Genomic DNA, 57,671 nt, shown 5'->3' on the forward strand with positions numbered 1-57,671 from the left:
ATCAACAGGATGTCGTAGTCCTGCGCGGCGTACCGGCGGGCCTCCTGGTGGACCTTGGTCACCAGCGGGCAGGTGGCGTCGATCGCCTTCAGCGAACGCGCCTTCGCCTGCTGGTGCACCTCCGGCGCCACCCCGTGGGCGGAGAACACCACGGTCGAGCCGGGCGGGACCTCCGCGTTCTCCTCGACGAAAATCGCTCCCTTGGCCTCCAGGGTCGAGACCACATGCTTGTTGTGCACGATCTGCTTGCGTACGTAGACCGGGGCGCCGTACAGCTTCAGCGCCTCTTCCACGGTCTGCACCGCGCGGTCGACTCCGGCGCAGTAGCCACGGGGATTGGCCAGCAGCACCCGCTTACGGTGGATTGGACTCGCGTCAAGCTCGCTCACCCGCCCGAGTCTACGTGCCGGGCGGACAGCCGGCAGAGCAGCCGCTGCCGGCAGCGGACGGCCACCGGCGGGGCGTGCGTCGGCGGTGTCACCACCCGCCCGTACCCTGGCCGGGTGACCGACACCGACCCGACACCGCGCAGCAGCGCGGCGCAACCGTGGCCGGTCCGGGTGGTCAGCCAGAAGATCAACGCCTGGATCGGCCGGCTCGGCTGGGTGTGGGTGGACGGGCAGGTGGCACAGATCAGCCGGCGGCCGGGCGCGACCACGGTCTTCCTGACCCTGCGCGACCCGTCGGCCGATCTGAGTCTGACGGTGACCACCCACCGGGACGTGCTCGACACCGGCGCCCCGGAGCTGACCGACGGTGCCCGGGTGGTGTTGCGCGCCAAGCCGGAATTCTATCCGGCGCGTGGCACGCTGAGCCTACGCGCCGACGAGATCCGGCAGGTCGGCCTCGGAGAGCTGCTGGCCCGGCTGGAGAAGCTGAAGAAACTGCTGGCCGCCGAAGGGCTGTTCGACCGGGCGCGCAAGCGCCGTCCGCCGTTCCTGCCGCAGCGGATCGGACTGATCACCGGCCGGGCGTCGGCCGCCGAGCGGGACGTGTTGACCAACGCCCGCCGCCGCTGGCCGGCGGTCGACTTCCGGGTGGTCAACGTCGCCGTGCAGGGCCCCACGGCGGTGCCGCAGATCCTCGACGCGCTCCGGGCGCTGGACACCGACCCGAGCGTGGACGTGATCGTCATCGCCCGGGGCGGCGGCAGCGTCGAGGACCTGTTGCCGTTCTCCGACGAGGCGCTGTGCCGGGCGGTGTTCGGCTGCCGTACGCCGGTGGTCAGCGCGATCGGGCACGAAACGGACGCCCCGCTGCTCGACTACGTGGCCGACGTACGCGCGTCCACACCCACCGACGCCGGCAAGCGACTGGTGCCTGACCTGTCCGAGGAGCTACGGCTGATCGCGCTGGCCCGGCACCGGCTGGACCGGGCGGTGACCGGCCTGCTCGACCGGGAGACGCATCGGCTGGAGATGCTGCGGTCGCGTCCGGTGCTGGCCCGGCCGCAGGTGCTGCTGGACGGGCGGGCCGGCGAGATCGACGCGCTGCGGGACCGGGCCACTCGGTGCCTGACCCACCGACTGGCCGCCGGTACCGCCGAGTTGGGTCACACACTGGCCCGGCTTCGGGCGCTGTCCCCGGCCGCGACCCTCGACCGGGGGTACGCGATCGTGCAGGATCGCGCCGGCCAGGTGGTCCGGTCGCCCGACGAGGTGTCCAGCGGCGACCGGCTGCGGCTGCGGCTGGCCGGCGGCGATCTGGCGGCAGTGGCGACGGACGAGTCCTGAGTTGATGATCGAAGTCCCGAGCTGACGGAGTGAGGCGCGAGATGAGCGCGAAGAGGGCTGCCGCGAACGGTACGGCGCAAGCCTCGGCCACCGGGGACCTGTTGAGTTACGAACAGGCTCGTGCCGAGCTGGCCTCGGTGGTCGAGCGGCTGGAGTCCGGTGGCGTCTCGCTGGAGGAGTCGCTGGCATTGTGGGAACGCGGCGAGCAACTCGCCGGCACCTGCCAGCGCTGGCTCGACGGTGCCCGGGAACGCCTCGAAGCCGCCCGCCAGTCCCGCCCGGCCAGCGGTTGACGGCCGGGTCAGGCAGATAAGACACAGACTGGCATTTCCGAACAATACGGACTAGATCTTGCCAAGTCGATAGACCTCCCCCTATCCTCGCAAGGGAAAGCGCTTTCCGGGGATACCCGGTAACCGTGTGCTGCAGCACACCGGCGGCGCGGACGCGAGGCGGTCCGGGTGACCTCACGTCCCTACGCTGACGGCCTTGGCGTCCAGGCCGCAGTGCGGCCGTCACCGTCCACATCACCCAGGAGCAACGCCGCACCGCGGCACCGCTCCTGGGGCCGCACGGTCTGCCAGCGACCGTGGGCCGGCTGCCACCCGGCCGACGGTCTGCCTACAGCCGCCACCACCTGGGCCCCGCACGGGCGGGGCGGCCGACCCACGAAACGTGCGATCCCCCGGGCGTGCGATCCCACCGGCATGCGGTCACCCGGATCTGCCGCAGCACACCCCACATCCAAGACGAAGGTGAGACAACGATGAGACGACCAGTCGCACTGCGGCTTCTCGCAGGGCTGGCCACGACAGCCGTCGCCGGCACGATCGGCGTAGCCATGTCGATCCCCCAGGCGTCGGCAGCCACCGGCAGCGCCACCGGGTTCGCGACCCAGAACGGTGGCACCACCGGAGGTGCGGGTGGCCAGACGGTACGGGCCACCACCGGCACCGCGATCCACACGGCGCTGTGCAACCGGGCCAGCAGCAGCACCCCGATCGTCATCGAGGTGCAGGGCACCATCAACCACGGCAACACCAGCAAGGTCTCGGGTGACAGCTGTAACACCGCCGACGGCGTGATCGAACTCAAGCAGATCAGCAACGTCTCGATCATCGGGGTCGGTAGCGGCGCCGTCTTCGACCAGATCGGCATCCACGTCCGCGAAGCCAGCAACATCATCATCCAGAACGTGACCGTCCGCAACGTCAAGAAGTCGGGCTCGCCGACCTCGAACGGTGGCGACGCCATCGGCATGGAGGCCGACGTCCGCAACATCTGGGTCGACCACGTCACCCTGGAGGCGTCGGGCGGCGAGTCGGAGGGCTTCGACGGTCTGTTCGACCTGAAGAACAACACGCAGTACGTGACCCTGTCGTACAGCATTCTGCGCAACTCCGGCCGCGGTGGCCTGATCGGGTCCAGCGAGAGCGACCAGTCCAACGGCTACATCACGTTCCACCACAACCTCTACGAGAACATCGACTCCCGCACGCCACTGCTGCGGGGCGGCATCTCGCACATCTACAACAACTACTACGCGAACCTGCACGAGTCCGGCATCAACTCCCGGGCCGGGGGACGCGCCAAGGTGGACAACAACTACTTCGAGGACTCCAAGGATGTCCTCGGCACGTTCTACACCAGCGAGGCCGGCTACTGGCAGGTCAGCGGAAACATCTTCGACAACGTGACCTGGTCCAGCCCGGGCGGTGACACCAACCCGGCCGGCCCGAACCCGCAGTCCAACACCAGCGTCAGCATCCCGTACTCGTACAGCCTGGACGGGGCCAGCTGCGTGCCGAACCTGGTCCGGCAGCTGGCCGGCGCCAACAAGGGCAACCAGGTGTCCAACGGCAGCTGCACCCCGCAGACACCGGCGCCGAACCCGACGACCCCGGGCCCGAACCCGACGACCCCGGCGCCGAACCCGACCACTGCCCCGCCGAACCCGACGAACCCGCCGAGCGGGACCAACCTCAGCATCGGGGCCGGTTCGGACGGCTCCAGCAAGGCCAGCGGGACCAGCTACGGCGACGTCCGCGACGGCAGCATGAGCAGCTACTGGTCGCCGAGCGGTTCGACCGGCCGGATCTCGATCAAGTGGGACTCGGACACCACGGTCTCCTCGGTCAACATCCGGGAAGCCTCGGGCGGGGTCGGCAACATCGGATCGTGGCGGCTGTACAACCACGACACCGGGGCCACCCTTGCCACCGGCAGCGGAGCCGGCGTGATCAGTTTCGCCTCGACCGCACTGCGCAAGATCAGTTTTGAGATCACCAGCTCGTCCGGTACACCACAGGTCGCCGAGTTCGAGACGTACGCCTGACCGGCAGCACCGCACCCGCCGCCGGTCGGCGACCTGTCACCGAGCCGGCGGCCATGGGCCGAACACCGGATACCCGACCTGCACAGGGAAAGGTATCCGGTGTTCGGCTCATGCCGGCCGGTCGATGGCCGGCCCACAGACGTGGGCGCTCTCGGAGACGTGGGCGCTCTCGGAGACGTGGGCGCTGACGATCCGCCAGCCGGCGGGAAAACGTATCCAGGTCTGCGACTGCCGGCCCGCCATGCCGGTGGGATAGTCGAACCGGCAGGTGACCACCGCGAAGTCGGCACCGAACGTCGTCAGCGCCACGTCGTGCAGCCGCCGACCCGGCGGTAGCGGCGGCTGGGCCGCCCGCCACCGGCGCTGTTCGTCGATGCCGTACTGGTGGTCGGCGATCCCGAAGCGCACCGTGTGCCCACTCGGCCAGAACCAGCCGACGATCGCCTCGACCTCGTTGTCGACCAGGGCCTGCTCGTAGGCGGTGAAGGCGGCTGCCACCTCGGCCAGCACCTCCGGTCGGTCGACGTCGGTGCTGACCGGACCGCCACCGTCCCTGCGACTCATGGCCGGACCGGTCACGCCGACACCGACGGGGCGAGCGCGGCGAGCAGGTCGGCCGATTCGGCGACCCAGCCGAAGATGCCGCCCTGCGCGGCGATCATCGCCAGGCCGACGGCGTGGAACTGCGGGAAGTACGACCCCACACAGTCCGCCAGCACCAGGCACTCGTAGCCGCGGTCGTTGGCCTCCCGGACCGTGGTGTGCACGCACACCTCGGTGGTGACCCCGGTGACCAGCAGGCTGGTGACCGACCGCTCGCCGAGCAGCCCGTCCAGGTCGGTGGCGTAGAACGCGCCCTTGCCCGGCTTGTCGATCACCGGCTCACCGTCGGCCGGCGCGAGTTCGTCGATGATGTCGTGGCCGTACTCGCCGCGGACCAGAATCCGGCCGTTCGGCCCCGGGTCACCGATGCGCTTGCTCGGCGCCCCCCGGTTGAGCTTGGCCGGCGGGCAGTCGGACAGGTCCGGCAGATGCCCTTCCCGGGTGTGTACGACGGTCAGCCCGGCCGCCCGGGCGGCGGCCAGCACCGCCGCCAGCGGCTCGATCGTGCGGCGCAGCTGCGTCACGTCGTTACCCAGGCTCTCCCCGAAGCCACCCGGCTGCAGGAAGTCGCGTTGCATGTCGATGACCAGCAGCGCGGTGGTGGCCGGTTCGAAGCTGTACGTGGACGGCCGGGCCGGCACCCGTACCAGGGGATGATCAGTCACGGTCGCAATCATCGCTCAGTCGCGGCGATCACGTCGTCCGCTGTGGACACCGCGCCGAAGACGCCGCCTTGCATGGTGACCATGTGCAGCGCCGCGGTGTGGTTACCCGGGTCGGTGGCGCCGGTGCAGTCGGACAGGATCAGGCACTCGTAGCCGCGGTCGTTGGCCTCGCGCATGGTCGTGTGCACGCACACGTCGGTGGTGATCCCGGTGAGGAGCAGGTGGGTGATCCCGTGCGTACGCAGCACCAGGTCGAGGTTGGTGGCGTAGAACGCGCCCTTGCCCGGCTTGTCGACGATCACCTCGCCGGCGACCGGTGCGACCTCGGGGACGATCTCCCAGCCCGGCTCACCCTTGATCAGGATGCGGCCACAGGGACCCGCGCCACCGATCTCGGCGCCGATGCGGGCCGAGCGCCACCGCTTGTTGGGCGGCAGGTCGGACAGGTCGGGCGGGTGCCCTTCGCGGGTGTGCACGACCAGCATGCCCAGCTCACGCGCATGGGCCAGCAGTCGGGCGGTGGCCGGCAGCCCGGCCCGGGTCAGGCTGATGTCGTAGCCCATGGCGTCGACGTATCCGCCGGGGCCGCAGAAGTCGGTCTGCCAGTCGATACACAGCAGCGCGGTCCGCTCGACCGGTGCGGCTCCGTCGTACGGCCAGGGATAGGGCGCTGCCTTGACCGGACCGATCCGGACCATCACGCCTCCTTCGGTGGCTGTGGATACGGTCGATTGTCGACCGTATTGTTTCCGACAACACCATCTCTGGTAACGAGCGTGTGACGTGATCACCGAACGCCGGCGACGGTGGTCAGCGCAGGTAGGTACGCGCCCCGTGGTCGGCCAGCTCGTGCAGCACCACCGCCGGGTCACCAGCCTCGATCGCGGCGAGTAGCCGCTCGTGTCGGTGCACGCCGTCGATCGGCTGCGCCACCTCGGCCTCCCGCCGCAGGTTGATCGCCATGTACAGCTGCAGCTTGACCAGAATCGACTCGTAGACCGCGATGAGCTGCTGGTTGCCGGCCAGGCGGACCAGCTCGACGTGGAACCGCCGGTGCGCCTCGGCGACCCGCAGCCGGTCACCGACGGCGGTCGCCATCCGCATCTGGTCGATGGCCGCCCGCAGGCCGCCGAGAGCGCGGTCGCGCACCACCGGCAACGCGACCTCGACGGCGTGGCGCTCCAGCACGTCACGTACTGCGTACAGCTCCTGGACGTCACGGTCGGACAGGGTGGCCACCCGCACCCCCCGGCGCGGTACGTGCTCGACGAGGCCCTGCTGGGCGAGCAGCCGAAGCGCCTCACGCAGCGGAGCCCGGCTGATGCCGAGCCGGCGGGTCAGGTGTTCCTCGACGAGCCGTTCTCCCGGGTCGGTCTTGCCGCTGAGGATCTCGCGACTGAGTCGCCGTACAGCCAGTTCCACGAGGCTGAGGCTTTCCAGCTCACCTTCAACTGACGATGCGGCCACGTCGCTCACTCTGTTGAGTCTGCCACCAGTACGCACATGAGTCTGCCACCAGTACGCACATGAGTCTGCCACCAGTACGCACGGTGTAGGGTTCGGCAGCCGGTCAACCTTGGGTCAGGGCCGCCGCCGGGGCGCCCGGTCCATCGGGCACGCTCCATCCTCCCAGGCCGAGGCGTTCCAACCGGTGGGCCCGCCACCACCCGCGAGCGACCGCGCCGGTGCGCACGTGCCAGGATCCGGACACCGCCGCAGCTCGGCGACATCGCCCTGCGGCCTGCGCCCCGCACCGTCGCGAGGAGGAGCACGATGTCCGGTCCCGGTACCCGTAAGCCGCAGAATCTCGACCGTAACCTGGCCCTGGACCTGGTCCGGGTCACCGAAGCCGCCGCGATGGCCGCGGGCCGCTGGGTGGGCCGGGGCGACAAGGAAGGCGGCGACGGCGCCGCTGTCGACGCCATGCGCAAACTGATCAACTCGATTCAGATGCGCGGGGTGGTCGTCATCGGCGAAGGCGAGAAGGACAACGCCCCGATGCTCTACAACGGTGAGCAGGTCGGTGACGGTTCCGGCCCACAGGTGGACGTCGCGGTCGACCCGATCGACGGCACCACCCTGATGAGCAAGGGCATGCCCAACGCCCTGGCCGTGCTGGCGGTGGCCGAACGGGGGGCGATGTTCGACCCGAGCGCCGTGTTCTACATGGAGAAGCTGGCCGTCGGCCCGGACTGTGCCGACGTGATCGACATCGACGCGGGGGTGCACGAGAACCTGCGCCGGATCGCCAAGGTCAAGAAGTCGAGCGTCGCCGACGTGACGGTCAGCATCCTGGACCGCCCGCGGCACACCGAGCTGGTCGGTGAGATCCGCGACGCCGGCGCCCGGATCCGGTTTCTCTCCGACGGAGACATCGCCAGCGCGATCTCCGCGGCCCGCGAAGAGTCCGACGTCGACGTGCTGATGGGCATCGGCGGTACGCCGGAGGGCATCATCGCCGCTACCGCGCTCAAGTGCATGGGCGGGGCGATGCAGGCCAAGCTCTGGCCGCGCGACGACGCCGAGCGGGACAAGGCGTTGTCGGCCGGGCACGACCTGGACCGGGTGCTGGCCACCGACGACCTGGTGACCGGGGACAACTGCTTCTTCGTCGCCACCGGGGTGACCTCGGGCGATCTGCTGCGCGGCGTGCGCTACCGCTCCGGCGGCGCGTACACCCAGTCGATCGTGATGCGCTCCAAGAGCGGCACGATCCGGGTGATCGACTCCTACCACCGGTTGGAGAAACTGGCGTTGTACTCCGCGGTCGACTTCGACGGACGCCCGATCGCCGATCTCGGCACCTGACGGGCCCGTGCCTCCGCCCGCCGGCACGCCTGCGGGGCGTGCCGGCGCGATGGCGCCGCTCAGGGCAGGCCGAGGGGATCGGCGTCGTACGGGTCGTAGCTGTGCCGGCGGCGGAACAGGATCGCGGCGAGCACCCCGCCGACGAACCCGAACAGGTGGCCCTGCCAGGAGATCAACGCGTCGGTGGGCAGGATGCCCACCAGTTGCCAGCCGTAGAGCAGCCCCACCAGCAGCACGACACCGAGATTCCACCAGGTGCGTTCGACGATCCCGCGCATCAGCACCAGGCCCAGGTAGCCGAACACCACTCCGCTGGCGCCGACGACCACGGTGTTGGGCGACCCGGTGAGCCACACGCCGATCCCGCTGACCAGGACGATCACCAGGGTGGAGTAGAGGAACCGGCGTACCCCGGCGGCCAGCACGAACGTGCCGAGCAGGATCAACGGCACGCTGTTGCTGTAGAGGTGGTCGAAGCCGTGGTGCAGGAACGGGGCGAAGAACACCCCGTCGAGGCCCTGGGTACGCCGAGGGATGATCCCGGCGGTCAGGTCGAGTCCGGCGTCGAGCCAGACGTCGAGCGCCTCGATCACGAACAGCACCGGTACGACGGCGCACATCGCGACGAACGCCCGGCCCAGCGAGGCGTAGAAGGCCTCGGTGCCGAACCGGCTCGGGTCGCCGCCGGAGGAGCTGCTCGGGGAGCCGCCCGAGGAGGACACGCCGTACGCCATCCTCAAGTAGCTATCAGGTCGGCGCCACCCGCGCCAGCCGAGCGCCCGGAAGCGACCAGAAATGGCGGTGGCCGGATCCGATCGGATCCGGCCACCGCCGAATCGGCGTGCGCTCGACGGCGGGCCGGTCAGTACCAGCCGGCGGCCTGTGATTGTTGCCAGGCCCCGCACGGGGTGCCGTACCGGTTCGCGATGTAGCCGAGACCCCACTTGATCTGGGTCGCCGGGTTGCTCTGCCAGTCGGCACCGGCGGCGGACATCTTGTTGCCCGGCACCGCCTGGGGAATTCCGTAGGCCCCGGAAGACGGATTCTGGGCCTGATGGTTCCAGCCGCTCTCCTTGTTCCAGAGCTTGTTCAGGCAGGCGAACTGGTCGAGTCCCCAACCCCGGTCCAGGGTGAGCGCACAGCCGATCGCCCGGTTGCCGCTGAACTCGTCGCACGAGGCCGGGATCGGGCCGGCGTACGGCACCGTCTCGGTCGACGGCTGGGCGGCCGCCGCCTGCTTCTGCTCGGTGACCTGCTCGGCCCGCTTGGCCTTGGTGGCCTCGGCCTTGGCCGCCGCGGTCGCCTTCTCGGCCGCTTCACGCTCCGCGTTACGGCGCTGCACCATCTGCCGTTGGTGCTCGGCGCGGCGCTCGCGGAGCAGTTCGAGTTCCACCTGCTCGGCCTCGGCCGCCAGCCGGGCGTCGGTGATGCGTTGCTGGGTTTCCCGGTCGCTGTCCAGGTAGAACCCGCCAGCGACGCCTGTGACGAGCAGGCCGACGGCGAGCGCCCGGACACCGAACCGGCTCCACAGCCGAGTCACGTAGTGGTCCCTTCGTCGGGGGCAGGGGCACGGCGCGGCCACCGCCGGCCCGGTCACCGGCGCTCAGACCGGCGACGGCCCAGGCTAGGCACGCCGTGAGCGCCCGACCGGGTGGGTCGCGCGCCGGCCGGTCGCGATGGTGCCCGGCCGGCGCGCTCCACCGACGTCCTCGTCACGTCCGTCCTCGTCGCATCGGATCCGCTGGTCGTGTGGATCGCGGATCCCGAGGGCGTCGTCGGTGCGCGCGCTCGCCGACCACCATCGCGCACAGTGAGGCGGATGGGAAACGCGCGGCATCGTTTGTGACATTGGACACGCCGCTTTTCGCCCTCAAAGCGGACTAAATATCCGCCCAGCCGAGCTCAACGCGGGATGTCCTCCAACAAATCAGTGACCATTTCGGCGATAGGAGAACGCTCCGATCGGGTCAACGTGACATGTGCGAACAGCGGATGCCCCTTCAGCGCCTCGATCACCGCGGTCACCCCGTCGTGCCGGCCCACCCGCAGGTTGTCCCGCTGCGCCACGTCGTGGGTCAGTACCACGCGGGAACCCTGCCCGATCCGGGAAAGCACGGTGAGCAGCACGTTGCGCTCCAGCGACTGGGCCTCGTCGACGATCACGAAGGCATCGTGCAGGCTGCGGCCCCGGATGTGGGTCAACGGCAGCACTTCCAGCATGCCTCGGGCCAGCACCTCCTCCATGACGTTCTCGTGCACCACCGCGCCAAGGGTGTCGAAGACCGCCTGAGCCCACGGCGACATCTTCTCCGACTCCGAGCCCGGCAGGTAACCGAGCTCCTGCCCACCGACGGCGTACAACGGCCGGAACACGACCACCTTCCGGTGGCGGCGCCGCTCCATGACCGCTTCCAGCCCGGCGCACAGCGCCAACGCGGACTTGCCGGTGCCGGCCCGCCCGCCGAGCGAAACGATCCCGATCGACTCGTCGAGCAGCAGGTCCAGCGCGATCCGTTGTTCGGCGGAGCGACCCCGCAGCCCGAACGCTTCCCGGTCGCCGCGCACCAGCCGCACCGTCTTGTCGGACATCACCCGCCCCAGGGCCGATCCGCCGGTGCCGTGCAGCACCAGCCCGGTGTGGCAGGGCAGCCCGGCGGCACTGTCCAGGTCGACGGCTTCCCCACCGTACAGGTGCTTGACCTGCTCGTCGGTGAGTTCCAGCTCGGCCATGCCGGTCCAGGTGGGGTCGCTGGCCTGGCCGTGCCGGTACTCGTCGGCGGTCAGGCCGACCGAGGCCGCCTTGACCCGCAACGGCATGTCCTTGCTGACCAGGACGACGTCCCGGCCCTCGGCGCCCATGCTCAGCGCGACCGAGAGGATCCGGGTGTCGTTGGACTCGTTGCGGAACCCGGGCGGCAGCACGTCGGTGTCCGCGTGGTTGAGTTCGACCCGCAGGCTGCCGCCGAGATCGTTTGCCGGGACCGGCTGGTCCAGCCGGCCGTGGCGCACGCGCAACTCGTCCAGCATCCGCAGGGACTGCCGGGCGAACCAACCCAGCTCCGGATGATGCCGCTTACCCTCCAGCTCGGAGATGACCACGAGCGGGATGACCACCTCGTGCTCGGCGAACCGGTGGAACGCGCCCGGGTCGGACAGCAGGACCGAGGTGTCCAGCACGTACGCGCGGGCGGTCGGGACGGGCTGATGCGGCTGATCGGTACCGGCGGGCCGCTCGGCCGGCGCGGACGCGATGCGCGCGTCCGGGGTGCGGCGACGGGTCCGGCTACGGCTGGACGGGACAGTGGCGGTCGGGTCCTGATCGGCCCGGGGGGTGGTACGTCGACTCGTCACAGGCCTGCTCCGTCGGGCGTGCACCCGATCCGCCCGCGATCCGGCTCCACCGGGGCCCGGAAGCACGGGTCGGATGCGAACCCATGCATACGTAGCAGGTCCGGACCGTCCGGCTGGCCCGGGATGGCCCCGGACCATGACTAGACGCTAGCTGCCGGATCCGGCCTCGGCTAGGCGTCGGCACCGATCATCAGCCCCGACCTGGGGCGGGGCGGGCGGCATCGCCGACCGGTACGCATGCCGGACATATTGCCGTTACGTGCTGGACATATCGGTACGCCGGGGGGTGGCCGGCCGGGACGCGCACCCCCTGCACGCGTCCCGGCCGGGAGGAACTCCGGCGCGGTGACACCGGGCTCCCACATGGTGTCGCGTTCGCCTCAACGTCGACGCCATGCTCGAAGAAAGCTCATAACAGAACAAACACATTTATAGTATCTCAGAATCCCTTATTAGGGACGCTGGCCGACCACGATCTCCCGCGCGTGCCGGCCGCCACCGGCGGTGGCACTGCCTACGAAGGCGGCGCCGGTGTAGGTGGTCCCGTGTCGCACCGCCAGGTCGGTGCCGGTCGCGCGGGCGACGGACACCACCGGAGCGACCTGGACCGGTTCCGGCCCGGGCACCGGTACGTCCCCCGGTCCACGCACCGGCTCCGACTCCCGCACCGGATCGGGCAGCACGGAGGCGATGGCCGCCCGCGTCTCCCGCCGCCGGCGGTTCCAGGCACCCCGATCGCCGTCGAAGTAGCCTTGGCGGTAGCCGAAGCGGTAACCGATCCGGTAGCTGAGTTGACCGTGCAGCCGCCCGGCGGCATAGCTGGACGAGGCCAGCAGCAGCACCAGGAAGACCGCGAAGAACGGGCTCATCCGATGACCCCGATCCGTCTGATCATGTTTCCTCCGACTCGAACGACGTCGGGTCGTCGGTGAGAAGCCGATCGATGTCGTCGGTCCTCACCTCTTCGACCAGTTCGACACTGATCCGGCAACCGTCGAGCACGACCTCGGCGACCGAGGCACGCCTGATCTCACCTCCGGCGTCGTAGACCCGGACGCTCAGCTCCGGGCAGCCCAGGTGCGCCCGCCACGCGTTCCACTCGGCGCGGTCACCCACGTTCAGCGAGAGGTACCGGCATCCGCGCGCGAGGTAGAGCCGCCACGGCGCGCTGAGGCCGGCAGAAACCCCGTCCGCGATCAGGCCGAACGCCTGAGAGCGGGTCGCGAGCTCGGTCACCGCACCGCCTCCGTAGCACATAAGCGACAACTACACTCGCGCAGTGTCTCAAACACGTGACGTATGGTAAAGCGTCACGCATGAGTGACAGCATCGTCTTTTCGGGTGATTAGCACCACCTCGCGGCAACCTTAGACTGCACCTGTGACACCCCTCGTGACAAGGGATAGTTTCCCGACAGAGATTCACAAAGCTCTGTCACAGACGCAGTACAGGAAGCTTCCCGCCCCCAGGAAGAGTGGCGATCGGCCGTACCGTCGGCCGGTGCCGGACAGCTCCGCCGGGCGGAAAATTGCCTTCGCCGCCTTCGTACGTAAGGCGCTCGCCGACGCGCGGGCGACCCGCGCCTGGACCGGCTCGGAGGTTTCCCGCCGCACCGGCGTCTCGCGCCAGACGGTCAACCGGTGGGTACGCGGCGAGTGGTCCAGCGACCCGGAGGCCGAGCGGGTGGTCGCGTTCTGCGAAGGGCTCGGAATCAATCCGATCGTGGCGTTCGGCGTCCTGGGTTGGGACCGGGCGACCAGCGCCCGGCCGGCCCCGGCCGCACCGCCGATGGATCCCGACGTCGAGGCGCTGCTCCGCAGGCTGGTCGACCCAAACGTGTCAGACGCGGAAAAGTTTCATATTCGGGAGACTATTCGCTATTTGGCCTATCGACCACCGCTTCCGGCCGAACCACGCAAAGGCCCCAAGAGGGCAGGGTAGTTCTCAGATGGCGAAAGAAAGCCGATCAAGCAGCCCGATTCCGTCCCACTTGCACGCTGAGTCACGATAGCGTTCCTCTCCGTACTGCTTGGGCTCGTCGTCGGCGGGGGGACGGGACAAGGCCGAACACAGCCCTGCGGGACAGAAGGGGGGGTCGAATCCGATGACCCTCAAATGGTCGGCAGTAGTGGTCGCGGCCGTCGCGATCACGCTTTGCGGAACCACGAATATCGTTGTCGCGGTCCTACGCACCGGCGAGGTACCGGTGGTGGTCAATATGTTCGCCATCGCCTGCGCATCGGTCGCCACCCTGGTGGCGGTCATCGCACACCTCAACGACCGGCAGCAGGGACGGCTGACCGCACTCACCGAATTTCTGGTTGCCCGACTCAATGAAGTCGATTCACACGTCGGCGATCGGAACGCCGGCTTCGTCGAGGGATATCTGCTCCGGCAGGGCCAGCCACAAGACGCTGCCGTCGTGCAAATTGCACCGAGGATGCACGGCCGGCGGCTGATGACCGGTGGTGAGGACTGACCATCGGGCGGTTCCGGACCGTAGTCAGCGGGCCCGTGCTACCCAAACGTTCATCCGGTGAGAGGTCTGGCACCAGGGCCGTCAGCAGGTACGCTGGCGCCCGTGCGGCCGTTCGATGTAGGGAATCAGCGCCTCGCCCGCCCGCTGACCGCGGAGCAGGCATGGCGAGCCACCATCGATCGCGCCGACCGGTGCGTGCTGTTCTTCGACTTCGACGGCACGCTCGCCCCGGTCGGTGACGATCCCACCTCGGTGCAACCAGCACCCAAGGTGCTGGCGGCGATCGAGTCACTTACCGGTGTGGTGCAGCGGGTCGCGATCGTGTCCGCCCGCCCGGTGGAGTTCCTCCGGGCCCAGTTCGCGACGATCTCCGAGGTGGATCTCTACGGTCTGTACGGCCTGGAGCACAGCCACGGCTCCGGCCAGACCGTCACCGAACCCGCCGCCCTGCCCTGGGTGCCGGCGATGGAGGAGTTGGCCGATCTGGCCCGTACGGAACTCCCTGACGGCACCCTGGTCGAGTTCAAGCGACTGTCGGTGGCGCTGCACTACCGGACCGCGCCGGAACTCGCCGGGACCGTCGAGTCGTGGGGCCGCAGCCAGGCCGAACGGCTGGGTCTGCGCCTGCAGGCCGGCCGGATGGTGGTCGAGCTGAAGCCCCCGGTCGACCGCGACAAGGGGATGGTCATCGGCGACGCGATCGGCACCGCCAGCTGTGCCTGGTACTTCGGCGACGACGTCTCCGACATCAAGGCGTTCGCCGCGCTGCGGGCCCACGAGCAGGCGAACCCCGATTTCTTCGGGGTGTGCGTCGCGGTGGCCAACGCCGAGACCGGCCATGACGTGTCGGCCGCCGCCGATCTGACCATCGACTCGCCGGAGGCGCTCGGCGATTTCCTGACCTCGGCGGTCCACACGCTCGACTGAGCCGTCGCCGTCCCGGCCCGCCGCCGTGGGCCGGGCTCAGGCACCGTAGCGACGCTGCCGGTTGGCGTACGAACGCAGCGCGCGCAGGAAGTCCACCCGCCGGAAGTCCGGCCAGTTGACGTCGCAGAAGTAGAACTCCGAATGTGCCGACTGCCAGAGCAGGAAGCCGGACAGGCGCTGCTCGCCGCTGGTCCGGATGACCAGGTCCGGATCGGGCTGCCCCCGGGTGTAAAGGTGTTCGGCGATGTGGTCGACGTCGAGTACCTCGGCCAGCTCCTCCAGGGTGCCGCCGGACTTGGCGTACTCGTAGAGCAGTGACCGGACGGCGTCGGCGATCTCGCGGCGGCCGCCGTACCCGACCGCGATGTTGACCTGGGCACCGTCGATGCGCTCCCGGGTCCGCTCCTGCGCCGCCTTCAGAGCGGTCGCCGTGTTGCCGGGCAACAGGTCGAGTGCGCCGACGATACGCAACCGCCACGGGTTGCCCGCCTCCGCCAGCTCGGTGACCAGTTTCTCGATGATGTCCAGCAGCGGATCCAGCTCGCGGGCCGGTCGCCGCAGGTTGTCGGTGGCCAGCAGATAGAGCGTGACGTGCCCGATGCCGGCCTGGTCACACCAGTTGAGCAGGTGCTTGATCTTCGCTGCGCCGACCCGGTGGCCGTCGTTGGGGTCGACGAATCCCATCTCCCGGGCCCAGCGGCGGTTGCCGTCACACATCACTCCGACGTGTCCCGGCACTGGTTTGCCCACCAACTTCGCCATGAGCCGCCGCTCATAGGCCGAATAGAGGAGGTCCCGCAGAGTCATCCCGTGCAGCCTAGCGACCACGCCTGCGACGTACCGTACCGGCTGTCTGGCAAACCACCGCGTTCGCGACAGCTTTCCGTACCGTTCGCGCATTCAACAGGCCGTCGCCGAGGCCGAGATCGACGATGGCGTCGAACACCTGGCGGTCCCGAGCGGCCGCCACCACCGCCGCGTCGACCATCGCCGGGCGCCGGGCCAGCCAGCTGGCGGCGGCACTGTGCCGCAGGTGTGCCCCCAGGCGACGGTGCAACGCCCGCCGGTAGCGGCTGGCGGCGTGCGCGGGCTCCCGGGCGGCAGCGGTACCGGCCAGCGCGCCGGACAGGACGGCGTAGAAGATGCCTTCCCCGGTGAATGGATTGATCAACGACAACGCGTCGCCGGCCAGCACCACCCGCCCGGCACCTGGTGACGGACGCCAGGTGGCCAGCGGCAGATGGTGCGCCCGCAGGTCGCTCACCTGTGCCAGGTCGGTCCCGTCCAGCAGCGCCACCAGCCGGTCGAGCAGGTGTGCGCGGGTCACCGGACGACCCCGCAGCACCTCGCCGTACCCGACGTTCGCCCGCCCGTCACCGATCGGGAACGACCAGGCGTACGCCGGCCAGCCAGCTGCCGTGGTGACGATCCGCTGCTCGTGCGCGGACGTCGGGGCAGCCGGGGCGTAGCCACGGATCGCGAGCGCGAGATGCCCGGCCGGGTTGGCGTCGCAGCCCAGCGCCCGACGTACGACCGAACCCGCACCGTCGGCACCGACCACGGCCCGCGCGGCGATCTCGCCGTCGAGCACCACCAGCCCGTCGTCGGCCACCATCCGCCGTACGGTGTGCTGGCGCAGCTCGGCTCCGGCGTCGAGCGCGGCGGCGACCAGGCGGGCGTCGAAGACGGTCCGTGGCACCGTGTACGCCGGGCGGCGTAGCTCGTCGGCGACCTGCCCGCCGTACGGGGCGACCAGCCGTAACCGGGTCACCGGAGCGTACCCGTCGACCGGGTCCGGCACCCCGAGGTCGGTCAACACGTCGATCGTGTGCGGGGCGATACCGTCGCCGCACGGCTTGTCGCGCGGGAACCTGGCCCGGTCGAGCAGCAGCACCCGGGCACCCGCCCGGCGGGCGGCCAGCGCCGCGGCGGCCCCGGCCGGGCCGGCACCGACCACCGCCACGTCGACCACCCCGGTACCGCTCACCCGGCCCTCCTGGTCATCGTCGCGGAACCCGCAAGAACCCGCGGAACCCGCAGATCGCTGCCGGGTGTCCGCGCCGCCGGCCCGCCACCCGCGGCCGGTCATCACACCGTAGACCGCCAGCGCTACCGCTGGCGCCGGCGGCGCGCCGCCGGTCAACCAGCGACGTCCAGCCGGGCCCGCAGCGCGTCGAGTTCCGCCCAGAGCACCCCGGGCAGCTTGTCGCCGAAGCGTTCGAACCATTCGACGATCTGCGGCAGTTCCGCACGCCACTGGGCCGGGTCGACGTCGAGGGCCGCCGCGATGTCCGCCTGGTCGGTGTCGAGGCCGGACAGGTCGAGCGCGTCCGGGGTCGGTACGTGACCGATCGGTGTCTCCACCGCCGCAGCGGTCCCGTCCAGCCGACCGACGATCCACTTGAGCACCCGGGAGTTCTCCCCGAACCCGGGCCACAGGAACCGGCCGTCGTCGCCACGGCGGAACCAGTTGACGTAGAAGATCTTCGGCAGCTTGGCGGCGTCGCCGTCGGCGCCCTTGCCCATCTCGATCCAGTGCCGGAAGTAGTCCCCGGCGTGGTAACCGATGAACGGCAGCATCGCCATCGGGTCGCGCCGCACGACGCCGACCTTGCCGGCCGCCGCGGCGGTGGTCTCCGAGGACAGGGTGGCACCCAGGTACACCCCGTGCACCCAGTCACGGGCCTCGGTCACCAGCGGTACGGTGGTCCGCCGCCGGCCGCCGAACAGGATCGCGTCGATCGGTACCCCACGCGGGTCGTGGTACTCCTCGGCCAGGATCGGGCACTGGGTGATCGGGGTGCAGAACCGACTGTTCGGGTGGGCGGCGTCGGTGTCCTGTCCGGGGGCCCAGTCCGCGCCACGCCAGTCGGTCAGGTGCGCGGGCGGCTCCCCCATCCCCTCCCACCACACGTCCCGGTCGTCGGTGAGCGCGACGTTGGTGAAGATGGTGTTGCCCCGGGCGAGGGTCCGCATGGCGTTGGCGTTGGTCCGCCAGTCCGTGCCGGGGGCGACGCCGAACAGGCCGTACTCGGGGTTGACCGCGTACAACCGGCCGTCGTCGCCAAAGCGCATCCAGGCGATGTCGTCGCCGATCGTCTCGACCTTCCAGCCGGGGATGGTCGGCTCCAGCATGGCCAGGTTGGTCTTGCCGCAGGCGGACGGGAAGGCACCGGCGATGTAGCGGACCTGGCCGTCGGGAGCGGTCAGCTTGAGGATCAGCATGTGTTCGGCGAGCCAGCCCTGATCGCGGGCGATCACGCTGGCGATCCGCAGCGCGTAGCACTTCTTGCCGAGCAGCGAGTTGCCACCGTAGCCCGATCCGTACGACCAGATCTCCCGGGTCTGCGGGAAGTGCGAGATGTACTTGGTCTCGTTGCACGGCCACGGCACGTCGGCCCGGCCGGGCTCCAGCGGCGCGCCCACCGAGTGCAGGGCGGGCACGAAGTCGGCGTCGTCGCCCATCGCGGCCAGCACCTCGGCACCCATCCGGGTCATGATCCGCATGGAGGCGACGACGTACGGGCTGTCGGTGATCTCCACCCCGAACATCGGTTCCGGTGCGTCCAGTGGCCCCATGCAGAACGGGACGACGTACATCGTCCGGCCGCGCATGCAGCCCGCGTACAGCGCGGTCATCTCCCGCTTCATCTGCGCGGGATCCACCCAGTTGTTGGTCGGCCCGGCACCGTCGGGGTCGGGCGAGCAGATGAAGGTACGTTCCTCGATCCGGGCCACGTCGGTCGGGTCGGTGCGGGCCCAGAACGAGTTGGGCCGGCTCTCACCGTCCAGCCGGACCAGGGTGCCGGCGTCGACAAGTTCGTCGGTGAGCCGGTGCCATTCGGCAAGGGATCCGTCGACCCAGAGCACCCGGTCGGGGGTGGTCAGCGTGGCGATCTCCTGTACCCAGGCGAGCAGTCGGCGGTGGTTGGTGGGAGCGGGAACGGGATTGTTCGACGGGACGGACGCGGTGGCCGCGACAGTCATGGCAATCTCCTCGTGGTCGGCGCTGACCCTCGTTCCCGGAGCGCGCATCCTCGTTTCGAAAGTGCACGGCACCGGCGGATGGCCGGGCCAGCCGCCGAGAATAGAAGTCCGGGAGTTGGACTCAGGGTAAACCGATCAGCTGCTCAGGACAGCGGGCGAGCTTGTGAAGAACTGCACAAGATGGCGTCACATGCAATCTGAAGTGCCGTTTCTCGCTCCCACGCGCAGTTGTACGCAAAATCCTCCGGCCTGTTAGCAATTCCACAGCCGATTACCCTTGGTAGTCGGGCACCGGGTCGGCGAGCGCTTCGCGCCGGCGACAAAGCGTGGTGCCGCCCTGCGCGGCGCCGGTAGCCGCTACGCTCGATCACGTGCCCGTGTCCGCCGCTGGCGAGCCGTCCGCCGCCGCCACCCGCTCGAGGCTGGTCCACCGGCTCCGCGACCGGTTCGGACGACTTGGTCGCGAATTGGGCAAGTTCGGCGTGGTCGGCGGCGTCGCGTTCGTGGTCGACATCGCGCTGTTCAACATCGCGCAGAGCGCGCTCGGGCTCGGTCCGCTGACCGCCAAGACGCTGTCGACGGTGATCGCCGCCTCGGTGGCGTTCGTCGGCAACCGCTTCTGGACCTGGCGGCACCGGGCCCGCTCCGGGCTGGCCCGTGAGTACGGACTGTACTTCTTCTTCAACGCGGTCGGACTGGGCATCGGGCTGGCCTGTCTGGCAATCAGCCACTACGGCCTGGGCAGCATCTGGCCCGTGTTCCGCACGCTGCTGGCGGACAACATCGCGGCCAACTTCGTCGGCGTGATGCTCGGCACACTGTTCCGCTTCTGGGCCTACCATAGATTCGTTTTCATCGCTGCAACCCCGGCCGTGGTCCAGGCAGCGGCTACCGAAGGTGAGTAGACCGACCCGAATGCCGGCTACCCGCCGATCGCCCGGAACACCCGACCGACCTGCCGTATGGTGATCTGATGCGACTACTCCACCTTCTGCCGCAACGTTGGCAGAGGTTCATCCGCGAGGTCCTGAAGTTTGGCACCGTCGGCGGCATCAACACGGTGGTCAACTACGCGGTGTTCAACGTACTCGCCCTCACCGTGCTCACCGACGGTCAGCTGAAGGCAACCGTGATCGCGGCAGTGGTCGCAACCACCAGCTCGTACTTCATGAACCGGCACTGGACCTACCGGGACCGACCCAAGTCCACCATCCGCCGCGAGTACCTGCTGTTCTTCTTGTTCAACCTCACCGGGCTGGCCATCGAGGTCGGGGTGCTGGCGCTGGCCAAGTACGGCTTCGGCATCACCGGGCTGCTGGCCCTGAACATCATCAAGACCTTCGGTCTGGTGATCGGCACAATCTTCCGGTTCTGGGCCTATCGGACCTTCGTGTTCCGGCCGGGCACGCCCGCGGACCACGCCGGCAGCGGGCACATCCCGCACCAAGCGAGCCGAGCGCAAGCCGCACCGGCACCGGCGTCCCGGGTGCCGGACAGCCCGGCCGCTCTGCCCGAGTCGCTCGGCGTCGAATTGGCGACGGAAGTCGCCGCGTCGACCCGGCCGGCCAACCCCTGACCGACGACGTGCGATCCGGCACCGGCGGCGATGCCGAGCTGTTCTTCGAGGACCTCGCGCCGGGCGGCTCCTTCGACCTGGGTATCACCGTGGTGGACGGCGCGGAGATGGTCGACTTCGCCGAACGGTTCGACCCGCAGTGGTACCACGTCGACCCGCGACTCGCCGGGCAGAGCCGGTACGGCACGGTGATCGCGAGCGGCTTCTTCACGGTCAGTCTGTTCATGCGGGCCTACGTGGACGCGGTCCTGTCCCGCGCCGCCGCGGACACCTCACCCGGGCTGGAGGAACTGCGCTGGCTCGCCCCGGTGTACGCCGGTGACCGCCTGGCGGGCCGCCTCGACGTGCTGACCCGCAAACTCTCCACCGCCCGCCCCGGTCTGGGTACGGTGACGCTGCTGGGTTCGCTGACCCGGCTCGACAGCTACGACCGACCAGAACGCGAGGTGCTGCGGACCCGCTTCCGTGGCTGGTTCGCGCTGCGCGACACCGATCTGGCCGGCTGACCGCCGGCCCACGTCACGGTCGGCTGACGGTTGGCCCACGTCACGGCCGGCTGACGGTCGGCCCACGGGTCACGGATTCGCCGGCGCGCCGTCGGGCCGCTCGCGGTCCTGGCGCACCTCGTCGAGGATCTCGCGCATCTCACCGTCGCCGAGACTGTGCCGGTCGTGGTGCGCCTCGGCGAGCTCGTACAGGGTGGTCTGCACCCGGCCGACCGACGGGATGTCGGTCAGCACCGTCTGCCCGCGCTCACCGGCCGACTCGATGGTCAGCGTGCCGCAGCCCAACAGCCGTTCGCTGAAGCGCTGGTTCATCGAATGGTCGTTGACCCGGTTCAACGGAATGTCCCGCCGTTCCCGGGCGAACACGCCGTGCTGCAGCACCACCCGTTCATTGGTGAAGACGTAGTGTGTGGTACGCCACATCAAAAACGGCCAGAGGCTGAGCCACAGCGCCAGGATCAGGGCGGCCGCTGCGATCGCGTAGAGCGCGACGGTCCCACCCGTACCGGCCGGCAGGAAGACGAACCCGGCCACCACGGCAGCGATCGCCACCACCAGCACCGCTACCGGCCGTACCAGGGCCTTCCAGTGCGGATGCAGGTGCAACACGACGTGCTCGTCGTCGGTGAGCATGTCCTCGGGAAATGCCACGGCAACCTCCTCACCCGGCGCCGGGCGACCACGCCCGGCCGACGGCCCGCTGCGACCGCCGGGAAGACCGTAGCGGTTATCGGGCGCCGTGGCGGTCAACCGTGCGTACCGTTTCCCGGCGCGTCGCCGGGCCGTACGTGTACCACGTCCCCGGCGGCCACCGTCACCTCGCCGTTGGAAGTCCGCACCACCAGCCGGCCGTCGCCGTCGATCGTCCCGGCCACGCCCACGTGCCCGACACCGGACGGCAACGACACCCGCACCGTACGGCCGACCGTGACGCAGTGTCGCAGGTAGGCGTCTCGCAGCCCGGCCGGCACCGGATCGCCGCCAGCGGCGCGCCACCGCTGGTACCACTGTTCGACGCCACGGAGCAGGGCCCGCAGCAGCGGGTCACGGTCGGCAGCGGCGGCACCGGCCAGTTGCAGCGAGGTCACCGGCAGCCCGGCAGCCGCCGGTGGCAGTTCACCGGCGCGCAGCGTCACGTTGAGTCCCACGCCCACCACCACGGCGGTTCCGCCGTACCCGGCGCATGATGCCGCCTCGGCCAGGATTCCGGCACACTTGGCTTCCCCGATCAGCAGGTCGTTCGGCCACTTCAGGCCGACCGGCAACCCGGTGAGGTGAGCGACCGCGTCAGCCAACGCGACACCGACGAGCAGCGGCAGCCAGCCGAAGCGGGCCGCCGGCACGGCCGGCCAGTCGCGGGACGGCTGCGCCACGTCCGGACGCAGCAGCACGCTGACCGCCAGCCCGGCACGCGCCGGCGAGAGCCAGCTGCGTCCATGGCGACCACGACCCGCGGTTTGCCGCTCCGCCGTCACGACCAGCCCTTCGGCCGCCCCCGCCTGCGCTGCGGCCAGCACGTCGGCGTTGGTCGAGCCGGTTTGCGCCCGAACCTCCAGCGCGGTCCACAGCCCGCCGGGGACGACCAGCGCCCGCCGCAACGCCCGCTGGTCCAGCGGCGGGCGGTCCAGGTCGGTGTACGGCGAGCCAGCCATCCGCCCAGCCTACGGCCGATCACTCCCGGAGGTGCCTACGGCCGGTCACTCCCGGAGGTGCCTACGGCCGATCACTCCCGGAGGTGCCTACGGCGCCGGTCACTCCCGGAGGTACCGCCCGTCCGGCATCGGGACCACACCACGGAACGGTCTGCCGGTGACCGTCGTCCCGATCACCGGCACGACCGGCGTCGCCGGTGGTGGCAGCACGACCGTGGCCGATGGCGGTGGGCTCGGACGCTGCCCGGCCAGCCAGCCTGCCGGCTCGCCGGATCGCTGCCTCGGCACGGCGGTCAGCGGATGGCGGCCGACCACCGCCGCCCGCCGCCGCAGGCCACCGCGACCGGCCCGGCGCCGGCCGCGATGACGTCGCCGGCCCGGTCCTGCCCTGGTGTCCGGTCCCGCCGGGCAGGAGTGCGCGTCGACCACGGTCCACGCTCCGGCCACCGTCCACCCGTCCGCGCTGCCGCCGGTGTCGGCACCGTCGGCGGTCCGCCCCGGCCACAGTGTGCGCCACATGCCGGCCAGCACCGTCAGGCCGGAAACAAGCAGTGCGACTCCCAAAACGGTCACGGTGGTGGTAACGAACCGGGCAACCAGCAGGAAACGTCGCACGGCTCGCACAACTTCCGGCTGGCCGACAGCGACGACGAGCCGAACTGCCAGGTGGGCGGGGTCGCCGATACGATCCGCAGTGTGGGCGCGACGAGTGAACATTCCGAGACCGTGACCGAACCGAGCAGGACCGGACCGAGCAGGACCAGATCAGGCACGACCGGATCAGGCAGGACCGAACCAGGCACGACCGGACCGGCCGGGATCGGGCCCGACCTGCACAGCACGGCCGGCAAGCTGGCGGATCTGGAACGTCGGATGGACGAGGCGGTGCACGCCGGCTCCGCGCGCGCGGTGGACAAACAGCACGCGCGCGGCAAACGCACCGCCCGGGAACGGATCGCCATGCTGCTCGACGAGGGCTCGTTCGTCGAGCTCGACGAGTTGGCCCGGCACCGCTCGACCAGTTTCGGACTGGAGCGTACCCGGCCGTACGGCGACGGGGTGATCACCGGCTACGGCACGGTCGACGGACGCCAGGTGTGCGTCTTCGCCCAGGACTTCACCGTTTTCGGCGGCTCCCTCGGCGAGGTGTTCGGCGAGAAGATCGTCAAGGTGATGGACCTGGCGATGAAGATCGGCTGCCCGGTGGTCGGGATCAACGACTCCGGCGGCGCCCGGATCCAGGAGGGCGTGGTCAGCCTCGGCCGGTACGGGGAAATCTTTTTCCGCAACGTCCGCGCCTCCGGGGTCATCCCGCAGATCTCACTGGTGATGGGCCCCTGCGCCGGCGGCGCCGTCTACTCCCCGGCGGTCACCGACTTCACCGTCATGGTCGACCAGACCTCACACATGTTCATCACCGGCCCGGACGTGATCAAGACGGTCACCGGCGAGGACGTCGGGATGGAGGAGCTGGGTGGCGCCCGTACCCACAACGCCACCAGCGGCAACGCCCACTACCTGGCCACCGACGAGGACGACGCGGTCGACTACGTCAAGACGCTGCTGTCGTACCTGCCGAGCAACAACCTGGACGACCCGCCCGCCCTGCCGGCCGGCCCGCAACCGGAGGTCACCGACGCCGACCGTGAGCTGGACACCATCATCCCGGACTCGGCCAACCATCCGTACGACATGCACCGGGTCATCGAGCACGTCCTCGACGAGGCCGAGTTCCTGGAGGTCCAACCACTGTACGCGCAGAACATCGTGGTCGGCTTCGGCCGCGTCGAAGGCCGGCCGGTCGGCGTGGTCGCCAACCAGCCCATGCATTTCGCCGGCTGCCTCGACATCGGTGCCTCGGAGAAGGCTGCCCGGTTCGTGCGCACCTGCGACGCGTTCAACATCCCGGTGCTCACCTTCGTCGACGTACCGGGCTTCCTGCCCGGCACCGACCAGGAGTGGGACGGCATCATCCGCCGGGGCGCCAAGTTGATCTACGCTTACGCCGAGGCCACCGTACCGAAGGTCACCGTGATCACCCGCAAGGCGTACGGCGGCGCGTACGACGTGATGGGTTCCAAGCACCTCGGTGCCGATCTCAACTTCGCCTGGCCGACGGCGCAAATTGCCGTGATGGGGGCTCAAGGGGCGGTAAACATCCTCTACCGCGCCGAACTGGCCGCCGCCGACGATCCGGCCGCGGTCCGCGCGCAACGCGTCACCGAGTACGAGGAGCACCTCGCCAACCCGTACCTCGCGGCGGAACGTGGCTACGTCGACTCGGTCATCGCGCCGTCGCAGACCCGCGCTCAGGTGGCGCGCGGCCTACGGATGCTGCGCGGCAAGCGGGAAACGCTGCCACCGAAGAAGCACGGCAACATCCCGCTGTGACGGCGGGCGTCCGGGCATGGACGCGCCCCGTACCGCTTTCCTTTCGGCACGGGGCGCGCTGATTTATCTGACGGTCAGCGGGTGACGCTGGCGACGAACGACCGCCAGGCGGACGGCCCGAACGTGAGCACCGGCCCAGTCTCGTCCTTGCTGTCACGGACGTGCACGCGGCCCGGAAGGTTCTCCGCGACCTCGATGCAGGTGCCCGTGTCGCTCCTGGTGCTCTTGTGCCACCGTGCGCCGGTCAGGTCCATGTCTCTCCTACCTTCATCATCAATTCTTGCGACTGTGCGCACGGGAGAGCGTACGCGCGGACCGCCTCCCAGATGACCTCAAGGTCAGTAACCGCCTCGGGCGATTCGATCACTCGACCCTCAAGGTGGCCCTCCAGGTAGCCGATCGTGCGACCCTCGACGGCCGCCAGCACGAGCGGGCCGAGCAGTCCGACGTATGCGGGGGTGGCCAGTGGGACCACGTGGATCTGCACGTTGGTCCGGTCGCCCGCCTCCGCCAGGGCCTTGAGCTGGTCGCGCATCACCTCGCCGCCGCCGACGCAGCGCCGCAGCGACGACTCGTCGAGCACCACGGCCAGCCGGCACGGGCTCGCCGCGCGGGTGACAAGGTCCTGCCGGTCGAGGCGCGCGGCCAGCGTCGGGTCGAGCTCGCCGGGGCCGACGTTCAACGCCTGCAACAGTGCGCGGGCGTAGTCCTCGGTCTGCAGCAGCCCGGGGACGAGATTGGGCTGATAGATCCGGAGCAGCGTGGCCCGGTTCTCGTAGTCGATGAAGGGGCGGTACCAGGACGGCGCCCACTCGCCCCGGATGTGCTCGCGATAGAACGCGAGCAGCGTCGTGCCGAAGACCTTGTCGACGGCATGCAGATAGTCAGGCAACGCCGGCCGCTCACCGCGCTCGACCGCGCCGACGTGCGAGGTCGAGAAGTGCAGCTTGGTGCCCCATGCTTCTTGGGTAAGTCCGGCAGATTCACGCAACCGGCGCAGCTCGCCAATCAACCATTTGGATCCGCTCATGCCCCATCTTCACGGTCGGCGGCATGGTGTGTCCAGTAAGCACTGTCGCGGTCTGGCGGAGAAAGTCGAAGGATATTCAGAAATACGTTTCAATCGTTCGTCGGATTCGCTATTGCGGCTGGTGTGGCTGGCCGGCCGCGGACAGTCCGGCCGTGGGAAGCTCCAGCTCGGCCAGCCACGGGCCGGCGAGCAGCAGCGCCCCGACGATCAGCGCGGCGATGTTGACCAGGCCGAAGAATCCGACCCACATGAGTCCGGGCACCCGGGTCAGCCAGGCCAGCTGATCGGCGTCCGACTCCGGCGAACGGCCCCTGGCGCGCAGCCGCTGCAGCTCGCCGACCGGTCGGAGCCCGCCGATCAGCAGGAACCACACGCCGGTGTACGCGAACGCGGCCTGTACCTCCGGGCTGGCGAACCACGAGACCGCGAAGACCACGCCCCCGGTGACCAGGATGGACACGATCCCGAAGATGTTGCGGATCATCACCAGCATGGCGAACAGCAGCACCACGGCGATCCAGAGCAGCAGGGTGATCCGGTTGCCGCCGAGCAGCCAGGCACCGGCCAGCCCGACCAACGACGGGGCGACGTACCCCGCCAGCAGGGTGAGGATCATCCCCGGTCCGGTCGGCCGGCCCGCTGACAAGGTCAGTCCGGAGGTGTCCGAGTGCAGCCGGATGCCCTTGAGCTTGCGGCCGGTGAGCAGGGCGATCAGCGCGTGCCCGCCCTCGTGGGCGATGGTGATCGCGTTGCGCGCGATGCGCCACGGCAGCCGGGTGACCACGACGGCCAGCGCGACGGCCGCGGTGATGAGCACGAGCACCGGCGGTGGGTCCGGCTGCGCCCCGAACAGACGGTTCCAGAGGTCAGTCAGCCCGGTGATCGACACAGCTCGGGAGCCTACTCACCGTACGCACGGCAGGCCAACCGGCAGATCCGCAAGACTTGACGGTGTCTCTTTCGCCGTCGTGGTGCCGGCCCACCACCTGGTACGCCGCGACGGCCGCGACCGCTACGACGGCCACGGTGGCGAGGCCGACGAGCGCCAAGAGCACGGTCAGCAGGCCCACACTGGCAGTCAGCAGAGCCGCGTCGGCCACCGCCACCAACGTCCACAGCGCCAGGCTCGGCTTGACGACCCGTCCTCGGCTACTCACGTCGTACCTCCCGTTCGTCGTGCTGCGAGAGGTACCCAGAAGATCGTCGAGTCATGCCCCTGCGGTCACGGCGCGGGCTGGAACCGGTCCGCCATCAGCTCGAAGTGCCACAGGTCCTCTTCCCACCGCTGCGCCGTGGTCAGCCAATAGATCGAGTACGCCTGGTCCTCGGCGGTGACGAAACCACGATTGCGCACCTGCAGCCGGTTGCCCTGGTTGCTGGTGTAACGGAACTCCCAGTCGGCCGCCTTGAGGAAGTAGTCAACCGCTTCGATCCGCACCCGTTCGTAGTCGTTGTAGGTGCCCCGCCGGGCGCGTTCCTGGTTCTCCCAGTCCGCCACCGGATCCGGCCGGGGATCGTTGGTCTGGTCGATGATGATCAATCTGCCGAGCTGTGCGTTCTCCCGGAAGTAGACCCGAGGGCCTTCCCGGCTGACCGTCCAGCCGGCCGGTACCGGCACGGCGAAGCCGGTCGGGTCCTCGTGCAGACGCCAGCCGTCGGGTAGTGGACCGGGCTGGCCCGGATCGGGTTCCTCCTGCGCCGGAGGCGGTACGCCCGGCTCGCCGGCGGTCGGTGCCGACGACGCGGTCGGCTCGGAGGTCTGTTCCCCGTCGGATGATCCCGACGGCGTCGGGTCCGCCGGTGCCGACGAGGAGGATCCCGCCGGCCCAGTACCGTTCTGCTCACGCTGATCGCCCTGGTCGCCGCGGCTGACCAGCGCGATGGCGGTCGCCAGCACCAGCACGAGCACCACGACGACGCCGCCGAGTAGCCAGCCGCGCGGTGCGGACCGCACGGCGCGGGCGGCCCGGTCGTACAGCAACGCCGGTGTCGACCGGTTCTGCCGCACCGGCGGTGCGGCAGGCACGGCGGCCGCCGCAGCCACCGGTCGCGCCTGGACAGGCTCATCGTCGCCGGGCGGGGCCGGTGCCGTCTCGGGCGGGGCCGGTGCCGTCTCGGGCGCGCCGGCCACATCGTCGGATGCATGTGGCCCAGACGCCTCGGGCGCCGGTTCCGCGGCCATTCGTTCCGGCACGTCGTCGGATGTCGGAGTGCTCGCCGAAGGTGACTGCTCCGCGCCGGCGACGGTGTCAGCGGGGTCGGCGGGCGGGTCCGGCGTCGTCGCGGGTGCGGGTGCGGCGTCAGCCGGCGGGAGCACCGTGGTCTCACCGGCCGGCAGCACCGTGGTCTCACCCGCTGCCGAACCGCCGTGCGGGTCGACCACCCGGGTGGGGTCGGCGGGCGGTGCGCCGACGACCCGGCCGTACTTCGCCGGACCGGGCACCACCGGCAGAGCAGTGGGCAGCGAAGCGACCGGCGGCGCGGCGGCGTCGGGCGGCGGGACCGGTGGCCGGGTGGTGCCGCCGCGCGGGCCGGGCACGATCCCGGAGCGGGACTCGCCCGGGCGTACTTCCCGGGAGCCGAGCGTGCTGGGTCGGCGTACCCCATCGAGCAGTGAGCGCCCACGGCGCGGACCGCGACCGGCAGCCCGGGCCAGCAGCCGTTCCGCCTCGTCGGCCTTCATCCGGGTCAGCGGGTCCTTGCGCAGCAGGCCGGCGAGGACCGGCTTGAGCGGTCCGGCCCGCCTGGCCGGCGGAGGCGGTTCGGTCGCCAGCGCGGACAGCGTGGCGATCGCCGTCGGCCGGGCGTACGGCGATTGTCCTTCCACCGCCGCGTAGAGCGTCGCACCGAGTGACCACAGGTCGCCCTCCGGACCGGCGCTGCCGGTGCGGGCACGCTCGGGCGCGATGTACGCCGGCGAGCCGAGTACCAGACCGGTCCGGGTGACGTTGGGGTCGCCGGGCACGGTGGCGAGCCCGAAGTCGGTGAGCACCACCCGCCCGTCGTGGCCGAGCAGGACGTTGCCGGGCTTGACGTCCCGGTGCATCACGCCGGACAGGTGTGCCGACCGCAGTGCGCCGAGAACACCGAGTCCGATCTCGGCCGCCCGGGTGGACGGGACCGGACCGTCCTGCGCGAGCACGTCCTGCAGCGACCGCGACGGTACGTACTCCATGACGATCCACGGATCGCCGTCGGTGCGCAGCACGTCGAAGACCCGAACCACGTTGATGTGGTTGAGCCGGGCGATGGCCCGTGCCTCACGCAGCGACCGCTCCCGCATCTCGCGGCGTTCCTGGTTGGTCAGCCCCGGTGGCGGCACCAGCTCCTTGATCGCGACGTCGCGGTGGAGCACCTCGTCGCGGGCCTTCCAGACCCGGCCCATGCCGCCTTGACCGAGCGGCTCGACCAGCCGGTAACGGTCAGCGATCAGTTGCGGGGGCGCAGCGGACATCCAAATGACCGTACCCGGAAGACGTGAGTGTCACACGATCGGCACGCGGCCGTGTGAGCCGCGCGTCATATTGTACGGTCCGCCAACCCGCTCCCTGGCTCAGCACGCTTGCCGTCTTCCACATTCCGGCGTCGGCGTAGGCTCGGTGGTATGACGGAAGGCTGCGCAGATGGCGGCATGGTGGACGCTGACCGGGACTGGCGGATCACGAGCGGCGTCCCGAACGCCGAGGAGCTGGCCGCGTTGGTCGGCGCGGTGCTCATCCGTATCCGTCCGGTATCTGACACCGAGGATGGGTCGAGGGGTGACTCCCGGTGGGCCCGCGCCGCCCGCCCGACCACGCGGCCACTGCCGCCACCTGGGCCGGGTGCCTGGCGGTCCACCGCCCTGCCCGGCTGACCGACCCGCCAGTCAGCCCATGGGTCGACGCGTCGGCGGACGACCGGCCGTCCAGGGGCGTCGGTCGTGGCCGCCGACAACTACCCTCACCAACTGAAGCCGTACGGTGACAGGAAGGCTGTCGGATGGGGCTGCTCGACGAGGACCGCCACCTGCCGTCCTGGATCCGTGACTACGGTGCGCTTGACGTCGACGCCGCCGCACTGACGGAGTTCGCCGCCGCGCTGGCGGCGGAGACCGCCGACCACTACGCGGGCCACGTCGAGCGGGTGCGCGCCGACCTGCAGCCGCCCGACATCGACGCGGGCCAGTTCGGGCCGGCGGACTTCGTCGAGTTGGCCGGCTTCGTCGAGACACATCGCACGGCCGCCCGCGACACCACACACCTGCTGCACTTCCACGGCAACGCGGCCGGTGCGTTGGCGGATGCGGTGGCTATCGCGAGTGGGCGCTATCGCAGCACGGACGCCCTGGCGGCAGCCCGGCTGGACAACCGGCTCGACCGACCGGACCGGCCGGATGCATGAGCCGGGTGCCGTCGGCGGCGGGACCGACTGGCACCAGTTCGACACCGAAGCGATGTGGCGGATGCTGGAACACCACGACGTCGAGCGACAGTGGCGCCAGGTCGCCGGCTGGCAGCGTGCCTACGAACTCGCGGCAACCCACCTGACCCGACTCCGCCGGCACCGGGACCGGCTGGTGGTGATCTGGCCGCCGGCGGTCGGCACCGCCTCGGCCGCCCACATTGCCCGGTTGGACCAGCTGATCGGTAATGTGCAGCAGACGTACGAGGTAGCGACCGCCAACCAGGCCGCCACCCGCGCCGCGACCGCCGCGCTGTCCGCAGCCCGCAGCGCCCTGCGCCACCTGTACGCCGAGCACACCCGTCTGCGGCAGCAACAGGCGGAGCAGCTGCGGGCCGCCGCCGCGCCGGGTACCCGACCGATGCGTGAGCGGCAGATCGGCCCCTTGCCGGTCACCACCGCCGACCTGGCCGTCGTGGCGGAGCGGGCTCGATCGGTCATGCGGCAGCTCAGCGACACTCTGGTACAGGCTCAGGTGCGGATCCGGCAACCACCGACGTTCGCGGCCGGTGGCGCCGGCTCGACCGTGCCGGACCACGACATCGTCAGCCCGTTCGAACCCGGCAGGAGCACACCCGACATCGGATCCGGCTCCGCCATGGTCACGGCGGCGACAGCCGAAGTCCCGACCGGCCGGACCGCCGCCGGGGTGACCACCGGATCCGGCCGGCCGGTCGCGACCGGGACAACGGCCGCGATGGTGGCCGCCGGGGCAGCGGCGGCCGTCGGTGCGGCCAGGACGGCCGGTGCGGTCGGGCCGGTCGACGTACGCCGGCCGCTGGTGGTCCGCTCACCTGGTGACGTAGTGCCCACCGGCATGCCCGACGCGGGTACGACTCCCGCCGCCGCGAAATCGGGACCGGTGCCCGCACCGACGTCGGGACCCGTACCCGGATCGGCGTCGCCGAAGGGACCGGTCGGGGCACCGTCACCGGCGAGCCCGGCAAGGGTGAATCCGGTCGGTGCGGTGATCGCGCCGCCCGTCGGCCCGGTCGGATCATCCGGATCGTCCGGCGCCCAGCCCGCACCGTCACCACAGTCCGCACCGTCACCGCAGCCCGCACCGGTGCCGCAGCCGGGTGCGGCCACCGGCCGACCCGGCGGCGACCGCCATCCCACACACGTCGCCGGCCGGGAACCCGGCCCACGGTGGACGGTGCCTGCGGTGGTCCCCGGAGTCATCCGCCCCCGCGCCGGTCGCAGGCACGATCCGGGCCCGGTGATCGGGCCGCCCGGATGAGGCTCCGACGGTGCTGCCCGATCCTCGCGGCGGTCCTGCTGGGCTCGCTGATCACCGCCGCCGGACCAGGTCCGGCCAACGCGGCCCCGGCCGGGGCCGCCGCCTGGCCGGGACAGTGGCATCTGGAGTTCCTCCGCGTCGCGGCGGCCCATCGGATGTCGACCGGGACCGGGATCCGCATCGGCGTCGTCGACACCGGCGTCGCCGACCATCCCGATCTGCGACGCAATCTGCGGCAGCGGATCGATTTGGTCGCCGGCCGCTCCGGGGCGCCGGCCACCGAGCCGGCCGACGTCGACGGACACGGGACCGCCATGGCCGGTCTGATCGCCGCGCACGGGCGACCGGACGGCAGTGGGGTGCTGGGGCTCGCACCGGACGCGGCGGTGGTCTCCGTCCGGGACCGGTCCCTGTCCGGGGCCGCCTCAGCCGACGGGGTTGCGGCTGGCATAACGGCAGCCGTCGCCGCCGGTGTCGACGTCGTCAACGTATCGACGGCCACGGCCCCGTCCCCGGCGTTGGCCCGTGCCGTCGAGACCGCGATCGCGGCGGACGTCGTGGTCGTGGCCGCGGCCGGCAACCGACCGCGCGATCACGGCGTCGCGTTCCCGGCGTTCATCGACGGGGTCGTCGCGGTCGGTGCGATCGGACGCGACGGCAATCATCATCCGTTGTCGGTGACCGGGCCCGGCATCGTACTCACCGCGCCTGGCGAGCATCTGCGTACTACCGGGTCGGATGGCGGGTACCGCGAGGTCACGGGCACCTCGGCGGCAGCGGCGCTGGTCTCCGGAGCCGCCGCGCTCGTCCGGGCCCGCTTCCCCGAGTTGACCGCCCCGCAGGTCGTCGCCCGGCTCACCGCGACGGCTGTGGACCGGGGGCAGCCCGGCCGCGACGAGCAGTACGGGCACGGCGTACTCGATCTGGTTGCCGCGCTCAGCGACGGGCCGCCGGCACCGCCGCACGAGACCCCGGCTGCTGCGGCGGCGGTGGGCGCGGTAGCCGGCGGCGGCGCCGGGCCGCCCCGGCCCGACGGCTTCGTACTGGCCGGCACCGCGATCGCGGCGGCGCTGCTGGTCGCCGTGCCGGTGCTGGTGCTCCGGCGGCGACGGGGCCGGCGGTAGCCTGACCACCCGTGCATACCTCGCTGCGACCGCGTCTGGTGCTCGCCTCGGCGAGCCCGGCCCGGCACAAACTGTTGCAGGCCGCCGGCATCACGCCTGAGGTGCTGGTCAGCGGAGTCGACGAGGAGTCGGTGACGCTGGCGCGGGCGGACGAGCTGTGCCTGGCGCTGGCCCGGCTGAAGATGGCCGCCGTGGCCGATCGGCTCCGGGCGGCGTCCGGCCCGACCACCGGTCCGACCACCGGCCCGACCACCGGCCCGACCACCGGCCCGACCACCGGCCCGTCCGACGGCCCACCCGCCGGCTCCACCGGCGTCGACCCGCTGGTTCTCGGCTGCGACTCGGTGCTGTCCTTCGACGGGTCGGTGCTGGGCAAGCCCACGGATGCCGCGGACGCGGCGGCGCGCTGGCGGCGGATGCGGGGGCGCTCCGGGGTGCTGTACACCGGGCACGCGCTGGCCAGTCTGGCAACCGGCGGGCAGGCCACCGGCACGGCCGCGACCGTGGTGCATTTCGCCGACATCACCGATGCCGAACTCGCCGCCTACGTGGCGACCGGCGAGCCGTTGCACGTCGCCGGCGCCTTCACCATCGACGGGCTCGGTGGCCCGTTCCTGGAACGGATCGAGGGTGATCACGGTAACGTCGTCGGCCTGTCGTTGCCGCTGCTGCGCCGGTTGGTCGCCGAGCTCGGGTATTCGATCGTCGATCTGTGGGGTGCGGCCGACGCCGGGCGGTAGCCAGGTTAGCGTCAGCGCCATGACCACCAAGACCTTGCCGATGACGGACGAACTCCAGGCGTACGTCGTGGCCCACGGCACCCCGCCCGACGACGTCATCGGCGACCTCATCGAGGAAACCGCGACCGCCCTGCCGGACAGAGCGCAGATGCAGGTGGCGCCCGAACAGGCGGCGCTGCTGACGTTGCTGACCCGACTCGTCGGCGCCCGCCAGGCGGTCGAAGTAGGCACCTTCACCGGGCTGTCGGCCCTGTCCATCGCCCGTGGCCTGGCCGCCGGCGGCAAACTCGTCTGCCTGGACGTCTCGGCGGACTTCACCTCGGTGGCCCGCCGCTACTGGCAGCGGGCCGGCGTCGCGGACCGGATCGACCTACGGATCGGGCCGGCGGCCGATTCGCTGCGGGCGCTGCCGACCGAGCCGTATCTGGATCTCGCTTTCATCGACGCGGACAAGATCAGCTATCCGGTCTACTGGGGCGAGCTGGTGCCGCGCATGCGACCGGGCGGGCTGATCGTGGTGGACAACGTGCTGCGCCACGGCCGGGTCCTGTCTCCGCAGGGCGAGGAGGACGACGCGATGGTGGCCTTCAACCGCCAGGTCGCCGACGACGACCGGGTGGATGTGGTGATGTTGGCGATCGCCGATGGGCTCACCCTGGCCCGACGGCGCTGAGCGCGGGCCGGGCCCGCCGGCGGTAGCCTGGTGCGGCTGCCCTCTGTGCCGTTGCCGTGCGCAGAGGGCGGCCCGGTTCCGCGCTGACCGGACAGGTGCCGGTACCGCGCGGGAGCCGCACTATCGCACGCTGCGGGCGAAGGCGCGGGCTGCCCAGATCACGGCGAGGCTGGCCAGGACCAGCGTGATCAGCAGCCCCTGCCAGACGGCGTCGTCGCCGAGGTTGCCGGCGAACAGGGCCCGGGTGCCGTCCACCGCCCAGGAGAACGGATTCCACCGGGCGACCCGCTGCAACCACACCGGCGCGAAGCTCAACGGCAGCAGGATGCCGGAGAGCAGCAGCACCGGTTGCGCCACCGTGTTCATCAGCGGGGCCAGTGCGTCCTCGCTGCGCACCAGCAACGCCACGCCGTAGGAGACGGCCGAGGTCATCAGGGCGATCAGGGCGAGCAGCAGGTAGGCCAGCAGCAGGTTGCCGAGCACCACGGCGAGCCCGAACGGCACCGCCAGCACAGTGATGATCACCGCTTGGAACAGCAGCGACATCACGTCGCGCAGGCTGCGGCCGAGCAGCAGCGCGAGCCGGCTGATCGGAGTGACCCGGGACCGCTCGATCACGCCGGCCCGCAGCTCGGCGATCAGCCCGAAGCCCTGGAACAGGCCGCCGAAGAGGGCCAGCAGCACCAGCAGGCCGGGTACGAAAATGCGGTAGACCTCGGCGTTCGTCGTCGCGCCGAGCGGGGTGAGGGCCGGCTTGAGCAGCGGGGCGAACAGCAGCAGGTACATGACCGGTTGGAATACCCCGACGAACAGCCAGACGGGGTTACGCAGCAGGAGCAGTACCTGACGTTGGAAGATCAGCCAGGTGTCGCGGACGAACTTCATGATCTGTCTCCGATGCGGGGCCGGTGCGGCGGTCAGGACTCACGCAGCGAGCGGCCGGTCTTGGTGAGAAACACGTCGTCGAGGCTGGGCCGGTGCAGCTCGATCGAGTTGAGTTCGAGCCCGGCGCCGTCGAGGGTGCGCAGGATCTGCGGGATGGCGATGGCGCCGTCGGCGACGAACAGCCGCAGGCCGTTGTCGTCCGGGGCTTCCAGCTTGCTGACGTACGGCTGGGAAATGAGCAACTGCTCGGCGGCCGGTGCCTGGCCGGCCAGCAGGCCGACGGTGACCACCTCGCCGGCGATTTCCCGCTTGAGCGCGGCCGGGGTGCCCTCGACGACGATCTCGCCGTGGTCCATGATGGCGATCCGGTCGCACAGCGCGTCGGCCTCGTCGAGGTAGTGCGTGGTGATGAAGACGGTCATACCCTCGGCGCGCAGCCGGCGGATCTCGTCCCACATGTGGGCCCGGCTCTGCGGGTCGAGCCCGGTGGTCGGTTCGTCGAGGAAGACCACCCTCGGTTCGTGGATGACGCCCAGCGCGATCTCGACCCGTCGCCGTTGACCGCCGGAGTACGTCTTGCACTTGCGGTCGGCGTAGTCGGTCAGCTCGAACGCGGCGAGCGCGCGGGTCGCCCGCTGCTGTGCGTCGGCCTTGCCGATGCCGTACATCCGGGCGTGCATCACCAGCTCCTCGCGACCGGTGACCTCGTCCCAGGTGCTGCCGCCCTGCGCGACGTAGCCGATCCGCCGGCGTACCTCGCCGGGGTTGCGCCGCAGGTCGGCCCCGGCGATCACGGCCTCCCCGCCGTCCGGCTCGATGAGCGTGGCGAGCATCCGCAGGGTGGTGGTCTTACCGGCGCCGTTCGGGCCGAGGAAGCCGAAGATCTCGCCCTCCTCGACCAGCATGTCGACGCCCCGGACCGCGTCCACGGTCTTGGTCACGCGTCCCTGCCGGGAGCGGAACGACTTCCGCAGCCCGTTGGTCTCGATCATCCGTGGTGCGCTCCTGGCTTGCCGGGCCGGACGCCGCCGGCCGGATCCCCCGTGGGCACGCCAAGCTGGCGCCGGCCTGTCCACCCTGCGTCTGGCACGCTAATCTCCCGCGAGACGATTGGTCAATCTTGACTATTGACGGGTTGGCTATTGGCTGTCCGGCTCCGCGTCGAGATCAGCCTGCCACCCGGCCCAGGTTTCGTCGCCCGAATTGACCGCTGGCCGGTACGGGACACCGGCCGAGATCAACTCGGCGATCCGCTCACACCAGGCGATCTCCCCCTCCGTACGGACGATCGTCAACTCCAGCATCCACCCGACGTACGACGGTTTGCGGCGCAGCCAGCCGGCGGCGAGGTCGTCGCGGGCGGCGGCGTTGCCCGCGCGCAGCGCTGCGGCCCGACTGCGCAGCGCCGCCACCGCCTCCGCCCGTGGCAGTGCCGGCAGGAACGCGAACGCGCTGAGGAACGGGTCGGCCGGTGGCCGGCAGTCGCGCCAGTGCCGGCGCAGCAGTGTCTCGAACTCGTCGATCCCGGTCGCGGTGATCTCGTAGCTGGTCCGGGCCGGGCGGGCCCCGACCTGCGCGGTGCCGACCTGGCGCAGCAGCCCTTCGTCGGCGAGCTTGCGCAACGCGTGGTAAATCGATCCCGGCGCCACGTTCGCCCAGCTGTCCGCGCGCCAGCTCAGCAGTTCACGGCGCACGTCGTAGCCGTGCACCGGTTGCATCCATTTGACCAAACCGAGAATCATCATCCGGGTGGCAGACACCCCCGGCAGCCTAGTGTCCGGTGCTCAATCCCACAGTGAGCAGCGGTTTCAGCGATCGGCGGAGTCGATAGACTCCGGGACCGGGCCCGTGAGCAAAGGAGAACGCGGCGTGCGCAAGGTTCTCATCGCCAACCGGGGCGAGATCGCGGTCCGGGTGGTCCGTGCCTGCCGGGACGCGGGCCTGGCCAGCGTCGCGGTGTACGCCGACGCCGACCGCGAGGCGTTGCACGTCACGCTCGCCGACGAGGCGTACGCCCTGAGCGGGCAGACCGCCGCCGAGACGTACCTGCGCATCGACAAGCTGCTGGAGATAGCCGCGCGGGCCGGTGCCGACGCGGTCCACCCCGGCTACGGGTTCCTCTCCGAGAACGCCGACTTCGCCGCCGCCGTCATCGACGCCGGGCTGACCTGGATCGGGCCGAGCCCGCAGGCGATCCGCGACCTCGGGGACAAGGTCACCGCCCGGCACATCGCCCAGCGGGCCGGCGCACCGCTCGTTCCCGGCACCGCCGACCCGGTCGCCGGCCCCGACGAGGTGACCGCCTTCGCCCGCGAACACGGCCTGCCGGTGGCGATCAAGGCCGCGTTCGGCGGCGGCGGCCGAGGACTCAAAGTGGCCCGCACCATCGACGAGATCGCCGACCTGTTCGAGTCGGCCACCCGCGAAGCGGTGGCCGCGTTCGGCCGTGGCGAGTGCTTCGTCGAGCGCTACCTGGACCGGCCCCGGCACGTCGAGGCCCAGGTGCTCGCCGACCAGCAGGGCAACGTGGTCGTGGTCGGCACCCGGGACTGCTCGCTGCAACGCCGGCACCAGAAGTTGGTCGAGGAGGCACCGGCACCGTTCCTGACCCCGGCGCAACGGGTCACCATCCACGACTCCGCCAAGGCGATCTGCCGCGAGGCCGGCTATCACGGCGCCGGCACCGTCGAGTACCTGGTCGGCACCGACGGCACCATCTCCTTCCTGGAGGTCAACACCCGGCTGCAGGTCGAGCACCCGGTCACCGAGGAGACCGCCGGCATCGATCTGGTCCGTGAGCAGTTCCGGATCGCCGCCGGTGAGCGGCTGCGGTTCACCGACGACCCGACCCCGCGCGGGCACTCCATCGAGTTCCGAATCAACGGCGAGGATCCGGGCCGCAACTTCCTGCCCGCGCCCGGTGCCATCACCGCGCTGCGGCTGCCGTCCGGCCCGGGGGTACGGGTGGACACCGGCGTCACCGCCGGCGACGTCGTCAGCGGCAACTTCGACTCGCTGCTGGCCAAGCTGATCGTCACCGGCGAGACCCGCGCCGAAGCGTTGGAACGGGCCCGGCGGGCGCTGGACGAAATGGTGGTCGACGGGATGGCCACCGCCCTGCCCTTCCACCGTCTGGTGGTCCGGGATCCGGCGTTCACCAGCGAGCCGTTCGCCGTACACACCCGGTGGATCGAGACCGAGTTCGACAACACCGTGCCGGCGTTCACCGCGCCTGCGGCGGCCGACGGGCCCGAGGCCCGCGAGACCGTCGTGGTCGAGGTCGGCGGCAAGCGGCTGGAGGTCAGCTTCCCCGCCGGCTTCGGCGGTGGTACGCCGCCGGCGACGACCGCCGACCGCCGACCGGCCCGTCGCCGCGGTGGCGCCACCGCGGCGACGGCGGCCGGCGGTGACGCCCTGGTCTCGCCGATGCAGGGCACCATCATCAAGATCGCCGTGGCCGACGGCGACCAGGTAGCCGAGGGTGACCTGGTCGTGGTGCTGGAGGCGATGAAGATGGAACAGCCGATCAACGCCCCCAAGGCCGGTACGGTCAGCGGTCTGTCCGCCGAGGTCGGCGCCGTGGTCGGCGCCGGTGCCACGATCTGCTCGATCACCTGACCGGCCCGACCTGATCACCCCGGGACGGTCCAGTGCCCCGGAGCCGCAGGCCGGTGCCGGCCGGGCGACCCAGCAGTGCACGTCCACGTCACGCTCCTACGGCTGCAGGGCCTCGGTCAGTATCCGACCGGCGTCCTTGCCGTAGAACACGACCTGATTGCCCTTCCAGCGCGCGGGGAGCCCGTGCCTGACGAACTTGTCGACGTTCATCAGCATCGGCCCTTCCACCACCTGGTACCTGCCGAGCGGGTTGCCCCGGGCACCGGTGCGGTAGTGCTTCACGACGCCGGCCAGATCCGGGCTGGTCGCGGTGAGCCTCTTCGTCGCCAGGGCGTCGAGCTTCGCGTTCGGCACCTTGAAATGCAGGACCACGCCGTCCCCACCGAACCGCGGACTCCCCGCCCAGTCGGCCGCCTGCTGCCGCGACCGGGTGGTGTAGAATCCCTTGCCGAAGTCCATCTTCGACCGTGACGAGAATCCGGTGTCCACGCCGTTGGCCCGGATGTTCTCCGCCGCCTGCCGGCTGGTGCCGTGGTACAGGTCCGTGTAGCCGTCGCAGTTGTGCACCAGCACCGGCCGGTCGGCCGCCACCACGTAGTAGGTGTGGACGCCGGCGACGGTGAGGTCGTTCATCCACGTCAGGCCGGTCCAGACCCGGACCGCGGCGACCCGCTGGGTGGTTTCGCCGTCCGGGCTGCGCAGCCGGTCACCGGGACGCAGATCTTCGGCGTCGGTCCACCGCCCGGTGTCGGCGGTCCAGAACGGGTGGTGCGCGGTCGTGCTGATGACCGTACTCTCACCGGTCTCCGTGTCGGTCACCGTGACATCGGTCAACTCCCGGTCGGCGTGACCGTGCAGCACCCGCACCGGCCGGGCGGTGCTCCGCCCCGTGGTCGGGTCGGTGGCCAGCACCTCGTCACCGAGCTCGACCTCGCCGATCGGCTTACTGCTGCCGTCGGCCATCCGTACCCGGGTGTCCGGGGCGAAACTGTGCCGCACACAGCTGGCGGCCGCGTCGGCGAGGTCGTCGACCCGGCTGCCGCCGGCGCGGGCCGCGTCGTCGGCGTAGTCGGCCGCCTCCCGGGTAGCTCGGCTGGTGCCGCGTGACACCGCCCGGGACACGTCGTCGATCTTGCGCCCGACCGCCTTGCCGGCCGACGCGACAGCCTTGCCGGCCGAGGCCGCGGCCTTGCCGACACCGGTGCCGGCGACCTTCTTCGCCCCGGCGGACCCGGCCTTGCTCAACGCCTTGCCCGCTGCCGGGCCCATCATCGGCAGCGCCGCGCCCAGGCCACCGACGACACCGCCCAGGACGGCGGTGCGCAACAGCTCGACGCCGGTCTGGCCCTGCATGGCACCGGTGACCAGGGCACCGGTCACGCCGGAAGCCACCCCGCAGGCGACCGCGCCGACCCCGGTCCAGCCGATCGCGACCATGCAGGCGGCCTCGACGACGAACCCGACCAGCGCGCCGACGATGTCGGCCTTGTGCTCGACGATCCAGTCCCTGGCTGTCCGGGCCCACTGGCCGACCTGGTCGACGGCCCCTCTGACCGCCTCGGCCATCTTCTGATAGGCCTGCGACACGGCCTGCTTGACGTCGTTGAGCTTCTCGGCGATCTGCTCACGGGCCGCCTGCGCCCACTCGGAGACCTGCTCCCACGCCTGCTGCACCCCGGCCTTGACCGTGTTCCAGGCCTTCTGCACGCCGGAGGAAACCTTCTTCCAGGCGTTGCGCAGCCGCTTGCCGAAGTGACCGGTCGGGTCGGTGACAGTCAGCGAGTTGCCGTCGCCGTACTGGTAGCGGTTGGCCCGGATCGAGTCGGGCACCGGGCTGACGGTGACGCTGTCGCGGCTGTCGAACTGTCCGACGGCCGGGTCGTACCAGCGGGCGTGCATGTTGACCCGCGCCGACCGGGGATCGGTCCACTCCGACTGGTAGCCGAGGTTGCCCTCCATGCCGCTGGTCGCGGTCACCTCACCCAGCGGCGAGTAGGTGCGGTTGCCGGTCACCGACGTACCGGCGGTGTTGAACTGGGCGACGATGTCGTCGTGCAGATCGGTCCAGAACATCCGGCTGGTGCCGCCGTCCCGGACCGCGACGGCGCCGCCGTCCGGGTCACGCAGGTACTTCGCCGCGCCGTCCATGGCGAGGTCGTTGCCGAGCCCGGAGTACCGGAAGTCGCTGCGCAGCGCCCGGCCCAACGCGTCGTAGGTGTACTCCCGGGCGTTGCCGCCACCGGTCGGCTGCTGGCTGACGATCTGGTCGAAGGCGTCGGCGACCCCGACCGCGGTGGTGTTGCCGGTGACGGTCCGGTCCCGGGTGCCCCGGGCGGTGTACCGGTAGCTGGTGCCGGTGCTGTCGGAGACGAGCCGGTTACGGGCGTCGTGGACGTAGTCGGTGTCACCGACCCCGGTCCGGTTGCCGGCGGCGTCGTACCGGTAGCCGACCGTGGTGTTGCCGTCGTCCCACGAGGTGAGCCGGTCGGCCAGGTCGTAGGTGTAGGTGTTGCTCACCGTCGTCGAGCCACGGGTGACGGTCTTGCTGGTCTCGTTGCCGTTGGCGTCCCACCCATAGGTGATCGTCCCGAGGATTTGCCCGTTGGCCCGCACCAGCCGGTCGCTGGTCAGCCGATGCAGGTCGTCGTAGGCGAACACCCGCCGGTTGTTGGTGCCGCCGTAGGACATCGACGACACCGCCGACATCTCGTCGTAGGCGTAGCTGACCGACACCCCGGCGGTGCTGTTGCTCAGCGACGCCAACCGACCGGCGCTGTCGTAGCCGTACTGGGTCAGTCCGGCAACGTCGTCACGGGAGGCCATCGACCCGTCCGGGGTGTAGGTGAACGCCGCGTCCCCCGACGGACCGGTCACCGACAGCGGCAGCCCCCGGTCGTCATAGACGACCTGGTTGGTGCCGCCGGACCCGGCGAACTCCACCAACCGACCGGCCGGGTCGTAGCCGTACGTCCGGTCCGCCGTCGCCGCCTCGGCACCGGATCCGGACTGACGCACCAGCCGACCGGCGTCGTCGTAGACCAGGGTGCGGGTCACCCCGCCGGGCGCGCGCTGCGACACCGGCTGCCCGGCCGCGTCGTACACCGTGGTGTACGTCCGGTCCGCCGCGTTCGGGTACGCCGCCGTGGCCGGCTCGATCCGGGACTGCGGCAGCCCCCAGACGTTGTACGTCGTCCGGAACGCCTGCCCCCGCCCGTCGGTGAACCGGGTCGGATTGCCGGCCAGGTCGTAGCCGTACGACGACTCGATCGTGGTGCCGGCAGCCACCGGCTCGGACTGGGTGCGCGGCAGCCCGGTCGCGTCGTAGCTCAACCGGGTCGTGGTGCCCCGCGCGTCCGTCGCCGACACGGTGTTGCCGGCGGCGTCGTAGGTCCAACTCGACGTGGTCAGCGGGGCCCCGCCGGACGCCCGGTACGCCGCCGTCGCCCTCGGCTGGGACAGCGGGTCGTACGTGGTGGTGGTGTAGGTGCCGTCCGGGTTGGTCTGCTTGACCGGTCGGCCGAGGCCGTCGTGATCGACCCTGCTGGTCTGCCCGGCACCGTCGACCACACTGGTCAGCTCACCGGCGGCGGTGTAGCCGTACCCGGTGGTCACCCCCGCCGGCGTGGTCACCGCCGACAGCCGGCCCGCCGCGTCGTAGGTCATCGTGGTGGTGTGCGTCTGGCCGGTCTGGCGGACCGCCTCGCTGACGCTGGTCGTCCGGCCCAGCAGGTCGTAGCTGCTGCCGGTCAGCGCCCCGGTGGGATCGGTCACCGCCAACAGGTTCCCCGCCAGGTCGTAGCGGGCGGTCGTGGTGGCACCGTCGTTCGCCACCTGCCGCACCACCCGGCCCAGCTGGTCGTAGGTGAACCCGGTGACCCGGCCCAGCGGGTCGGTCTGCGACACGACCTGGCCGAGGCTGTCGTACGCGGCCGTGGCGACCGGCGTGACCGGCGTCGACCCGCCCGGCGGGGTGTACGCCGGCAGCCGGGTCTCGTACGGCCGGCCCGCCCGGTCGAACGCGTACCTGGTCACCGCGCCGTTCGGGTCGGACTCCGCGGTGACCTCGCCGAACGTGTTGTAGCCGATCCGCTCCACCGGCCGCGCCGTGACCACCGGATCGTCGAGTTCCCCGGTCTCGGCCTGCACCTCGGGGCCGGTCGTCACGGCCGGCCGGTCGGCCTCGTCGTAGGCCACGTTCGTGGTGTTGCCCAGCGGGTCCAGCATCGCCGTGGCCAGACCGCTGTCGTCGAGCACGTGGCTGGTCCGTGACACCGTGGCGTCGGCCGCCGGTACGGTGCCGGCGACCACCCGGTCGGCCCAGCCGGCGTCCGCCGACACGCCCTGGTACAGCTGCAGGTCGGAGATGGCCCCGTCGAGCCCGGAGCCGATCCGCAGCCCGCCCATCGCCATGCTGTCGTAGCCGGCACCGGCGCTTTCGCCGACCTTGTCGCCGTCGATGAACACGGTGAACCGGTCGGCCTGCGGGTCGACGCCGACGGCCAGGTGCTGCCACTCGCCCTCCTGCACCGTGCCTTCCCCGAAGGGACATTCGCACCGGATGATCGAGCCCATCTGCTGCTCGTTCGTGGCGACCCGCCATCCGTCGATGGTGTGGTCGAACCGGAGCTGGAAGGCGAAGTCGCGGTTTGCGGGGGACGCACTCACCCGCGCGGCACCGGGCACGGTCAGCACCGCGCCGGACTTGCCGGCGTTGTCGACCCGCACCCAGGCGGCCACCGTGTATGGCCGGGTGGTGTCCACCGCCGGGGCATCCGTGGTGATCTGCGACGACGAGGCACCGGTGAACGCCGCGACCCGCCCCCGCTCGGCGTCGTTCTCCCAGGTCACACCGGTTGCCGTACCGGGGCTGTTGCCGGCCGAGTCGGCGGCCGTCGTGCCGCTGGTCTCGGTCAGCCGCCACCGGGCCACCGGCGTCGTCGTCCGGTCCGTCGACCGGTACCGGGTCTGCGAGACCTCCCGGCCGAGGATGTCGTACGCGTGGTCGGTGACGGCCAGCGGCGCGCCGGAGCCGTCCCGGGCGACGCTGGACAGCACCTGGTCGCCCGGCGACAGCGTCGTCTCGGTGACCCGGTGCAACCCGTCGGGGTCGAGCACGCTGCGGGTCTGCCGGCCCGCCGCGTCGTACTCGTACTCCGTCACCGTCGCACCGTTGTCGGTCCGCTGCTCGACCAGGTTCCCCGCCTCGTCGTAACGGTTGTCTTCCAGCAGGAACGAACTGTCCCCGTCGGTGCGGGTGACCGACGCGGTCCGCCCGTCATCGGTGTACGTGTACCGCGTGACATAGCCCATCGCGTCCGTACTCGACGCCAACCGACCCGCCGGGTCGTACACATTCGACTCCACCACCAGATCCACCGGATCCGTCGGATCGTTGGGATCCCCGGTGTACCCCTTCAGCGTGCGCGACAGCAGGTCGCCGTTGACGTTCAGCTGGTAGGCGTTGACCGTCCCGTCCGGGTCGGTCTGCTCCACCACGTGCCCGTAGACGTCGTAGCGGTAGTCGGTGGTGGCGCCCATCGGGTCGACGGCCTGCGACCGGCGGCCGTGGTCGTCGTAGGACCATTCGCTGACCCGGGCCACGTCCCCACCGGTGGCGTCGCTGACCGTCTGCCGGGTCAGCAAGCCGTCCGGGCTGTACGCGTGCTGGGTCACCGCCGTGTGCACCGCACCGGTCACCCGGTCCGTCACCGCCGGATCGGTGCGCGTCGCCACCCGGCCCATCGCGTCGTACGTGGACGTCGTGGTCCGCCCCTGCGGGAACGACGGCGTCACCACCGTCTCGGTCAACTCCCGGCCCAACCGGTCGTACGTGTAGCTGGTGGTGGCGCCCGCCGGGTCAACCACCGTCGCGACGTCACCGGCCGAGGTGTACGTGATCAGCTGCCAACCCTTCGACGGGTCCAGCACCTTTGCGGGCAGCCCGGCCGGAACGCTCCCGCCGGTGGTGTAGGCGATCTCCGTATGCCGGCCGAGCGGATCCACCGTGCTGCGCAGGTTGCCGTTGGAGTTGTCGTAGAAGTACTGCGTCCGGTAGGTGTCGTCCTGCGCGCTGAGTGAGCCCGGCCCGCGTACCGCCGTCAGCCGGTCGCTCTTCGGGTGCGTCGGGTCGCTGCTGTAGAACGTGTAGGTGGAGTAACTGCTGGCGCACTTGTCGGCGGCCTGGTCCTGGCAGGTCACCTCCTGGATCGTGTTGCCCCGCTCGTCCTGCACCGACCGGGTCACGATCCCGTTCGGGTCGTACTCCAGGCTGGTGAACCCGCCGGTGTCGTACCCGTACAGGGTGGTGCGGCCCAGCGCGTCGGTCTGCGACACCTTCCGCCCGGACAGCAGGTCGTAGGAGTAGGACACCTGATGCCCGCCCGGGTCGGTCACCGACACGATCGTCACCGGGTTGGCCACCGTCGTGGTCTGCGCGTCGCGCGCCGCCGCGTCGGTGTGCGACGCACCGGGCGGCAGGGTGTCCGCCGGCAGCTGGCCGGCCGCCGTCTCCGACAGGGACGGCGTGTCGGTCCCGCCGCCGGTCGCGGCGGTGACCACCAGCGGCACCGTCTGCCCGACCGACCAGTGGTGCAACGCGACCTCGTCGGCACCCAACGCCCGAGGGTAGAACGCCACCTCCGCCAGCGACCCCGCGTAGTACGCCGTCGCCCCGGCGGCCAGCCCCGACCAGCCGTTGGCGGTGTACCCCGCGCCGAGATACCCCTGCCCCTGCGGGCCGGCGGCCGGCAACGCGCCGGTGCTCGACTGCACCGCCACCCCGTCGAGATACAGCACCTGCGTCGTGGCGTCGGCGGCATTGGTCGTGGTCAGTACGGCGTGGTGCCACGCGCCGTCGTTGACCGGCGACGGCGACGTCAGCGCCAACGCCCACCGCTGGTTGGCCTGGCTGGTGGCGCAGCTGCGGATGGCCAGCGCGGTGCCGTCCATGGTGGACGAGCCTGGCACCTCCAGGCAGCGGCCCGACCCGGTGTTGCGCCAACCGCCCTGGTGCGGCGTCCACTTCTGGTTGGCGCTGGTCGAGCAGGTCTGCGCCTGGACCAGCGTGCCGTTGCCGGTGGCCTGACCGGTCAGGCCCAGACACTTGTCACCCCGACGCAACTGTCCACTGCCGCCGACGTACCGCCAGCTCTGGGCGGACGTGGCGGCACAGGTGCCGACCTGCACCTTGGTGCCGTTGGTGGCCAGTTCCGCGCACTTGCCGGCGAGCCCTGACGTCAGCGGCCCAGTCGGTTCGGTCGACGGGGCCAGGCCGCGCAGCCGACCGTCGGCGTCGATCCACAACACCGGCGATCCCGCCGACGGCGTACCGCCGACCGCCGCATCCTGCGTGCCCAGCAGCACCCCGGCGGTCGCGGTCGTCCTGAACCACAGCTCCTGTGACTTCGCGCCGGTCGGCGCGACCCGGCCGCCCGGTACGGACACCAGTGACGACGTCCCGTCGAACGACACCGCGCTGCCGTCGGCGAACGGACCCGCCGCGCCCAGTGTCACCGCGCTGAACGTCGCGGTCTCCTGCCACGTCTCGTTGACCGCGTCGACCCCGGCGGCGTCACGCAGCCGCCAGTAGTCGGTGGGTGCCGAGCCCAGCACGGCCGCCGCGTACAGGGCGCTGGTGCCGGCCACCCGTGGCGTGCCCATCGTCCAGGTCCCGCCGTTGCTGTCGGTCAGCGTCGCCAGCTTTCCGGTGACCGGGTCCGTCGACAGCGACGCCACAGTCCGCCCTTCGGCGCTGGTCACCGTGGACAACTGCCAGCTCTGCGCGCGCGCCGTACCGTTGAGCTCGTCGACGTCGGCGGCGGTCAACGTCCGGTCGAAGAACGCCACGTCGGCGATCTGGCCGGTGAAGAAGTTCGCGTGCCCGGTGTTGTCGGCCGAGCCCTGATGCGGCTGGTCCGGCCAGTTCCCACCGACGAACCCGGCGCCCACGTACTCGTACGCCGACCCGCCGATGTCGAACATCTCGATCAGGCCGTCGCGGGTCGCCTGCCGGGTGCCGTCCAGGTACAGGGCCTGGCTGGCACCCGCCCCGGCCAGCACCACGTGATGCCACTGGCCGTCGTCGACCCGACCGGACGACTGCATGGTGGTGCCGGCGAAGCCGTCGTAGAACTTCGCGTGCAGCTTCCCACTCGTCCCGACGTAGATCGCCGGCGTGTAGTTGCGCGACGTCGTGCCGGCCGAGATCGGGTCGTGCTGGTAGGAGAACAGCACCCCGGCCCGCGACGACGCACCGGTGCGGAACCACATGCTGACCGACTGGTACGCGCTGTCGTTGACCAGCCCGCTGGGCAGCCGCACCCGCGACGAGGTGCCGTCGAACGCGGTCGACGTCGACGTCGACCCCGGCCACACCGTCGGCGTCACCCCAGGCGTCGTGTTCTCGTAGAACGCCACGTCGGTGCCGCCGCGTTCCAGCATGTCACTGGCGGCCCAGGTGGACCCGCCGGGTTCGTTCAACCGCCAGTACGACGACGGCGCGTGGTTGCGCACCGCGTTCGCCCCCTGGTTGGCGTCGTTGCCCCAGCCGTACGTGGTACACGCCGACGTCGGCGTGCACGCCTTCGTCAGGCGGTCGTGGCTGCCGTAGGTGTACTGCCACACGTAGCCGCTGCCGCCGGCGGTCGGCGCGTCCGTCGTCACCTTGGTGACGTGCGACCCGACCGACGGGCTGGCGGTGCCCGCCCAGGTCAGCGTCAGCGACCGGCCCGAGGCGTTGGTCAGCTTCGAGATCTGTCCGCTGCCGTTGTAGGTCGCCGTCAGGGTCCGGTCGTTGGCGTCGGTCACCGCCGTGAGCCGGAAGACCCCGCTGCCGGCGGACCGGCCGAACACGTACGTCGTGCCGTGTTTGACGGTCAGCCGGTACCCGGTGACCGACGTACCGGACCGCACCTCGGTCAGCACCTCGTAGCGCCCCGGCGGCGGCACGAACGATCCGTCCGAGGTGGGGCCGAACCCGGCCTGCGACCCGTCCGGGTAGGTCACCACGGCACTACGCAGCGCCTCGGTCGTGCTGGTCCGCCCGGTCACCTGGGCGTCCAGCAGACTCGACCAGCCCTGCCCGAACGCCCCCGACCGCCGGGTGTCCAGCGTGTTGTACGACCGGGTGATCGCCAGCTCCGGCCCCACCCCGGCCACCTGCGCGTCGGTCGCCGTGGTCGTGTAGTTGCCGATCTCCGGGTGGTAGCCCACCCCCGGGTTCTGCGCCAGCCGGGATCCCAACGCCGGCTGCGGCACCCGGGTGTAGAACGTGTACCTCGGATACCGGGCCCCGTAGACGGCACCGTCGAACGGCTGCACCACCCACGAGTACTGCTTGTTCGAGCGCAGCAGGCCGGCGGGGACGTCGTAGTAGGAGCCGGTGCCCTCGAGGACGCGAAGGACGGTGCCGGCGTCATCGTGCAGCCAGAGCTTGTAGCTCACCGTCCCGGAGTCGTCCGGGTCGTGGCCGCGCACGTACAACCGGGGGGTCAGCGTCGAGACGACCGCGCCGTGCACCGGGGAGCGCTGGCTCACCTGCGGCGGCAGGTTGGCCGTCATGGTCAGTTCCAGTCGGGGCGCGTAGGCCCCGTTGCCGTAGTTCGCCGAGGTGAACCTCGCCCCGGCGGCCAGGAACTGTTCGTCGTCGATCAGCGCCAGACCGAGGTTGCGCTGCCCGAGCGCCCACCCGGAGATCAGCTCACGGACGTCGACCTGCACCCACTGGCCGGACGTCGGGCCCGCCGACGGGTTGGCGCACGCCTGCCCGTTGTCGGTGTAGTAGCGGTACCGCACCGAGCCCGGTTCGAGGTCCGGCCCGGGCAGCGCGGCGGTCGCCAGCTCACCGACCGTCCACTCCTGATCGACCAGGCCGACCTGCAGGTCCTTGACGTCGCAGCGCACCCGGTGGTTCAGAAACAGCCGCAGGTACGCCGAGGCGATGATCGGCTTGGCGTCGGTCACCGCAGCCGAGATGTCGAAGTTGAGGAACGTCCGGGAACCGACTCCCCCGCTGTACCCCACCTGCAGGTGGTTGCCGTTCTGCACGGTCGCGCCGGTGGCCGGGTCGGAGTCGACGAACACGTCCCCGTCCGGGCCGGTCGTCACCGTCGGATCCACCCGTACCGGGAACACCCGTGCCGGGTCGGCGAGCCACGACCGGTCGGCGACCAGCTTCAGTGCCGGCCCGCCGTCGACCTCGGTCAGCTCCATCGTGACGGCCGCCGACTGCGCGGGCAGCCCGGTCTTCGCGTCCACCGATGAGTCCTGCATGTACGCCGGCGGGATCGACGCCACCACCGCGCCGGCGTCGTCGACCAGCTCGACCGACCCGGCCGACCCGGCCGACCCGGCCGACCCGCTGCGGGCCGTCACCCCCTGCAGAGCCAGCGGGAACACCCACGCCGACCCGGCCTGTGGCGACGCCAGGATCAGCGTCTCCTTCACCCCGTCCGGCCGGGCCACCAGCTCCAGGTCCGTGCCCGGCAGCACCTGCCGGTACGTCGCCGTCGCGCCGTCGACCTCCGGGGTCACCGCCGCCGCACCGGCCAGGCTCCACCCGAGTGCGCCACCGCCGGGCAGCGGCAACTCGACCAGCGGCTCCCCCGCCGCCGTGCCGGATGCCGCTGCCCCCGCCCCGGACGCCGCAGCGTCCGCCGTACCGGATGTCGACCCCAGTGACACCCCCAGCGGGTTGTCGGTGACCCCCCACCGGTCACCCCGACGCACCAGGGTCGGATCGATCGGCCGCCACGACCCGTCCGCCGCCCGGTAGTTGACCTGACCGGTGCTCAGCTGCGCCGTCGTCGAACCGTCGGCGTTGTCGTACACCGTCATGGTCGACCGTGACGACCGGGCGTCGCGGCGGCTCGTCGCCGGATCGTGGCGCGCCGCCGTCACCGGCGTCACCGACTCGTCCGCCGCCGGCTGGCCGGCGTACCCGGGCAACCCGTCGACCAGCCGCTGCGCGGTGCCGGCGCCACCGTCGGCCCGGGTCGCCGCCGCCGAGGTGTACCCGCCGGGGCCGGCACCGTCGCCGACCGGCGACACCGTGAGCTCAGCCGCCGCCGGGCCGCCCCATGGCAACCAGCCCGGCCGATCGGTGATCCACGACGTCAGCCACCCCACCGGAAACTCACCGTCGGCGGGCACCGCCCCCGGCGGCACCGACGATGACAACCCCACCAGCGCCGCGGCCACCACCGCGACCCCACCGGCGGACCGCCGCCACCGGGCGAACGTCCGGGTGGTCCCTGTTCGACGGCGCTGCGGCTCCTGGCTCGTTCCCATCAGTGGCGGCCTTTCTCGCTGCGGTACGCCGTTCGCCCAGTTAGGACCAAAACAGATCGTGCCGGCTCGGGGCCGCCGAGTAATGAGGGAAATCTGAGGAAGCTGTTGGGGAATACCAGGGAAGCGCTGAGCGTGCGCCAGCAGCCAGCCGGGCATGATGGACAGAGTGCGTGGTGCTGGCGGCGATGAAGCTGGAACAGCCGATCAACGCGCCTAAGGCCGGCATGGTCAGCGGCCTGGCCGCCGAGGTCGGCGCCGGTGCCACGATCTGCTCGATCAGCTGACCTCACTCACCAGAACCGGTCGCCGTCGTGGACCAGGCAGTACGCCTCGTCACGATCGCCTCCGACGCGGTACGCGTCGGCGGGAACACCCACCGCCCGTAGTCGTGCGGTCAGCTCCGACGCCTCTGAGGTACTGCTGTCGGGCGGGCCGGACCACGTGCCGGCGGCGTGCGCGAAGGTCCTCACCGCGTTGGGCTGAGACCCCCCACCGCCGGCACACCACACCCCGGGTTCAGGATCTGGTCGTCCAGTGGCCGGACTGCCGGGAGGGCGCGGGCCGGGGAACCCAGTCCGACCGGTCGGCGTCGTCGCTCCAGTCCGGTACCTCGCCGAAGTAGATGATCATCGCCCAGTAGCGCCGGTCCTCGTGCAGGACGATCTCGTCGTCGCCGGAGAAGTCCTGCCCGTGCCACTGCTCGTTGATCCGGGCGACGGCTTCGGCACGCGAGATGCCGAACAACTCGACCATCTCGGCCGCCGTCGCGTCCAGCAACTCCCGGACCTCGACCGACAGGTCCATCTGATAGACGTCCATCGTCCTTCTCCTACGGCTGCAGGGCGTCGGTGAGCACCTGGCCGGCGTCCCTGCCGTAGAAGACGACCTGGTTGCCGGACCAGCGGGGCGGAGCCCCCGACCTCAGAAATCCGTCGACGTTCATGAGCATGGGCCCCTCGACCACATCGTAGCTATTTGACAGGTTTCCTCCGGCACCGGTGCGGTAGCGGCGTACGGTGTTGGTCAGGTCTCGGCCGCCGCGCCGGTTGAACGTCTTCGTGAGCATGGCGTTGAGTCTCGCGGTCGGCACCCTGAAGTGGAGAACCACCCCGTCCCCGCCGAATCGCTTGCTGGCCCACTTCTGTGCCTGCTGCTGGGAACGGGTGGTGTAGAAGCCCTTGCCGAAGTCCATTCTCGACCGGTTGGAGAAGTTCGGGTTCACGCCGTTGTTCCGAATGTTGTCCGCCGCCTGCCGGCTGGTGCCGTGGTACAAGTCCGTGTAGCCGTCGCAGTTGTGCACCAGCACCGGCCGGTCGGCCGCCACCACATAGTAGGTGTGGACGCCGGCGACGGTGAGGTCGTTCATCCACGTCAGGCCGGTCCAGACCCGGACCGCGGCGACCCGCTGGGTGGTTTCGCCGTCCGGGCTGCGCAGCCGGTCACCGGGACGCAGATCTTCGGCGTCGGTCCACCGGCTGGTGGTGGCATTCCACAACGGGTGGTGCGCGGTCGTCTCCACGACCGTGCTCTCCCCGGTCTCCGTGTCGGTCACCGTGACATCGGTCAACTCCCGGTCGGCGTGGCGGTGCAGCACCCGCACCGCCCGCGCGGTGGTCCGCCCCGTGGCCGGGTCGGTGGCCAGCACCTCGTCGCCGAGCTCGACCTCGGCGATCGGCTTACTGCTGCCGTCGGCCATCCGCACCCGGGTGTCCGGGGTGAAGCTGTGCCGCACACAGCTGGCGGCCGCGTCGGCGAGGTCGTCGACCCGGCTGCCGCCGGCGCGGGCCGCGTCGTCGGCGCGGTCGGCCGCCTCCCGGGTGGACCGGCTGGAGCCGCGGGACACCGCCCGGGACACGTCGTCGGCCTTGCGGCTGACCGCCCGGCTGAACGACCGGGCCCCGGCGGCAGCCTTCGCACCGACCCGGGCGCCGGCCTTGCCGACGCTCGTGCCGGCGACCTTCTTCACGCCGGTGGAGGCGGCCTTGCTCAACGCCTTGCCGGCGACCGGGCCCATCATCGGCAGGGCGGCGCCGAGACCACCGGCCAGGCCGCCGATCACCGCGTCCTGCAGCAGCTCCATGCCGGTCTTGCCCTGCATTCCGCCGGTCACCAGGGCACCGGTGATACCGCCGACCATGCCGCAGGCGACCACGCCGACACCGGTCCAACCGATCGCGACCAGGCAGCCGGCCTCGACGACCATGCCGACGATCGCGCCGACGATCTCGGCCTTGTGTTCGACGATCCAGTCCCGGGCCGTACGGGCCCACTGGCCCACCTGTTCGGCGGCGGCTTTCAGCGCCTCACCGGCCTTGATCAGATCCTGATAGCTCTGCTCCACCGTCTGCCTGATGGCGTTGCCCGCCTCGACGAGCTGCTCCTGCGTCCACCTGGTGGCCGCCCCCAGGGTCTCGCCGACCCAGTCGAGGAAGTCGGTGAAGTCTTCGTACCGGTCGCCGACCCAGTCGACGGCGTCGTCCCACCTGTCGCCGGCCCAGTCGGTGAAGTCGTCCCAGCCCCTCGTCAGCCGTTCTCCGACGTGGCCGGTGGGGTCGGCCACCGTCAACGGGCTGCCGTCGCCGTACTGGTACCGGTTGCCCCGGATCGAGTCCGGCACCGGACTGACGGTCAGGCCGTCGCGGGCACCGAACTGCGCGGTGACCGGGTCGTACCAGCGGGAGTGCATGTTGACCTGCCCGCTGCGGATGTCGGTCCACTCCGACTGGTAGCCGAGGTCACCGAGCATGCCACTGTCCGCGGTCACCTCACCCAACGGCGAATAGGTGCGGCTGCCGGTCACCGTCGCCCCGGCCGGGTTCAGCTGGGCGACCACGTCACCGTGCAGATCCGTCCACACCAACCGGCGCGTGGTGTTGTGCCGCGCCCCGACCACACCACCACCCGGATCCCGGGTGAAGAACGCGTTGGAACTGTCCCGGGCGAGGTGGTTACCGAGACCGGTGTACTCCCAGCCGTCCCGAAACGCCCGACCCAACCCGTCGTAGTCGAACACCCGGGCGTTACCACCCGCCGGAGTGTGCTCGACCACCTGGTCGAACGCGTCCGACACCGTCGCCGCCCCACCGGCCGAGCTGCGGGTGCCCCGCGCCGTGTACTGGTAGCCGACACCGGTACTGTCCGACACGAGGCGGTTACGGGCGTCGTAGGCGTAGTCGACGTCGCCGACCCCGGTCCGGTTCCCCGCCTTGTCGTAGCGGTAGCCGACCGTCGTGTTCCCGTCGTCCCACGACGTCAACCGGTCAGCCAGATCGTAGGTGTAGGTGTTGACCGTCGTGGACGAGCCACGGGTGACGGTCTTGCTGGTCTCGTTACCATTCGCGTCCCAGCCGTACGTGATCGACGCGATCTTCGACCCGCCCGAGGACACCAGCCGGTCGCTAATCAACCGGTGCAGATCGTCGTAGGCGAACACCCGCCGGTTGGTGGTACCGCCGAAGGTCATCGACGACACCGCCGACATCACGTCATAGCTGTAGCCGATGGCGGTGCCCATGTCGGCGTTGTCCACCGACGCCAAGCGGCCCGCACCGTCGTACCCGTACTGCGTCAACCCGGCCGCGTCGTCGCGCGACGCCATCAACCCGTCGGGCGTGTAGGTGAACGACGCGTCGCCGGACGGTCCGGTCACCGACAACGGCAACCCCCGGTCGTCGTACACGACCTGATTGCTGCCACCCGGCGCGGAGAACTCCACCAGCCGACCCGCCGCGTCGTAGCCGTACGTCCGGTCCTGCGTCGCGGCCTCCGCGCCGGAGCCGGACTGGCGGGCCAGCCGGCCGGCGTCGTCGTAGACCAGGGTGCGCGCCACCCCGCCGGGCACCCGCTGCGACACCGGCTGACCGGCCGCGTCGTACACCGTGGTGAACGTCCGGTCCGCCGCGTCCGGGTACGCCGCCGTCGCCGGCTCGATCCGCGACTGCGGCAACCCCCACACGGTGTACGTGGTCCGGAACGACCGCCCCTCCCCGTCGGTGAACCGGGTCGGATTCCCCGCCAGGTCGTAGCCGAACGTCGACTCGATCGTCGTCGTCGCGTCCACCGGCTCCCGCTGGGTCCGCAGCAGACCCGTCGCGTCGTAGCCGAACCGGGTCACCGTGCCGCGTGCGTCCGTCGCCGACACCACGTTGCCCGCCGCGTCATAGGTCGAGGCAGCCGTCGCCAACGCGCTGCTGCCACCGGCCGCGTACGCCGCCGCCGACACCGGCCGCGACAACATGTCATAACCCGTCGTCGTGTACGTACCGTCCGGATTCATCTCCCTCACCGGCCGACCCAGGCCGTCGTGGACGACACCGCGGGTCTGCCCCGCGCCGTCGACCACAACTGTCAGCTCACCGGCCGCGTTGTAGCCGTACCCGGTGGTCACCCCCGCCGGCGACCGCACCGACGACAACCGCCCGGCGACGTCGTAGCCCACCGTCGTGGTGTGCACCTGACCGGTCTGCCGCACCGCCTCACTCACACTCGTGACCCGACCCAGGAAGTCGTAGCCACTACCCGCCACCGCACCCGTCGGATCCGTGGCCGCCAGCAGGTTGCCCGCCAGGTCGTAGCGCGCCGTCGTCGTGCCGCCGTCCGGCGCCACCTGGGTCACCACCCGACCCAACTGGTCGTAGTCGAACTCCGTCACCCGGCCCAACGGATCCGTCTGCGACACCACCTGACCGAGGCTGTCGTACACCGCCGACGCCACCGGCGTCACCGACGACGACCCACCCGGCGGCGTGTACGCCGGCAACCGCACCTCCACCGGCCGACCCACCCGATCCACCCCGTACGTCGTCACCGCCCCGTTCGGATCCGAGGCCGAAACCACCTCACCGAACGTGTTGTAACCGACCCGGGCCACCGGCCGGGCCGTCACCACCGGACCATCCAACTCACCGGTTTCCGCCTGCACCTGCGGACCCGTCGTCACCACCGCCCGGTCGGCCTCGTCGTACTCGACGAACGTGGCGTGACCCAACGGATCGATCACCGACGTCGCCAGACCTGCGTTGTCGACCACGTAACTGGTCCGCGACACCCCCGCGTCCGCCGCCGGCACCGCACCCGCCATCACCCCGGCGGCCCAGTCGTCGTCGTTCGGCACCCCCTGATACACCTGCAGATCAGAGATCGCCCCCTCGTGGCCGTCGCCGATCCGCACCCCGCCGGCCGCCACGCTGTGGAAGCTGCTGCCGGTGAAGTCGTCGACTTTCTCGCCGTCGAGAAACACGATCCACCGGCCAGCCTGCGGGTCCACGCCCACCGCCAGGTGCTGCCACTCGCCCGCCTGCATCAAGCCCTGCCCGAAGGTGCGGCTGGGTACTGTGTAGGCACCGCCTTTGAACACGAGCTGCTCGGTCGCCAGCGCCCGCCACGCGTCGACGGTGTGGTCGTAGTTGAGTGCGAACGCGGGTGCGCCCCGCTCGGCCACGTTCGTCCGGGCGAGGCCCGGCATCGCCAGCACCGAGGCGGAGTACCGCAGATCGTCCAATCGCACCCAGGCAGCGACCGTGTACGGCCGGGTGGTGTCCACCACCGGCGCATCGGTCGTGATCAACGACGACGACCCATTGAACGACGCGACCCGACCCCGCTCGGGATCCGACGCCCAGACCACGTCCGTGGCCGTACCCGGACTGTTCCCCGCCGAGTCGACCGCCGTCGTCCCACCCGTCTCGTCCAACCGCCACCGCGCCACCGGCGTCACCGACCGGTCCGCCGACAGGTAGCCCGTCTGCGACACCGGCCGGCCCAACACGTCGTAGGCGTAGTCGACGACCGACAACGCCTCCCCCGCAGCGTCCCGATCCACCCGCGACAACACCTGGTCGGTCCGGGACAGCGTCACCTCGGTCACCCGATCCAGGCCGCCCGGATCCAGCACGCTGCGCACCTGCCGGCCCGCCGCGTCGTAGGCGTACGCCGTGACGGTCCGCCCGTTGTCGGTGACCTGCTCGACCAGGTTCCCCGCCGCGTCGTAACCGTTGCTCTCCAGCAGGAACGAACTGTCCCCGTCCGAGCGGGTCACCGACGCGGTCCGCCCGTCATCGGTGTACGTGTACCGCGTCACATGGCCCATCGCGTCCGTGGTCGACGCCAACCGACCCGCCGGGTCGTACACATTCGACTCCACCACCAGATCCACCGGATCCGTCGGATCATTCGGATCCCCGGTGAACCCCTTCACCGTCCGCGACAACACATTGCCGTTGACGTCCACCTCGTAGGCGTTCACCACCCCGTCCGGATCGATCTGCTCCACCAGATGCCCGTACACGTCATAGCCGTAGCTGGTCACCGCCCCCTCGGCGTCCACCGACGCCGACCGACGCCCACCCCCGTCATACGACCACGTACTGACCCGGGCCACATCCCCACCGGACGCGTCACTGACCCGCTCCTCCGCCAGGAACCCGTCCACGCTGTACGAGTAACGCGTCACCGCCCGGTGCACCGCACCGGACACCCGGTCCGTCACCGCCGGACCCGTCCGCGTCACCACCCGACCCACCGAGTCGTACGTGTACGACGTCGTCCGCCCCTGCGGGTACGACGACGTCACCACCGTCTCCGTCAACGTCCGGCCCAACCCGTCGTACGTGAACGTCGTCTCCGCACTCGCCGCGTCCGACACCCACGCCACGTCACCCGCCGAGGTGTACGTGATCGTCTGCCAGCCCTTCGACGGATCCAGCACATGCCACGGCAGACCGGCCGGGGCGGGCCCACCGTCGACCGCGGGCACCTCCGTACCGTCGGTGTATTCGATCTCCGTCTTCCGGCCGAGCGGGTCCCGCACGGTGTGCAGGTTGCCGGAGTTGTCGTAGGCGTACGTCGTCAGGTAGGTGTCGTCCTGCGCACTCTGCGAGCCCGGCCCCCGCACCTTGGTCAGGCGGTCGCTCCTCGGGTGCGTCGGGTCGCTGCTGTAGAAGCTGTAGGTGTAGTAGCTGCTGGAACACCTGTCGGCGGCCTGGTCCTGGCAGGTCACCTCCTGAATGGTGTTGCCCCGCTCGTCCTGCACCGACCGGGTCACGTGCCCGTTCGGGTCGTACACCAGGCTCGTGAACCCACCCGTGTCATAGCCGTACAACGTCGTCTGACCCAACGCGTCGGTCTGCGACACCTTCCGCCCGGACACCAGATCGTACGAGTACGACACCTCGTTGCCACCCGGATCGGTCACCGACACGATCTTCACCGGATTCGACACCGTCGTCGTCTGCTCGTCCCGCGCCGCCTCGTCGACCCGCACCGCACCCGGCGGCAACGCCTCGACCGGCAACGCTCCCGCCGCCGTATCCGACAACCGGGCTTCGACAGCCCCGTCACCAGCCGCGGTCACCACCAACGGCACCGCCCGACCCACCGACTGGTAATGCAACGCCACCTCGTCCGCGCTCAACGTCCGGTCGTAGAGCGCGACCTCCGCCAACGCACCCGCGTAGTACGCCGTCGAGTCCGAGGGCAGCCCCGACCAACCGTTACCCGTGTACCCCGCACCCAGATACCCGTGGCTGAGCCTTTCGACCCCGCCGGCCAGGGAGCCGGTGCTGGCCTGCACCCGCACACCGTCCAGGTACAACGCCTGGACGGTGTCATCGTCGGCGGCGGTC

General features: G+C 70.7%; 47 protein-coding genes (2 of these 47 running past the window's edge). 19 read left to right on the forward strand and 28 right to left on the reverse strand.

Annotated elements, in window-relative coordinates:
- Positions 1-389 carry the start of a 4-hydroxy-3-methylbut-2-enyl diphosphate reductase gene (locus tag ACN27F_RS12520; protein WP_421433489.1) on the reverse strand. Its footprint begins 649 nt before the window's first position, so only the first 389 of its 1,038 coding nucleotides appear in the window; its start codon is at positions 387-389; its stop codon lies beyond the left edge, outside the window.
- Between the two features lie 114 nt (positions 390-503).
- On the opposite strand from ACN27F_RS12520, the gene xseA reads away from it, so the two are divergent.
- The 3 genes from xseA (at position 504) to ACN27F_RS12535 (ending at position 4,068) form a co-directional block, all read left to right on the forward strand.
- The gene (gene xseA / locus ACN27F_RS12525) at positions 504-1,733 is read left to right on the forward strand and encodes an exodeoxyribonuclease VII large subunit (RefSeq protein ID WP_421433490.1); all 1,230 of its coding nucleotides are present in this window, start codon (positions 504-506) and stop codon (positions 1,731-1,733) included.
- Between the two features lie 41 nt (positions 1,734-1,774).
- Positions 1,775-2,026: an exodeoxyribonuclease VII small subunit gene (locus ACN27F_RS12530; RefSeq protein ID WP_421433491.1), complete on the forward strand. Its 252-nt coding sequence runs from the start codon at positions 1,775-1,777 to the stop codon at positions 2,024-2,026.
- A gap of 473 nt (positions 2,027-2,499) precedes the next feature.
- Positions 2,500-4,068, forward strand: coding sequence for a pectate lyase family protein (locus tag ACN27F_RS12535; protein ID WP_421433492.1), 1,569 nt, complete (start codon positions 2,500-2,502; stop codon positions 4,066-4,068).
- A 108-nt stretch (positions 4,069-4,176) separates the two neighbouring features.
- Here ACN27F_RS12535 and hpxZ read toward each other — a convergent pair whose 3' ends face one another.
- The 4 genes from hpxZ to ACN27F_RS12555 form a co-directional block, all read right to left on the reverse strand.
- Positions 4,177-4,632 (reverse strand): oxalurate catabolism protein HpxZ, encoded by a 456-nt coding sequence (hpxZ, locus tag ACN27F_RS12540; protein ID WP_421433493.1) that lies wholly within the window; start codon positions 4,630-4,632, stop codon positions 4,177-4,179.
- 11 nt (positions 4,633-4,643) lie between these two features.
- A complete protein-coding gene (locus tag ACN27F_RS12545) occupies positions 4,644-5,336 on the reverse strand; it encodes a cysteine hydrolase family protein (RefSeq protein ID WP_421433494.1) in 693 nt (230 codons plus the stop codon).
- Positions 5,337-5,344: 8 nt separating this feature from the next.
- A complete protein-coding gene (locus ACN27F_RS12550) occupies positions 5,345-6,034 on the reverse strand; it encodes a cysteine hydrolase family protein (RefSeq protein WP_421433496.1) in 690 nt (229 codons plus the stop codon).
- A 112-nt stretch (positions 6,035-6,146) separates the two neighbouring features.
- Positions 6,147-6,812 carry a GntR family transcriptional regulator gene (locus ACN27F_RS12555; protein ID WP_421433498.1) on the reverse strand — a complete coding sequence of 222 codons (666 nt, stop codon included), beginning with the start codon at positions 6,810-6,812 and terminating at the stop codon, positions 6,147-6,149.
- A gap of 297 nt (positions 6,813-7,109) precedes the next feature.
- Here ACN27F_RS12555 and glpX point away from each other — a divergent pair, with 297 nt between their 5' ends.
- Positions 7,110-8,144 carry a class II fructose-bisphosphatase gene (glpX, locus tag ACN27F_RS12560; RefSeq protein ID WP_421433500.1) on the forward strand — a complete coding sequence of 345 codons (1,035 nt, stop codon included), beginning with the start codon at positions 7,110-7,112 and terminating at the stop codon, positions 8,142-8,144.
- A 59-nt stretch (positions 8,145-8,203) separates the two neighbouring features.
- On the opposite strand, the gene ACN27F_RS12565 is transcribed toward glpX, so the two are convergent.
- From ACN27F_RS12565 to ACN27F_RS12585, 5 genes are all read right to left on the reverse strand, one after another.
- Positions 8,204-8,878 (reverse strand): rhomboid family intramembrane serine protease, encoded by a 675-nt coding sequence (locus ACN27F_RS12565; RefSeq protein WP_421433502.1) that lies wholly within the window; start codon positions 8,876-8,878, stop codon positions 8,204-8,206.
- Positions 8,879-9,006: 128 nt separating this feature from the next.
- Positions 9,007-9,684, reverse strand: a complete 678-nt coding sequence (locus tag ACN27F_RS12570; protein WP_421433504.1) for a transglycosylase SLT domain-containing protein — start codon at positions 9,682-9,684, stop codon at positions 9,007-9,009.
- 362 nt (positions 9,685-10,046) lie between these two features.
- A complete protein-coding gene (locus ACN27F_RS12575; RefSeq protein WP_421433506.1) occupies positions 10,047-11,495 on the reverse strand; it encodes a PhoH family protein in 1,449 nt (482 codons plus the stop codon).
- 452 nt (positions 11,496-11,947) lie between these two features.
- Entirely contained in the window at positions 11,948-12,364 is a 417-nt protein-coding gene (locus tag ACN27F_RS12580; protein WP_421433508.1) for a hypothetical protein, read from the reverse strand.
- A gap of 22 nt (positions 12,365-12,386) precedes the next feature.
- A complete protein-coding gene (locus ACN27F_RS12585; RefSeq protein WP_421433510.1) occupies positions 12,387-12,731 on the reverse strand; it encodes a hypothetical protein in 345 nt (114 codons plus the stop codon).
- Between the two features lie 264 nt (positions 12,732-12,995).
- On the opposite strand from ACN27F_RS12585, the gene ACN27F_RS12590 reads away from it, so the two are divergent.
- The 3 genes from ACN27F_RS12590 to otsB all read left to right on the forward strand — a co-directional run bounded on the left by ACN27F_RS12590 (position 12,996) and on the right by otsB (position 14,901).
- Entirely contained in the window at positions 12,996-13,436 is a 441-nt protein-coding gene (locus ACN27F_RS12590) for a helix-turn-helix domain-containing protein (protein WP_421433512.1), read from the forward strand.
- A 163-nt stretch (positions 13,437-13,599) separates the two neighbouring features.
- Positions 13,600-13,974 (forward strand): hypothetical protein, encoded by a 375-nt coding sequence (locus tag ACN27F_RS12595; RefSeq protein WP_421433514.1) that lies wholly within the window; start codon positions 13,600-13,602, stop codon positions 13,972-13,974.
- Between the two features lie 102 nt (positions 13,975-14,076).
- The gene (gene otsB, locus ACN27F_RS12600) at positions 14,077-14,901 is read left to right on the forward strand and encodes a trehalose-phosphatase (protein WP_421433516.1); all 825 of its coding nucleotides are present in this window, start codon (positions 14,077-14,079) and stop codon (positions 14,899-14,901) included.
- A gap of 36 nt (positions 14,902-14,937) precedes the next feature.
- On the opposite strand, the gene ACN27F_RS12605 is transcribed toward otsB, so the two are convergent.
- The 3 genes from ACN27F_RS12605 to ACN27F_RS12615 all read right to left on the reverse strand — a co-directional run bounded on the left by ACN27F_RS12605 (position 14,938) and on the right by ACN27F_RS12615 (position 18,888).
- Complete coding sequence (locus ACN27F_RS12605) at positions 14,938-15,708, reverse strand: isoprenyl transferase (protein WP_421433518.1); 771 nt, start codon at positions 15,706-15,708, stop codon at positions 14,938-14,940.
- A 10-nt stretch (positions 15,709-15,718) separates the two neighbouring features.
- Complete coding sequence (locus ACN27F_RS12610) at positions 15,719-16,873, reverse strand: NAD(P)/FAD-dependent oxidoreductase (RefSeq protein WP_421440156.1); 1,155 nt, start codon at positions 16,871-16,873, stop codon at positions 15,719-15,721.
- 167 nt (positions 16,874-17,040) lie between these two features.
- Entirely contained in the window at positions 17,041-18,888 is a 1,848-nt protein-coding gene (locus ACN27F_RS12615; RefSeq protein ID WP_421433520.1) for a phosphoenolpyruvate carboxykinase (GTP), read from the reverse strand.
- A 371-nt stretch (positions 18,889-19,259) separates the two neighbouring features.
- Here ACN27F_RS12615 and ACN27F_RS12620 point away from each other — a divergent pair, with 371 nt between their 5' ends.
- The 3 genes from ACN27F_RS12620 (at position 19,260) to ACN27F_RS12630 (ending at position 20,970) form a co-directional block, all read left to right on the forward strand.
- Positions 19,260-19,793 carry a GtrA family protein gene (locus ACN27F_RS12620; protein WP_421433521.1) on the forward strand — a complete coding sequence of 178 codons (534 nt, stop codon included), beginning with the start codon at positions 19,260-19,262 and terminating at the stop codon, positions 19,791-19,793.
- 68 nt (positions 19,794-19,861) lie between these two features.
- Positions 19,862-20,464 carry a GtrA family protein gene (locus tag ACN27F_RS12625; RefSeq protein WP_421433522.1) on the forward strand — a complete coding sequence of 201 codons (603 nt, stop codon included), beginning with the start codon at positions 19,862-19,864 and terminating at the stop codon, positions 20,462-20,464.
- A gap of 8 nt (positions 20,465-20,472) precedes the next feature.
- A complete protein-coding gene (locus ACN27F_RS12630) occupies positions 20,473-20,970 on the forward strand; it encodes a MaoC/PaaZ C-terminal domain-containing protein (RefSeq protein ID WP_421433524.1) in 498 nt (165 codons plus the stop codon).
- A gap of 69 nt (positions 20,971-21,039) precedes the next feature.
- On the opposite strand, the gene ACN27F_RS12635 is transcribed toward ACN27F_RS12630, so the two are convergent.
- The 3 genes from ACN27F_RS12635 to ACN27F_RS12645 form a co-directional block, all read right to left on the reverse strand.
- Positions 21,040-21,621 carry a PH domain-containing protein gene (locus ACN27F_RS12635; RefSeq protein WP_421433525.1) on the reverse strand — a complete coding sequence of 194 codons (582 nt, stop codon included), beginning with the start codon at positions 21,619-21,621 and terminating at the stop codon, positions 21,040-21,042.
- A 95-nt stretch (positions 21,622-21,716) separates the two neighbouring features.
- Positions 21,717-22,622, reverse strand: coding sequence for a biotin--[acetyl-CoA-carboxylase] ligase (locus ACN27F_RS12640; RefSeq protein WP_421433527.1), 906 nt, complete (start codon positions 22,620-22,622; stop codon positions 21,717-21,719).
- A gap of 99 nt (positions 22,623-22,721) precedes the next feature.
- Positions 22,722-23,186 (reverse strand): hypothetical protein, encoded by a 465-nt coding sequence (locus ACN27F_RS12645; RefSeq protein ID WP_421433529.1) that lies wholly within the window; start codon positions 23,184-23,186, stop codon positions 22,722-22,724.
- A 309-nt stretch (positions 23,187-23,495) separates the two neighbouring features.
- On the opposite strand from ACN27F_RS12645, the gene ACN27F_RS12650 reads away from it, so the two are divergent.
- The gene (locus ACN27F_RS12650) at positions 23,496-25,013 is read left to right on the forward strand and encodes an acyl-CoA carboxylase subunit beta (RefSeq protein WP_421433531.1); all 1,518 of its coding nucleotides are present in this window, start codon (positions 23,496-23,498) and stop codon (positions 25,011-25,013) included.
- A gap of 74 nt (positions 25,014-25,087) precedes the next feature.
- On the opposite strand, the gene ACN27F_RS12655 is transcribed toward ACN27F_RS12650, so the two are convergent.
- The 5 genes from ACN27F_RS12655 to ACN27F_RS12675 form a co-directional block, all read right to left on the reverse strand.
- Positions 25,088-25,267 (reverse strand): DUF397 domain-containing protein, encoded by a 180-nt coding sequence (locus ACN27F_RS12655; RefSeq protein WP_421433533.1) that lies wholly within the window; start codon positions 25,265-25,267, stop codon positions 25,088-25,090.
- Positions 25,258-26,043, reverse strand: a complete 786-nt coding sequence (locus ACN27F_RS12660; protein ID WP_421433535.1) for a helix-turn-helix domain-containing protein — start codon at positions 26,041-26,043, stop codon at positions 25,258-25,260. The genes ACN27F_RS12655 and ACN27F_RS12660 overlap by 10 nt, the downstream gene beginning before the upstream one ends.
- Positions 26,044-26,152: 109 nt before the next feature.
- Positions 26,153-26,932, reverse strand: a complete 780-nt coding sequence (locus ACN27F_RS12665; protein WP_421433537.1) for a M50 family metallopeptidase — start codon at positions 26,930-26,932, stop codon at positions 26,153-26,155.
- Positions 26,910-27,200, reverse strand: a complete 291-nt coding sequence (locus ACN27F_RS12670) for a hypothetical protein (protein WP_421433539.1) — start codon at positions 27,198-27,200, stop codon at positions 26,910-26,912. The genes ACN27F_RS12665 and ACN27F_RS12670 overlap by 23 nt, the downstream gene beginning before the upstream one ends.
- A 65-nt stretch (positions 27,201-27,265) precedes the next feature.
- Positions 27,266-29,497: a serine/threonine-protein kinase gene (locus ACN27F_RS12675; RefSeq protein ID WP_421433541.1), complete on the reverse strand. Its 2,232-nt coding sequence runs from the start codon at positions 29,495-29,497 to the stop codon at positions 27,266-27,268.
- 150 nt (positions 29,498-29,647) lie between these two features.
- On the opposite strand from ACN27F_RS12675, the gene ACN27F_RS12680 reads away from it, so the two are divergent.
- The 6 genes from ACN27F_RS12680 (at position 29,648) to ACN27F_RS12705 (ending at position 34,260) form a co-directional block, all read left to right on the forward strand.
- A complete protein-coding gene (locus ACN27F_RS12680; protein WP_421433543.1) occupies positions 29,648-29,896 on the forward strand; it encodes an acyl-CoA carboxylase epsilon subunit in 249 nt (82 codons plus the stop codon).
- Positions 29,897-30,021: 125 nt separating this feature from the next.
- A complete protein-coding gene (locus ACN27F_RS12685; protein WP_421433545.1) occupies positions 30,022-30,423 on the forward strand; it encodes a hypothetical protein in 402 nt (133 codons plus the stop codon).
- Positions 30,416-31,723, forward strand: a complete 1,308-nt coding sequence (locus ACN27F_RS12690; RefSeq protein WP_421433546.1) for a hypothetical protein — start codon at positions 30,416-30,418, stop codon at positions 31,721-31,723. The genes ACN27F_RS12685 and ACN27F_RS12690 overlap by 8 nt, the downstream gene beginning before the upstream one ends.
- Positions 31,720-32,847, forward strand: coding sequence for a S8 family serine peptidase (locus ACN27F_RS12695; RefSeq protein WP_421433547.1), 1,128 nt, complete (start codon positions 31,720-31,722; stop codon positions 32,845-32,847). Before ACN27F_RS12690 ends, ACN27F_RS12695 begins: the two co-directional genes overlap by 4 nt.
- Positions 32,848-32,858: 11 nt before the next feature.
- A complete protein-coding gene (locus tag ACN27F_RS12700; protein WP_421433549.1) occupies positions 32,859-33,587 on the forward strand; it encodes a Maf family protein in 729 nt (242 codons plus the stop codon).
- Between the two features lie 19 nt (positions 33,588-33,606).
- Positions 33,607-34,260, forward strand: coding sequence for an O-methyltransferase (locus tag ACN27F_RS12705; RefSeq protein ID WP_421433550.1), 654 nt, complete (start codon positions 33,607-33,609; stop codon positions 34,258-34,260).
- Between the two features lie 120 nt (positions 34,261-34,380).
- On the opposite strand, the gene ACN27F_RS12710 is transcribed toward ACN27F_RS12705, so the two are convergent.
- From ACN27F_RS12710 to ACN27F_RS12720, 3 genes are all read right to left on the reverse strand, one after another.
- Complete coding sequence (locus ACN27F_RS12710) at positions 34,381-35,145, reverse strand: ABC transporter permease (RefSeq protein WP_421433552.1); 765 nt, start codon at positions 35,143-35,145, stop codon at positions 34,381-34,383.
- Between the two features lie 32 nt (positions 35,146-35,177).
- Complete coding sequence (locus tag ACN27F_RS12715; RefSeq protein WP_421433553.1) at positions 35,178-36,137, reverse strand: ATP-binding cassette domain-containing protein; 960 nt, start codon at positions 36,135-36,137, stop codon at positions 35,178-35,180.
- Between the two features lie 147 nt (positions 36,138-36,284).
- Positions 36,285-36,905 (reverse strand): PadR family transcriptional regulator, encoded by a 621-nt coding sequence (locus ACN27F_RS12720; protein WP_421433554.1) that lies wholly within the window; start codon positions 36,903-36,905, stop codon positions 36,285-36,287.
- A 109-nt stretch (positions 36,906-37,014) separates the two neighbouring features.
- Between ACN27F_RS12720 and ACN27F_RS12725 the strand changes: the two genes are divergently transcribed.
- On the forward strand, positions 37,015-38,763 hold the full coding sequence (locus tag ACN27F_RS12725; protein WP_421433555.1) for an acetyl/propionyl/methylcrotonyl-CoA carboxylase subunit alpha: 1,749 nt from the start codon (positions 37,015-37,017) through the stop codon (positions 38,761-38,763).
- Between the two features lie 96 nt (positions 38,764-38,859).
- On the opposite strand, the gene ACN27F_RS12730 is transcribed toward ACN27F_RS12725, so the two are convergent.
- Positions 38,860-50,049 carry a LamG-like jellyroll fold domain-containing protein gene (locus tag ACN27F_RS12730; protein ID WP_421433557.1) on the reverse strand — a complete coding sequence of 3,730 codons (11,190 nt, stop codon included), beginning with the start codon at positions 50,047-50,049 and terminating at the stop codon, positions 38,860-38,862.
- A gap of 170 nt (positions 50,050-50,219) precedes the next feature.
- On the opposite strand from ACN27F_RS12730, the gene ACN27F_RS12735 reads away from it, so the two are divergent.
- Entirely contained in the window at positions 50,220-50,333 is a 114-nt protein-coding gene (locus tag ACN27F_RS12735; RefSeq protein ID WP_421433559.1) for a biotin/lipoyl-containing protein, read from the forward strand.
- Between the two features lie 6 nt (positions 50,334-50,339).
- On the opposite strand, the gene ACN27F_RS12740 is transcribed toward ACN27F_RS12735, so the two are convergent.
- The 3 genes in view from ACN27F_RS12740 to ACN27F_RS12750 are tightly spaced (at most 46 nt apart) and all read right to left on the reverse strand, a layout consistent with a single transcriptional unit that may run on beyond the window.
- Complete coding sequence (locus tag ACN27F_RS12740; RefSeq protein ID WP_421433561.1) at positions 50,340-50,519, reverse strand: hypothetical protein; 180 nt, start codon at positions 50,517-50,519, stop codon at positions 50,340-50,342.
- 46 nt (positions 50,520-50,565) lie between these two features.
- On the reverse strand, positions 50,566-50,868 hold the full coding sequence (locus tag ACN27F_RS12745; RefSeq protein ID WP_421433562.1) for a hypothetical protein: 303 nt from the start codon (positions 50,866-50,868) through the stop codon (positions 50,566-50,568).
- Positions 50,869-50,878: 10 nt separating this feature from the next.
- Positions 50,879-57,671, reverse strand: partial view of a LamG-like jellyroll fold domain-containing protein gene (locus tag ACN27F_RS12750; RefSeq protein ID WP_421433563.1) — the 3' portion only. It continues 4,304 nt past the right edge of the window; only the last 6,793 of its 11,097 coding nucleotides appear in the window; the start codon falls outside the window, past its right edge; its stop codon occupies positions 50,879-50,881.

The organism is Solwaraspora sp. WMMB335, from assembly GCF_049179075.1.
Classification (GTDB): Bacteria; Actinomycetota; Actinomycetes; order Mycobacteriales; family Micromonosporaceae; genus Micromonospora_E.

Bases quoted from the DNA above. Each gene is read 5' to 3' on its own strand.
- ACN27F_RS12715 (WP_421433553.1), bottom strand. From the start codon at position 36,137: ATGATCGAGACCAACGGGCTGCGGAAGTCGTTCCGCTCCCGGCAGGGA.
- ACN27F_RS12530 (WP_421433491.1), top strand. From the start codon at position 1,775: ATGAGCGCGAAGAGGGCTGCCGCGAACGGTACGGCGCAAGCCTCGGCC.
- ACN27F_RS12565 (WP_421433502.1), bottom strand. From the start codon at position 8,878: ATGGCGTACGGCGTGTCCTCCTCGGGCGGCTCCCCGAGCAGCTCCTCC.
- ACN27F_RS12595 (WP_421433514.1), top strand. From the start codon at position 13,600: ATGACCCTCAAATGGTCGGCAGTAGTGGTCGCGGCCGTCGCGATCACG.
- ACN27F_RS12680 (WP_421433543.1), top strand. From the start codon at position 29,648: ATGACGGAAGGCTGCGCAGATGGCGGCATGGTGGACGCTGACCGGGAC.
- ACN27F_RS12695 (WP_421433547.1), top strand. From the start codon at position 31,720: ATGAGGCTCCGACGGTGCTGCCCGATCCTCGCGGCGGTCCTGCTGGGC.
- ACN27F_RS12745 (WP_421433562.1), bottom strand. From the start codon at position 50,868: ATGGACGTCTATCAGATGGACCTGTCGGTCGAGGTCCGGGAGTTGCTG.
- ACN27F_RS12730 (WP_421433557.1), bottom strand. From the start codon at position 50,049: ATGGGAACGAGCCAGGAGCCGCAGCGCCGTCGAACAGGGACCACCCGG.
- ACN27F_RS12615 (WP_421433520.1), bottom strand. From the start codon at position 18,888: ATGACTGTCGCGGCCACCGCGTCCGTCCCGTCGAACAATCCCGTTCCC.
- ACN27F_RS12550 (WP_421433496.1), bottom strand. From the start codon at position 6,034: ATGGTCCGGATCGGTCCGGTCAAGGCAGCGCCCTATCCCTGGCCGTAC.
- ACN27F_RS12650 (WP_421433531.1), top strand. From the start codon at position 23,496: ATGGACGAGGCGGTGCACGCCGGCTCCGCGCGCGCGGTGGACAAACAG.
- ACN27F_RS12605 (WP_421433518.1), bottom strand. From the start codon at position 15,708: ATGACTCTGCGGGACCTCCTCTATTCGGCCTATGAGCGGCGGCTCATG.
- ACN27F_RS12710 (WP_421433552.1), bottom strand. From the start codon at position 35,145: ATGAAGTTCGTCCGCGACACCTGGCTGATCTTCCAACGTCAGGTACTG.
- ACN27F_RS12655 (WP_421433533.1), bottom strand. From the start codon at position 25,267: ATGGACCTGACCGGCGCACGGTGGCACAAGAGCACCAGGAGCGACACG.
- ACN27F_RS12660 (WP_421433535.1), bottom strand. From the start codon at position 26,043: ATGAGCGGATCCAAATGGTTGATTGGCGAGCTGCGCCGGTTGCGTGAA.
- ACN27F_RS12625 (WP_421433522.1), top strand. From the start codon at position 19,862: ATGCGACTACTCCACCTTCTGCCGCAACGTTGGCAGAGGTTCATCCGC.
- hpxZ (WP_421433493.1), bottom strand. From the start codon at position 4,632: ATGAGTCGCAGGGACGGTGGCGGTCCGGTCAGCACCGACGTCGACCGA.
- ACN27F_RS12690 (WP_421433546.1), top strand. From the start codon at position 30,416: ATGCATGAGCCGGGTGCCGTCGGCGGCGGGACCGACTGGCACCAGTTC.
- ACN27F_RS12535 (WP_421433492.1), top strand. From the start codon at position 2,500: ATGAGACGACCAGTCGCACTGCGGCTTCTCGCAGGGCTGGCCACGACA.
- glpX (WP_421433500.1), top strand. From the start codon at position 7,110: ATGTCCGGTCCCGGTACCCGTAAGCCGCAGAATCTCGACCGTAACCTG.
- ACN27F_RS12640 (WP_421433527.1), bottom strand. From the start codon at position 22,622: ATGGCTGGCTCGCCGTACACCGACCTGGACCGCCCGCCGCTGGACCAG.
- ACN27F_RS12675 (WP_421433541.1), bottom strand. From the start codon at position 29,497: ATGTCCGCTGCGCCCCCGCAACTGATCGCTGACCGTTACCGGCTGGTC.
- ACN27F_RS12580 (WP_421433508.1), bottom strand. From the start codon at position 12,364: ATGAGCCCGTTCTTCGCGGTCTTCCTGGTGCTGCTGCTGGCCTCGTCC.
- ACN27F_RS12685 (WP_421433545.1), top strand. From the start codon at position 30,022: ATGGGGCTGCTCGACGAGGACCGCCACCTGCCGTCCTGGATCCGTGAC.
- ACN27F_RS12705 (WP_421433550.1), top strand. From the start codon at position 33,607: ATGACCACCAAGACCTTGCCGATGACGGACGAACTCCAGGCGTACGTC.